The organism is Mycolicibacterium canariasense (genome assembly GCF_002101555.1).
GTDB classification, from domain to species: Bacteria; Actinomycetota; Actinomycetes; order Mycobacteriales; family Mycobacteriaceae; genus Mycobacterium; species Mycobacterium canariasense.
In genome coordinates this window covers 172,576-230,246 of record NZ_LQOL01000042.1, presented here as the reverse complement: position 1 = coordinate 230,246, position 57,671 = coordinate 172,576, and the positions used below count along the sequence as shown (strand labels likewise).

Annotated in this window: 52 protein-coding genes, 1 tRNA gene and 1 pseudogene (2 of these 54 only partly in view); 36 read left to right on the top strand and 18 right to left on the bottom strand. The window is 68.9% G+C overall.

Features of this window, described 5'->3' with window-relative positions; genetic code table 11:
* From AWB94_RS10360 to AWB94_RS10310, 11 genes are all read left to right on the top strand, one after another.
* On the top strand, positions 1-635 hold the 3' portion of the coding sequence (locus AWB94_RS10360; protein ID WP_062660390.1) for a virulence factor Mce family protein. 397 nt of this gene lie to the left of the window's left edge; 635 of the gene's 1,032 nt are visible here — the last part of the coding sequence; the start codon falls outside the window, past its left edge; the stop codon is at positions 633-635.
* Entirely contained in the window at positions 632-2,227 is a 1,596-nt protein-coding gene (locus AWB94_RS10355; protein ID WP_062660389.1) for an MCE family protein, read from the top strand. The genes AWB94_RS10360 and AWB94_RS10355 overlap by 4 nt, the downstream gene beginning before the upstream one ends.
* Positions 2,228-3,877, top strand: a complete 1,650-nt coding sequence (locus AWB94_RS10350) for a virulence factor Mce family protein (RefSeq protein ID WP_062660388.1) — start codon at positions 2,228-2,230, stop codon at positions 3,875-3,877. It abuts the gene before it with no gap.
* Positions 3,877-5,028: a virulence factor Mce family protein gene (locus tag AWB94_RS10345; protein ID WP_109762719.1), complete on the top strand. Its 1,152-nt coding sequence runs from the start codon at positions 3,877-3,879 to the stop codon at positions 5,026-5,028. The genes AWB94_RS10350 and AWB94_RS10345 overlap by 1 nt, the downstream gene beginning before the upstream one ends.
* Before the next feature lie 6 nt (positions 5,029-5,034).
* On the top strand, positions 5,035-6,585 hold the full coding sequence (locus AWB94_RS10340) for an MlaD family protein (protein ID WP_062660484.1): 1,551 nt from the start codon (positions 5,035-5,037) through the stop codon (positions 6,583-6,585).
* Entirely contained in the window at positions 6,555-7,187 is a 633-nt protein-coding gene (locus AWB94_RS10335) for an Rv1363c family protein (protein WP_062660386.1), read from the top strand. The genes AWB94_RS10340 and AWB94_RS10335 overlap by 31 nt, the downstream gene beginning before the upstream one ends.
* Positions 7,184-8,176 carry an RDD family protein gene (locus AWB94_RS10330; protein ID WP_062660385.1) on the top strand — a complete coding sequence of 331 codons (993 nt, stop codon included), beginning with the start codon at positions 7,184-7,186 and terminating at the stop codon, positions 8,174-8,176. The genes AWB94_RS10335 and AWB94_RS10330 overlap by 4 nt, the downstream gene beginning before the upstream one ends.
* Positions 8,173-8,724 (top strand): Rv1363c family protein, encoded by a 552-nt coding sequence (locus tag AWB94_RS10325; RefSeq protein WP_062660384.1) that lies wholly within the window; start codon positions 8,173-8,175, stop codon positions 8,722-8,724. The genes AWB94_RS10330 and AWB94_RS10325 overlap by 4 nt, the downstream gene beginning before the upstream one ends.
* Positions 8,691-9,410, top strand: coding sequence for a hypothetical protein (locus AWB94_RS10320; RefSeq protein ID WP_062660383.1), 720 nt, complete (start codon positions 8,691-8,693; stop codon positions 9,408-9,410). Before AWB94_RS10325 ends, AWB94_RS10320 begins: the two co-directional genes overlap by 34 nt.
* Positions 9,411-9,417: 7 nt before the next feature.
* Positions 9,418-10,092 (top strand): YoaK family protein, encoded by a 675-nt coding sequence (locus tag AWB94_RS10315; protein ID WP_062660382.1) that lies wholly within the window; start codon positions 9,418-9,420, stop codon positions 10,090-10,092.
* A gap of 610 nt (positions 10,093-10,702) precedes the next feature.
* Entirely contained in the window at positions 10,703-13,120 is a 2,418-nt protein-coding gene (locus AWB94_RS10310) for an alpha/beta hydrolase family protein (RefSeq protein WP_133058217.1), read from the top strand.
* Between the two features lie 13 nt (positions 13,121-13,133).
* On the opposite strand, the gene AWB94_RS10305 is transcribed toward AWB94_RS10310, so the two are convergent.
* Positions 13,134-14,222 (bottom strand): phosphodiester glycosidase family protein, encoded by a 1,089-nt coding sequence (locus tag AWB94_RS10305; protein WP_084395572.1) that lies wholly within the window; start codon positions 14,220-14,222, stop codon positions 13,134-13,136.
* A gap of 255 nt (positions 14,223-14,477) precedes the next feature.
* On the opposite strand from AWB94_RS10305, the gene AWB94_RS10300 reads away from it, so the two are divergent.
* Complete coding sequence (locus AWB94_RS10300; protein ID WP_234811683.1) at positions 14,478-16,997, top strand: phosphoenolpyruvate synthase; 2,520 nt, start codon at positions 14,478-14,480, stop codon at positions 16,995-16,997.
* Between the two features lie 10 nt (positions 16,998-17,007).
* Here AWB94_RS10300 and AWB94_RS10295 read toward each other — a convergent pair whose 3' ends face one another.
* Positions 17,008-18,297, bottom strand: coding sequence for a PQQ-dependent sugar dehydrogenase (locus AWB94_RS10295; RefSeq protein ID WP_201029647.1), 1,290 nt, complete (start codon positions 18,295-18,297; stop codon positions 17,008-17,010).
* Positions 18,278-19,039, bottom strand: coding sequence for a pirin family protein (locus AWB94_RS10290; protein ID WP_062660378.1), 762 nt, complete (start codon positions 19,037-19,039; stop codon positions 18,278-18,280). The genes AWB94_RS10295 and AWB94_RS10290 overlap by 20 nt, the downstream gene beginning before the upstream one ends.
* A gap of 67 nt (positions 19,040-19,106) precedes the next feature.
* On the opposite strand from AWB94_RS10290, the gene AWB94_RS10285 reads away from it, so the two are divergent.
* Both AWB94_RS10285 and AWB94_RS10280 read left to right on the top strand, forming a co-directional pair.
* Entirely contained in the window at positions 19,107-19,568 is a 462-nt protein-coding gene (locus AWB94_RS10285) for a MarR family winged helix-turn-helix transcriptional regulator (RefSeq protein WP_062660377.1), read from the top strand.
* A 4-nt stretch (positions 19,569-19,572) separates the two neighbouring features.
* On the top strand, positions 19,573-20,187 hold the full coding sequence (locus AWB94_RS10280) for a maleylpyruvate isomerase family mycothiol-dependent enzyme (RefSeq protein ID WP_062660482.1): 615 nt from the start codon (positions 19,573-19,575) through the stop codon (positions 20,185-20,187).
* A gap of 6 nt (positions 20,188-20,193) precedes the next feature.
* Here AWB94_RS10280 and AWB94_RS10275 read toward each other — a convergent pair whose 3' ends face one another.
* Complete coding sequence (locus AWB94_RS10275) at positions 20,194-21,732, bottom strand: class I SAM-dependent methyltransferase (protein WP_131805465.1); 1,539 nt, start codon at positions 21,730-21,732, stop codon at positions 20,194-20,196.
* A 111-nt stretch (positions 21,733-21,843) separates the two neighbouring features.
* Between AWB94_RS10275 and AWB94_RS10270 the strand changes: the two genes are divergently transcribed.
* Positions 21,844-22,620, top strand: coding sequence for an SDR family NAD(P)-dependent oxidoreductase (locus tag AWB94_RS10270; protein ID WP_062660375.1), 777 nt, complete (start codon positions 21,844-21,846; stop codon positions 22,618-22,620).
* A 64-nt stretch (positions 22,621-22,684) separates the two neighbouring features.
* On the opposite strand, the gene AWB94_RS10265 is transcribed toward AWB94_RS10270, so the two are convergent.
* The gene (locus AWB94_RS10265; protein ID WP_062660374.1) at positions 22,685-23,809 is read right to left on the bottom strand and encodes an NDMA-dependent alcohol dehydrogenase; all 1,125 of its coding nucleotides are present in this window, start codon (positions 23,807-23,809) and stop codon (positions 22,685-22,687) included.
* A 116-nt stretch (positions 23,810-23,925) separates the two neighbouring features.
* Here AWB94_RS10265 and AWB94_RS10260 point away from each other — a divergent pair, with 116 nt between their 5' ends.
* Together AWB94_RS10260 and AWB94_RS10255 are read left to right on the top strand one after the other, a co-directional pair.
* Positions 23,926-24,420 (top strand): VOC family protein, encoded by a 495-nt coding sequence (locus AWB94_RS10260; RefSeq protein ID WP_062660373.1) that lies wholly within the window; start codon positions 23,926-23,928, stop codon positions 24,418-24,420.
* A gap of 147 nt (positions 24,421-24,567) precedes the next feature.
* Entirely contained in the window at positions 24,568-25,479 is a 912-nt protein-coding gene (locus AWB94_RS10255; protein ID WP_084395564.1) for a type IV toxin-antitoxin system AbiEi family antitoxin, read from the top strand.
* Positions 25,480-25,508: 29 nt separating this feature from the next.
* Here AWB94_RS10255 and AWB94_RS10250 read toward each other — a convergent pair whose 3' ends face one another.
* Positions 25,509-26,522 carry a sigma-70 family RNA polymerase sigma factor gene (locus AWB94_RS10250; RefSeq protein ID WP_062660372.1) on the bottom strand — a complete coding sequence of 338 codons (1,014 nt, stop codon included), beginning with the start codon at positions 26,520-26,522 and terminating at the stop codon, positions 25,509-25,511.
* A gap of 52 nt (positions 26,523-26,574) precedes the next feature.
* Between AWB94_RS10250 and AWB94_RS10245 the strand changes: the two genes are divergently transcribed.
* From AWB94_RS10245 to AWB94_RS10225, 5 genes are read left to right on the top strand one after another with little or no spacing between them, the layout of a single operon-like run.
* Positions 26,575-27,414, top strand: a complete 840-nt coding sequence (locus AWB94_RS10245; RefSeq protein ID WP_062660371.1) for an alpha/beta hydrolase — start codon at positions 26,575-26,577, stop codon at positions 27,412-27,414.
* The gene (locus tag AWB94_RS10240; RefSeq protein WP_062660370.1) at positions 27,411-28,451 is read left to right on the top strand and encodes an alpha/beta hydrolase family protein; all 1,041 of its coding nucleotides are present in this window, start codon (positions 27,411-27,413) and stop codon (positions 28,449-28,451) included. Before AWB94_RS10245 ends, AWB94_RS10240 begins: the two co-directional genes overlap by 4 nt.
* Before the next feature lie 31 nt (positions 28,452-28,482).
* Positions 28,483-29,223 carry a DUF2786 domain-containing protein gene (locus AWB94_RS10235; RefSeq protein WP_062660369.1) on the top strand — a complete coding sequence of 247 codons (741 nt, stop codon included), beginning with the start codon at positions 28,483-28,485 and terminating at the stop codon, positions 29,221-29,223.
* 19 nt (positions 29,224-29,242) lie between these two features.
* The gene (locus AWB94_RS10230) at positions 29,243-29,731 is read left to right on the top strand and encodes a TIGR04338 family metallohydrolase (RefSeq protein WP_062660368.1); all 489 of its coding nucleotides are present in this window, start codon (positions 29,243-29,245) and stop codon (positions 29,729-29,731) included.
* Entirely contained in the window at positions 29,731-30,378 is a 648-nt protein-coding gene (locus tag AWB94_RS10225) for an O-methyltransferase (RefSeq protein WP_062660367.1), read from the top strand. The genes AWB94_RS10230 and AWB94_RS10225 overlap by 1 nt, the downstream gene beginning before the upstream one ends.
* 13 nt (positions 30,379-30,391) lie before the next feature.
* On the opposite strand, the gene AWB94_RS10220 is transcribed toward AWB94_RS10225, so the two are convergent.
* Together AWB94_RS10220 and AWB94_RS10215 are read right to left on the bottom strand one after the other, a co-directional pair.
* A complete protein-coding gene (locus tag AWB94_RS10220) occupies positions 30,392-31,066 on the bottom strand; it encodes a Crp/Fnr family transcriptional regulator (RefSeq protein WP_062660366.1) in 675 nt (224 codons plus the stop codon).
* A gap of 119 nt (positions 31,067-31,185) precedes the next feature.
* A complete protein-coding gene (locus tag AWB94_RS10215) occupies positions 31,186-31,836 on the bottom strand; it encodes an IclR family transcriptional regulator (protein ID WP_062660365.1) in 651 nt (216 codons plus the stop codon).
* Positions 31,837-31,900: 64 nt separating this feature from the next.
* Between AWB94_RS10215 and AWB94_RS10210 the strand changes: the two genes are divergently transcribed.
* From AWB94_RS10210 to AWB94_RS35085, 3 genes are all read left to right on the top strand, one after another.
* Complete coding sequence (locus AWB94_RS10210; RefSeq protein WP_062660364.1) at positions 31,901-33,241, top strand: FAD-binding oxidoreductase; 1,341 nt, start codon at positions 31,901-31,903, stop codon at positions 33,239-33,241.
* Between the two features lies 1 nt (position 33,242).
* Positions 33,243-33,989, top strand: a complete 747-nt coding sequence (locus AWB94_RS10205) for a DAPG hydrolase family protein (protein ID WP_062660363.1) — start codon at positions 33,243-33,245, stop codon at positions 33,987-33,989.
* Between the two features lie 100 nt (positions 33,990-34,089).
* Positions 34,090-34,188 (top strand) — tRNA-Thr (locus AWB94_RS35085).
* Between the two features lie 544 nt (positions 34,189-34,732).
* Here AWB94_RS35085 and AWB94_RS36410 read toward each other — a convergent pair.
* Positions 34,733-35,590, bottom strand: a pseudogene (locus tag AWB94_RS36410) (dihydroxy-acid dehydratase domain-containing protein); the annotation flags it as partial.
* Between the two features lie 260 nt (positions 35,591-35,850).
* On the opposite strand from AWB94_RS36410, the gene AWB94_RS10195 reads away from it, so the two are divergent.
* The 3 genes from AWB94_RS10195 (at position 35,851) to AWB94_RS10185 (ending at position 37,973) form a co-directional block, all read left to right on the top strand.
* Positions 35,851-36,423, top strand: a complete 573-nt coding sequence (locus tag AWB94_RS10195; protein ID WP_085122426.1) for a DUF305 domain-containing protein — start codon at positions 35,851-35,853, stop codon at positions 36,421-36,423.
* A gap of 3 nt (positions 36,424-36,426) precedes the next feature.
* Positions 36,427-36,729: a copper-sensing transcriptional repressor RicR gene (ricR, locus tag AWB94_RS10190; protein WP_062660360.1), complete on the top strand. Its 303-nt coding sequence runs from the start codon at positions 36,427-36,429 to the stop codon at positions 36,727-36,729.
* A gap of 185 nt (positions 36,730-36,914) precedes the next feature.
* A complete protein-coding gene (locus tag AWB94_RS10185) occupies positions 36,915-37,973 on the top strand; it encodes a L,D-transpeptidase (RefSeq protein WP_062660359.1) in 1,059 nt (352 codons plus the stop codon).
* 71 nt (positions 37,974-38,044) lie between these two features.
* On the opposite strand, the gene AWB94_RS10180 is transcribed toward AWB94_RS10185, so the two are convergent.
* Entirely contained in the window at positions 38,045-40,147 is a 2,103-nt protein-coding gene (locus tag AWB94_RS10180; RefSeq protein ID WP_272937612.1) for a M13 family metallopeptidase, read from the bottom strand.
* A gap of 88 nt (positions 40,148-40,235) precedes the next feature.
* Between AWB94_RS10180 and AWB94_RS10175 the strand changes: the two genes are divergently transcribed.
* Positions 40,236-40,820 (top strand): Rv1363c family protein, encoded by a 585-nt coding sequence (locus AWB94_RS10175; RefSeq protein ID WP_062660479.1) that lies wholly within the window; start codon positions 40,236-40,238, stop codon positions 40,818-40,820.
* Positions 40,817-41,506 carry a hypothetical protein gene (locus AWB94_RS10170; RefSeq protein WP_062660358.1) on the top strand — a complete coding sequence of 230 codons (690 nt, stop codon included), beginning with the start codon at positions 40,817-40,819 and terminating at the stop codon, positions 41,504-41,506. The genes AWB94_RS10175 and AWB94_RS10170 overlap by 4 nt, the downstream gene beginning before the upstream one ends.
* Here AWB94_RS10170 and AWB94_RS10165 read toward each other — a convergent pair.
* Complete coding sequence (locus tag AWB94_RS10165; RefSeq protein ID WP_062660357.1) at positions 41,493-41,975, bottom strand: hypothetical protein; 483 nt, start codon at positions 41,973-41,975, stop codon at positions 41,493-41,495. The two genes, AWB94_RS10170 and AWB94_RS10165, sit on opposite strands and share 14 nt — an antisense overlap.
* Positions 41,972-44,896, bottom strand: a complete 2,925-nt coding sequence (locus tag AWB94_RS10160; RefSeq protein ID WP_062660356.1) for an MMPL family transporter — start codon at positions 44,894-44,896, stop codon at positions 41,972-41,974. The genes AWB94_RS10165 and AWB94_RS10160 overlap by 4 nt, the downstream gene beginning before the upstream one ends.
* Before the next feature lie 364 nt (positions 44,897-45,260).
* On the opposite strand from AWB94_RS10160, the gene AWB94_RS10155 reads away from it, so the two are divergent.
* The 4 genes from AWB94_RS10155 to AWB94_RS10140 all read left to right on the top strand — a co-directional run bounded on the left by AWB94_RS10155 (position 45,261) and on the right by AWB94_RS10140 (position 48,542).
* Positions 45,261-45,815: a hemophore gene (locus AWB94_RS10155; protein WP_062660478.1), complete on the top strand. Its 555-nt coding sequence runs from the start codon at positions 45,261-45,263 to the stop codon at positions 45,813-45,815.
* Positions 45,816-45,996: 181 nt separating this feature from the next.
* Positions 45,997-46,380 carry a heme-binding protein gene (locus AWB94_RS10150; RefSeq protein WP_062660355.1) on the top strand — a complete coding sequence of 128 codons (384 nt, stop codon included), beginning with the start codon at positions 45,997-45,999 and terminating at the stop codon, positions 46,378-46,380.
* A 50-nt stretch (positions 46,381-46,430) separates the two neighbouring features.
* Positions 46,431-47,108: a response regulator transcription factor gene (locus AWB94_RS10145; protein WP_084395562.1), complete on the top strand. Its 678-nt coding sequence runs from the start codon at positions 46,431-46,433 to the stop codon at positions 47,106-47,108.
* 3 nt (positions 47,109-47,111) lie between these two features.
* Positions 47,112-48,542, top strand: coding sequence for a sensor histidine kinase (locus AWB94_RS10140; protein ID WP_084395561.1), 1,431 nt, complete (start codon positions 47,112-47,114; stop codon positions 48,540-48,542).
* Here the strand turns inward: AWB94_RS10140 and AWB94_RS10135 are convergent.
* From AWB94_RS10135 to AWB94_RS10125, 3 genes are all read right to left on the bottom strand, one after another.
* Complete coding sequence (locus AWB94_RS10135) at positions 48,457-48,819, bottom strand: DUF3054 domain-containing protein (RefSeq protein ID WP_234811682.1); 363 nt, start codon at positions 48,817-48,819, stop codon at positions 48,457-48,459. The two genes, AWB94_RS10140 and AWB94_RS10135, sit on opposite strands and share 86 nt — an antisense overlap.
* Positions 48,812-49,903, bottom strand: a complete 1,092-nt coding sequence (locus AWB94_RS10130; protein WP_234811681.1) for a M23 family metallopeptidase — start codon at positions 49,901-49,903, stop codon at positions 48,812-48,814. Before AWB94_RS10130 ends, AWB94_RS10135 begins: the two co-directional genes overlap by 8 nt.
* A 128-nt stretch (positions 49,904-50,031) precedes the next feature.
* Complete coding sequence (locus tag AWB94_RS10125) at positions 50,032-51,147, bottom strand: lysylphosphatidylglycerol synthase transmembrane domain-containing protein (protein ID WP_062660352.1); 1,116 nt, start codon at positions 51,145-51,147, stop codon at positions 50,032-50,034.
* Between the two features lie 75 nt (positions 51,148-51,222).
* On the opposite strand from AWB94_RS10125, the gene AWB94_RS10120 reads away from it, so the two are divergent.
* Complete coding sequence (locus tag AWB94_RS10120) at positions 51,223-52,383, top strand: AI-2E family transporter (RefSeq protein WP_234811680.1); 1,161 nt, start codon at positions 51,223-51,225, stop codon at positions 52,381-52,383.
* On the opposite strand, the gene mmpL3 is transcribed toward AWB94_RS10120, so the two are convergent.
* The 3 genes from mmpL3 to trmB are packed head-to-tail and all read right to left on the bottom strand — an operon-like array spanning position 52,380 to position 56,911.
* A complete protein-coding gene (gene mmpL3, locus AWB94_RS10115; protein ID WP_062660351.1) occupies positions 52,380-55,271 on the bottom strand; it encodes a trehalose monomycolate exporter MmpL3 in 2,892 nt (963 codons plus the stop codon). The two genes, AWB94_RS10120 and mmpL3, sit on opposite strands and share 4 nt — an antisense overlap.
* A 54-nt stretch (positions 55,272-55,325) precedes the next feature.
* The gene (locus AWB94_RS10110; protein ID WP_062660350.1) at positions 55,326-56,051 is read right to left on the bottom strand and encodes an NYN domain-containing protein; all 726 of its coding nucleotides are present in this window, start codon (positions 56,049-56,051) and stop codon (positions 55,326-55,328) included.
* A gap of 17 nt (positions 56,052-56,068) precedes the next feature.
* Entirely contained in the window at positions 56,069-56,911 is an 843-nt protein-coding gene (gene trmB, locus AWB94_RS10105) for a tRNA (guanosine(46)-N7)-methyltransferase TrmB (protein ID WP_109762710.1), read from the bottom strand.
* A gap of 171 nt (positions 56,912-57,082) precedes the next feature.
* Between trmB and AWB94_RS10100 the strand changes: the two genes are divergently transcribed.
* A protein-coding gene (locus AWB94_RS10100; RefSeq protein ID WP_062660349.1) for a hypothetical protein crosses the window boundary here: on the top strand, positions 57,083-57,671 show its 5' portion. Its footprint extends 317 nt past the window's final position; the window shows 589 of its 906 coding nt (coding positions 1-589); its start codon is at positions 57,083-57,085; its stop codon lies beyond the right edge, outside the window.

The following is a 57,671-nucleotide window of genomic DNA, read 5'->3' as shown; positions in this document are numbered from 1 at the left end:
CCCTGGATCTCGACGCTCTGGTCGGTGGGTTCCGCCCGCTGTTCAAATCGCTGGACCCGGACAAGGTCAACAACATCGCCAATTCGCTGATCACGATCTTCCAGGGGCAGGGCGGCACCATCAGCGACATCCTGGACCAGACGGCCGAGCTGACCTCGACGCTGGCCTCGCGTGACCAGGCCATTGGTGAGGTGATCACCAACCTCAACACCGTGCTGGACACCACCGTCAAGCACCAGCAGCAGTTCGACGACACGCTGAAGAACTTCGAGGCGCTGATCACCGGCCTGAAGAACCGGGCCGACCCGATCGCCTCGTCGGTCGCCGACATCAGCAATGCCGCAGGCTCGTTGGGCGACCTGCTGGCCGACAACCGGCCGCTGCTGCGGGACACCCTCGGCTATCTGGAGACCACCCAGCAACCGCTGATCGACCAAAAGGATGAGGTGAACAACATCCTGCAGCAGATCCCTGCGTCGCTGAAGATCATCGGCCGCGCGGGCGGCATCTACGGTGACTTCTTCAACTTCTACGTGTGCGACCTGTCGCTGAAGCTCAACGGGCTGCAGCCGGGCGGACCGGTCCGCACCGTCAAGGTGGTCACCCAGCCGTCGGGCAGGTGCACGCCGAAATGAGGACGATCCAGGGTTCGGACCGCGCCCGTAAGGGCGTGATGGGCGTGATCACCGTGGCGCTGGTCATCGGTGTCGGCTCCAGCCTCACCAGTGTGCCGATGCTGTTCGCGGTGCCCACCTACTACGCGCAGTTCAACGACACCGGCGGCCTGAACGTCGGCGACAAGGTGCGCATCGCCGGTGTCGACGTCGGCGATGTCACGAGCATGGACATCAAGGGCGACAAGGTCGAGATCGGCTACACCCTGGGCGGCCGGGAGATCGGCACCGAGAGCCGGGCCGCGATCCGCACCGACACCATCCTGGGCCGCAAGAACATTCAGGTGGAGCCGCGCGGCAACACGATCCTCAAGCCCCGCGGATCGCTGCCGGTCGAGCAGACCCAGACGCCCTACCAGATCTACGACGCGTTCCTCGACGTCACCCGCGCCTCGCAGGGCTGGGACACCCAGGCGGTCAAACAGTCGCTGAACGTGCTGTCCGAGACCGTCGACCAGACCTCACCGCACCTGAGCGCCGCGCTCAAGGGTGTGCAGGAGTTCTCCGACTCCCTCGGCAAGCGCGACGAGCAACTCAAGCAATTGCTGGCCAACGCCGGCAAGATCGCGACGGTGCTCGGTGACCGCAGCGGTCAGGTGAACGCCCTGTTGGTCAACGCGCAGACGCTGCTGGCCGCGATCAACGAGCGCCGCCAGGCCGTCAGCCTGCTGCTGGAGCGGATTTCGTCGGTATCCCAGCAGATCACGGGATTCATCAACGAGAATCCGAACCTCAACCGCGTGCTCACCCAGCTGCAGACGGTCAGCGGCATCCTCAACGAGCGCAAGAACGACCTCGCCGACACCCTGAGTCTGGCCGGCAAGTTCATCATCTCGCTGGCCGAGGCGCTGGCCTCCGGCCCGTACTTCAAGGTGCTGCTGGCCAACCTGCTGCCGCCGACGCTGCTGCAGCCGTTCGTGGACGCGGCGTTCAAGAAACGCGGCATCGACCCCGAACAGTTCTGGCGCAACTCCGGTCTGCCGGCCTTCCGGTTCCCGGATCCCAACGGAACCCGATTCGAGAACGGCGCGCCGCCACCGGCGCCGACGCCGATCGAGGGCACGCCGGAGAATCCCGGTCCCGCGGTGCCGCCCGGCTCGCCGTGCTCGTACACGCCGCCGGCCGACGGTCTGCCCCGTCCGGGCGACCCGTTGCCGTGCGCGCATCTGGGAGTCGGTCCCTTCGGTGACAACCCCTATGGGCCCAACTACGGAGCGCCCAATGTGGCGACGTCGCAGCCGAATCCGGACGGGATCGGCCCGAACCCGGGTGTCCCGTCGGCGGCCATCCCCGGTCAGGTGGCGCCCGACGTGCCCGGTACGCCGGTGCCGATCGCGCCCGGTCCGCCCGGCGCGCGGACGGTTCCCGTCGGCCCGCCCGGAGTGCCCACACCGCCGGGAGACATCCCCGGTCGCGCGGTACCCGCACCGCTGCTGCCGCCCGGACCGCCGGCGCCGCCCGGACCCGGCCCGCAGCTGTCCCCGGTGGGCACCGAGCCGCTGCCGGGTAACCCGCCGTTCCTTCCGCCCGGATCTCAGGGAGGGGCCCCGTAAATGTCGAGCGTCTTCAACATCCGCAACATCAAGCTGCCGCACTTCTCCCGTACGGCGGTGATCCTCACCGCCATCGTGGTGGCGGTGGCCATCGGCGCCGGCGTGGTGGGCTGGAACGTCTACAAGAAGCTGACCACCACCACGGTCACCGCGTACTTCCCCGAGGTGCTCGCGCTGTATCCCGGGGACAAGGTCCTCATCATGGGTGTGCAGGTCGGCAAGATCGACTCGATTACCACCGACGGCGACAAGATGAAGGTCGTCTTCCACTGGAACAGCAAGTACAAGGTGCCCGAGAACGCGTCGGCGTCGGTGCTCAACCCCAGCCTGGTCGCCTCCCGCGTGATCCAGCTGTCACCGCCCTACACGGGCGGGCCGGCGATGGCCGACGGTGCGGTGATCCCGTTGGAGCGCACCCAGATTCCGGTCGAGTACGACGAGTTGCGGGACCAGGTGACCCGGCTGCTGGCCGATCTGGGCCCGACGAAGGAACAGCCCAAGGGCCCGTTCGGTGACATCATCGAGTCCTTCGCGGACGGGTTCGCCGGCAAGGGCGAGCAGTTCAACAAGACGATCCAGGGCCTGTCCGAAGCGCTGGACGCCTTGCACCAGGGCCGCGGCGACATCGTCGCGGTGATCAAGAGCCTGGCGACGTTCGTCAACGCGCTGTACAAGAACGACCAGCAGTTCGTGGCGCTGAACAACGACCTGGCGCAGTTCACCAACTCGTTCACCAACACCGACCGTGAGGTGGCCACCGCACTGCAGGAACTCAACCAGGTGCTGGGTACCACCCGAAAGTTCCTAGACGAGAACCAGAAACCGCTGACCACCGACATCAAGAACCTGTCGGACGTGACCACCGCGATCCTGCAGCCGGACCCGCGCAACGGCTTGGAGACCGGTCTGCACGCCTACCCGAACCTGGTGTCCAACGTCGTCAACATCGTGTCACCCAACCAGGGCGGCATCGTGACCGTCCCGGTGCTGCCCGGCGTCACCAACTTCTCCAACCCGCTGAACTTCATCTGCAGCACCATCCAGGCCGGTAGCCGGTTGGGTTATCAGGAATCCGCGGAGTTGTGTGCCCAGTACCTGGCGCCGATCCTGGACGCCATCAAATTCAACTACCTGCCGTTCGGGATGAATCTGGCCAGCACCGCGATGACGCTGCCCAAGCAGATCGCCTACTCCGAGCCGCGGTTGCAGCCGCCGCCGGGGTACAAGGACACCACGGTGCCGGGCATCTGGTCGCGTGACACGTTGTTCTCGCACGGCAACCACGAGCCGGGCTGGATCGTGGCCCCGGGCATGCAAGGCGTGCAGGTGCAGCCGTTCACGCAGAACATGCTGACTCCGGAATCGTTGGCGGAGTTGATGGGCGGCCCGGACATCGTCCCGCCGGCCGCGCCGCCGGCCTTCGGTGTGCCGCCCGGCGGCAACCTGCCCGGCCCGCCGAACGCCTACGACGAGTCCAATCCGCTTCCGCCGCCGTGGTATCCGCAGCCGGGCCCGCCGCCGGCACCGGCTCCGGGCGTGCTGCCCGGTGACCCGCTGGGGGCCATCGCCCCGGCGCCGCCGGCCGCTCCGGCCGCCGGTCCGGCACCCGCGGGACCGCCACTGCCCGCCGAGGCCGGAGGGGGTAACTGATGCTGACACGCAACTGGAAGCGGACCGGCAGGCGCACCGCCGCGCTCGCGGTGGCCGCGCTGGCCCTGAGCTCCTGCTCGCAGTGGCGCGGGGTGGCCAACGTGACGCTGCCCGGGGGGCCCGGCACCCAGGACGGGCACTCCACCATCTACATCCAGATGCCGGAAACGTTGGCGCTCAACGCCAACAGCCGGGTCCGGGTGGCCGACGTGTTCGTCGGCCGGGTCAAGGCCATCCAACTGAAGAACTGGGTGCCGACGCTGACCGTGGACCTGGAACCGGGTGTCAAGCTGCCGTCCAACGTGCTGGCCAAGATCGGCCAGACCAGTTTGCTGGGCTCCCAGCACGTCGAGTTGGACAGCCCGCCGGACCCGTCGCCGGTACCGCTGCGCAGCGGTGACACCATCCCGCTGAAGAACTCGTCGGCGTATCCGACCATCGAGCGCACGCTGGCCAGTATCTCGGGCATCCTCACCGGGGGCGGCATCCCCAACATCGAGGTGATCCAGAACGAGGTCAACAACATCCTGACCGGCCGGGCCGATCAGATCCGGGAGTTCCTCAACCGGCTGGACACCTTCACCGCAGAGATGAACAAGCAGCGCGACGACATCACCCGGGCCATCGACTCCACCAACCGGCTGCTGGCCGTGGTGGCGCAGCGCAACGACACGCTGGATCAGGTGCTCACCGAATTCCCGCCGTTGATCCAGCATTTCGCGGACACCCGCGATCTGTTCGCCGATGCGGTCACGGCCCTGGGCCGGGTGTCGGCCGCCGCCGACGACACGTTGAGCAACACCAACGCCAACCTGCACACCAACCTGGTGAACCTGCAGCGTCCGCTCAAGCAGCTGTCCAAGGCCTCGCCGTACCTGGTGGGTGCGCTGAAGCTGCTGCTGACGGTGCCGTTCAACATCGAGAACGTGCCGAAAGCCATTCGCGGTGACTACATCAACACGTCGGCGACCATCGACCTGACGTTGTCCGCGGTGGACAACGGCCTGCTGTCGGGCACCGGTGTGTCGGGCATGCTGCGGGCGCTGGAACAAGCCTGGGGCCGCGATCCGGCGACCATGATCCCGGACGTGCGGTTCACCCCGAACCCGCACGACGCCCCGGGCGGACCGCTCGTCGAACGGGGGGAGTGAGACATGTTGCTGACCAGGTTCATCAAGGCACAGCTGCTGGTCTTCGCCGCCGTGACCATCATCGCGCTGGTGGTGCTCTCGCTGTTCTACTTGCGGTTGCCCACCGCCGCCGGCATCGGGATGTACCGCCTGTACGCGGATCTGCCGAACTCGGCGGGCCTGTACGAGACGGCCAACGTCACTTACCGGGGCACCACGATCGGCAAGGTGCGCGACGTGCAACCGACCCCGACCGGCGCCCGGGTGACCATGGACATCGACGACGACGCCAAGGTTCCCCTGGACGCGTCGGCCAATGTGCATTCGGTGTCCGCGGTCGGCGAGCAGTTCCTGGACCTGGTGTCGGAGAAGGACGAAGGCAAGTACTTCAGCTCCGGGCAGACCATCACCAAGGGGTCCGTGCCCGCCGAGGTCGGCCCGGCGCTGGACGCCGCCGAGCGCGGCCTGGCCGCGCTGCCCAAGGAGAAGATCGGCCAGCTGCTCGACGAGACCGCCAAAGCCGTTGGCGGACTGGGGCCCGCCCTGCAACGGGTGGTGGACTCCACCCAGGCGCTGGCCGGTGACTTCAAGGACAACCTGCCCTCGGTGAACGACATCGTCGAGCACTCCGGGCCGATCATCGACAGCCAGGTGACCTCCGGGGACGCCATCAACCAGTGGGCGGCCAACCTCAACACCATCGCCGCGCAGACCGCCGAACAGGACGGCGCCCTGCGCAGCGGCCTGCAGCAGGCCGCGCCGACGGCCGATCAGCTCAACGCCGTGTTCGGTGATGTGCGCGACGCGCTGCCGCAGACCCTGGCCAACCTTGAGGTCGTCATCGACATGCTCAAGCGGTACAACAAGAACGTCGAGCAGGTGTTGGTGGTGCTGCCCCAGGGCGCGTCCATCGCCCAGACGGCGACGATCTTCGCTCCCAAGGGCCTGCTGCACTTCGGCCTGGGCATCAACTCGCCGCCGCCGTGCCTCACCGGGTTCCTGCCGGCGTCGCAGTGGCGGTCACCGGCCGACACCACCACCCAGCCGATCCCGTCGGGTCTCTACTGCAAGATCCCCAAGGACGCGCCCAACGCGGTCCGCGGTGCCCGCAACTACCCGTGCGCCGACGTCCCGGGTAAGCGGGCGGCCACCCCGGCCGAATGCCGCGGCAACGAGCCGTACGTACCGCTGGGCACCAACCCCTGGTACGGCGATCCCAACCAGGTCGTGGACTGCCCGGCCCCGGCCGCACGCTGCACCCATCCGGTCGAGCCCGGCCGGGTGATCCCGGCACCGTCGATCAACAACGGGCTCAACCCGCTCGGCGCCAGCCAGCTGCCGCCACCGGAGTCCACCGCGCCGACCAGTGACCCGCTCACCCCGCCCGGCCAGGGCACCGTCACCTGCAGTGGACAGCAACCCAACCCGTGCATCTACACTCCGGCAGCAGGCCCCTCCGCGGTGTACAGCCCCCAGAGCGGTGAGGTGGTCGGCCCCGACGGTGTCAAGTACGCCGTCAACAACTCGATGAAGCCAGGAGATAGCGGATGGAAGGAGATGCTGGCACCAGCCGGCTGAACCCCACCCCGGACGCCGAGCAATCGGACGACTCAGAAGAACCCATAACGCACACTCCCGAGGATCAGCCCGAGCCGGCGGTCCCGGCCGGCGCGGCTCGGCCGGAACGGCTCGGCGTGGGCTGGGTGGCCGCCATCTGCGCCGGCCTGCTGGTCCTGACCGCCGGGCTGGCCGTGCTCGGCTACCTGGCGGTGCAGGCCAATGCCCGCAGCGCCCAGATCGGGCGCGACGACGCCGTCGCCCTGCAGGCGGCCAAGGACTGCGTGACCGCGACCCAGGCCCCGGACACTGCGTCGATGGGCGCCAGCCAGGCCAAGATCATCGCGTGCTCGACCGGTGACTTCGGCGCCCAGGCCGGCTTCTTCAGCGGCATGATGGTCGAGGCGTACCAGGCGGCCAACGTGACGGTGCAGGTGTCGGATCTGCGTGCCGCCGTGGAACGGCACAACGACGACGGATCGGTCGACATCCTGGTGGCCGTGCGCACCAAGGTGACCAACTCGCAAGCCGCCGACCAGGAACAGGGTTACCGCCTGCGGGTGACGATGCAACGCGACGAGGGCACCTACAAGATCGCCAACCTCGTCCAGGTGACGACGTGACGGCGGTGCTGGACGTGAACTCAGACGTGAACCCGGATGCGGACGTGGCGGCGCCGGACGGCGCGGTCGTCGAGGTGCCGGTGGCGTCCTGGGCCGCGCGGGCCGGGGCGCTGGCCGTCGACGTGCTGTTCGGGGTGGCCGCCGCCGCGGTGATGGCGCTGCTGGCCTGGATGTCGCCGTGGCAGGGCTGGCAGTGGTGGCTGTACGTGGTCGTGCTGGTGCTGTTCGGCGGGGCGGTCCTGGTGAACCGCTGGCTGCTACCGGCCTGGACGGGCTGGACACTGGGCCGGGCGGTCGCCGGCATCCGGGTGGTCGGGCGCACCGGCGCCCGGGTGGGCGTCCTCCGGTTGATGGCGCGCGATATCGCCCATCTGCTCGACACGACCGCGCTGTTCGTCGGGTGGCTGTGGCCGCTGTGGGACCGGCGCGGCCGGACCTTCGCGGACCTGTTGCTGCGCACCGAGGTTCATCGGGTCGACGCGCCGCAACGCGATCTGCGCAGGCCGGCGGCGGTGGGTATGGTGGCCACCGTCGTGGTCTGCGGTGCCGGTGCCGCACTGGGATACGGCGCGGTGTACCGGCACGACCGCGCGGTGGACCGGGCCAGAGCCGAGATCTCGCAGCAGGGCCCGCGCATCGTCGAACAGATGCTCAGCTACAGCCCGCAGACCGTCAAGGACGATTTCGCCGAGGCGCAGACGCTGGCGACCGACAGTTATCGGCCTCAGCTTGTCGCCCAACAGAATTCGGTGCAGAAAGCACCGATCGTGGACAACGAGTACTGGACCGTCAACAGTGCGGTCACCGAGGTGGCGCCCACGACGGCCACCATGTTGATGGCCATGCAGGGACAGCGCGGTGCCGACCCGGCCGCCATGAAATTCATCACCGCGACGGTGCAGGTCGATTTCGTCGAGGCCGGTGGGCAGTGGCGCGTGCAGAACCTCACGGTGATCACCCGCCCGCAACCGGGCGGAGGGCCCCGATGAGCCCCCGCCGCCAGGTCGATCCCGGCACGCCCGAACTCTTTGTGACCGTGCGCAACCCACCGAGGCGATGGGGCCTGCCGCTGGTCGGCGGTGTCTGCGCGGTGGTGCTGGCCGCCATCATCGGGGCGTGCACGATCATGGCGATGGCGCACGAATCGGACCGTCGCACCGAGCGCCGGGATGCCTCCGCGTTGGCCTACGTCCGCGACTTCATGACCGTCTACACCACCATGGACCCGTTCCACGCCAACGACTACGCCGACCGGATCAAGGCGCAGGGCACCGGCGAATTCGTCAAGCAGTTCACCGAGAAGCAGAACGAGATCGTCATCCAGGTGGCCCGCGCCGAGCCGACGACCGGTACCGTGCTGGCTGCGGGCGTGCAGCGCTGGAACGACAACGGCAGCGCCGACGTCCTGGTCGCGACGAAGATGACCTCCAAGACACCCGACGGGAAGCAGACCATCGAGACCGGGAGCCGTTGGCTGGCAACGACTATTCAGGAAGGGCGCCAGTGGAAGATCAGCCGGCTGATCCAGGTGATCTGACCACCGGGTCCAGCGACGAGCAGACCGAGGCCCAGCCGACCGGGAAGGCGGCGCGGGCCGGCGGGAACAAGCTCGTGGCCGCCCCAGCCGAGCCGGAAACCGAGCCCGGAGCCGAGCCGGGAGCCGAGCCTGAGGTCGCGGCGGCCGATCCCGTGCTGGTGCCGCACCGCACGGCAAGCCGGGCCTTGAAGACCGCGGCCGTGGTCGCGGCCCTGCTGTTCGTCGCGGCCGGTGCCTTCGCCGGCGCCACGGCACAGCAGTACCTGTCCGACCGGGCGCTGGTGCACACCAAGCTGGAGATCGCCCGCACCGCGACCAATGCCATCACGACGCTGTGGACGTACACGCCCGAAGACATGGAGTCCCTGCCCGACCGGGCCGAGAAGTACCTCGGCGGCGACTTCGCCGCCCAGTACCGCCAGTACATCGACGCGATCGTCGCGCCGAACAAGCAGGCCCAGGTCTCCAACAGCACCCAGGTGCTCGGCGCGGCCATCGAGACGATCAGCCCCGGCCAGGCGACCGCGCTGGTGTACACCAATTCGGTGGCGACCAGCCCGGTCACCAAGAACATCCCGTCACTGCGGTATTTGTCCTACCGGCTGACGCTGGAGCGACGAAACTCCACCTGGCTGATCACCGAGATGACGCCGGTCACCTCACTGGATCTCACCCCGCGGCTGTAGGCGCGCGATGCGCTCCCCGGTGTCCCGGCGGTCGACCGTGACGGCCCTGCTGCTGTTGACCTTCGCCACCGGCGTGGTGGACGCGGTGAGCGTGCTGGTGCTCGGCCACGTCTTCGTGGCCAACATGACGGGCAACGTGATCTTCCTGGGTTTCTGGTTCGTCCCGGGGTCGGGGGTGGACCTCACCGCAGCGGCCGTCGCGTTCCCCGGTTTCGTCGCCGGAACGGTGCTCGGTGGACGGCTGGCGCGGCATCTCGATGCGCGGGTGCGCCGATGGCTGGTGGTGACGCTGGTTGTCGAAGCGGCGATCATCGCGACCATGGCCGTGCTCGCCGGAGCCGGCGTGCTCGACTACCGCGACGACAGCAAGCTGATTTTGATCGCCGGTCTCGCGGTGAGCTTCGGCTGTCAGAACGCCACCGCACGGCAGTTCGGTATCCAGGAGTTGAGCACCACGGTGCTCACCTCCACCATCGTCGGGATCGGGTTCGACAGCCGGTTGGCCGGCGGCACGGGGCAGGGCGAGAGGCTGCGCTATACCGTCGTACTCACCATGTGCGGCGGCGCGGTGCTCGGGGCGACGTTGAGCCGATACACCGTCGCCCCGGTGATCGGTCTGGCTGCCGCGATCGTCGCGGTTTCGGCGGCCATCTTCGCGTTCGGACCCGGGAATGCCGATTAGCGCGACCGTCGTGGTGGCCGGGCCGGTGGCGGCTGTCAGCACCGAGCAGTGGCGAAAGCGGATGCAGGTCAATAAGATCGGCCAGCTGTCCGGGACCAGGGCGGTGCTGCCGCGCCCGCGCGGATCGCGCGGGCGGGTGGTGGTCACCCCCAGCGCCGACAGCCGGCGCTTCAGCCCACGGCGATGCGTGCGAATGTCGGCCGCCCGTGGTCGACGACGGGCGGCCGTACTGACTCCGGGACAACGCGAACGGCATACCCGGCACCGTTGCTGAAATGCGCAAGGCGGTGTCGATTTCGCAGCGCCGCGGTCCGACCGGCGGCGCTCGTCCAGGTGGTGCACACGGCTCTGACCTCGTGACGGCCCCGCCCGCGCTGCCTCGTCGGTGTCGGCACCGAGGGTCCCGGCGACATCGATGGCGGATACCCCCTCTTCTTTGCGGGACCGGATCGTGCGGCAGTCCTGACCAAAACCCAACGCGCACAAGCCTTCGACGTGGCCGAGAGTTTCCCCGCAAAACCATGGAGGGGGTGTGATCCGGGTGTTACCGTCCTGTGCATCGGCTGGCAGGCTACGGGGAGGCGTGTGCGTCATGGGGAATCATCGCGCGGTGACGGAGCGGACGAGACGGCTCGCGGTGGTGGGGGCGGCGACCGTCACCGCCACGGCGCTGACGGTCGGGGCGGCCGCACCACAGCCGCTGCAGCCACGTCCCGAGCTGCGCCTGGTCCACGACCAGCCACTGCACCTCGCGGCGTCCACGAGTTTGTTCCCGCCGCCCGGGGTGTTGTCGGATATCACTGGCGGACTGGGTAATTCGGCGTACAACGCGGCCCAGGACCTGTACGCCGCCATCGCGAACGCGCTGGTGAACCGGGTGAGCGTCCCCGCACTGACCGGCGGACTGAACATCAACATCAGCGACATCCTCGACAAGATCCCGCTGGACCTGCTCGACCAGGTACTGGGCGCGGTCAAAATCAATCTCGGCTCGCTGCTCGACGGCGCGCTCGGGTCGGTGGTCTCCGGGGCGCTCATCCCGGTGCTTGATGCGATCGGCCTCACCGATTCCTCGGGCAACGTGACCTTGAGCGCCCTGCTCGGGCTGCTCGGCCTGGACCTGTCCAACATCGTCGACCTGGCCAACCTTGACATCCCCGGCGTCAACGTCATCACCCCCGGGCCGGCCTTCGGTCTGCTGAAGATGCTCGGCGTGGACATCGGCTGGACCCCGGGAACCCCGAATGCCGTTGCCCAGGCCATCAATTCGACACCCTATCTGGATATCAGCGGCGACGGTCTGCTGGATATCGTGTTCGAGCGGGCCAGCGACGTCATCGACGGTCTCGGGCCCATCCTCGGCGCGCCGCTGCAACTGCTGGTGAACACCCTGCACGCGGTCACCGATGCGCTGCCGCTGGAACTGCTCAACATCACCGACGTGCGGATCCCCATCGTGGCCGGAATCGGGTTGGGCGCCTTCGCCACCGGGGCGGCCTACCCCAAGATCCTGGCCGAGTTGGCCAAGCAGCCCGGCGGCACGCAGTCCGGTGACCATCCGCTGGTCGGCAATTTCACCGTGCTGCCGATGGTGCTGCTGAACAACCTGGGCCGGGCGAACGGCGGTATGTTCTCGCGCTTCTACCCGCTCGGTGACCTGCTCGGCATCGACCTGTTGGCCCCGGATACCGCGGCCACCCACAGCGGCGGACTGCCCCTGCTCAACACCGGTCTGGCCGTCGGCGGCGCCAATGTGCTGCCGGTGAAGATCGATGCGACCGTCCAGTACCAGCCGTTCTCCGACTTCGCTGCCTGGCCGAATCCCTTCACGCTGGCCAACAACCTGATGGCCGGCACCGTGGGTGCCAGCTACATTCTGCGCGGCTTGACGCTGGACACCGTCCTGGAACAGGTCGGCGATGCGGTGGGCGATGTGGTGGGCAACATCACCGCCGGAAACCCCTTGGCGCTCAACATCTATCTCACCCTGCCCGCCGCGACGCTGCCGCTGCTGGAACCGCTGTACCTGACCGGGGACGTGCTCAACGCGGTGAGCTTCGGCACGCTGGGTACCTTCCCGATCCGGCTCGCGAACGCGCTGGCGCCCGCGCTGACCAGCTTGGTGAACCTGGGCTACACCGATGTGGTGCGCAATCCCGACGGGACGTACACCAGGACGCTGACCGACGCCGCCACCCCGACCCCGTTCTTCTCGTTCCCGCACGTGAACCCGGGACAGGTGGTCAACGATGTGATCAAGTCGCTGGTGAACGGTTTCCAGAAGGAGTTCTTCAGCGGTCACCCGACGGCGGCACCGCCCAACGTGATCGACGAACTGGTGAAGCTGGTCAAGGGCATCACCAGCGGCAGCCTGGCCAAGGAGCTGACCAAGGCGGCCACCGACGCAGCGAATGCCGGGTTGGCCGCCGCTGGACTGGATAAGGCCGACGCCCTGCCGACCGCCGGTGCCCAGACCGTGACGTTGGCGGCGACCACCGCCGACGAGGCCACCTCGACCGGTAAGCATGCGGCACCGGTTGGGACTCCCGTTCCCGAGGATTCGGGTAACGAGCCCCGGCATGCGGCGTCGGAGGACGCCACGGCGACCCCCGACACCGAGAAGTCCGACACCGAGAAGTCCGACACCGAGAAGTCCGACACCGAGACGGACACGGCCAAGACCGATACGGACGAGGCAGATACCGACAAGACCGATACGGACAAGACCGATACGGCCAAGACCGATACGGACAAGACCGAAACGGATAAGACCGACACCACCAAGAGCGGTACCGAGAAGTCCGATACCGCCAAGACCGACACCACCAAGGCCGGCACGCCCACGGCCCAGACGACGCCGAAACCCAAGGCCAAGAAGCAGGACCCGCTGAGCAACGCCGTTCGCGATATCACCCGGGCGCTGCACCCGAAGAAGAAGCCGGCCGCGGCCGATTCGGAGACCAAGGCCGGTGCCAGGTCGACCACGACGAAGAAGGCGGACGCCGGTTCGACGGGTGAGGCCGCCTGAACCCCGACGTCTTTCAGTTGAAGGCGAGCCAGGCCGGCAGCGCGCGTTCGCGCGAGTCGCACAGCACCTGATAGGTGTCACACGACCCCTTGGGCACGCCGGCGCCGGCCCACATGCCGCCGCTGTCGCGCCGCAGCACGATGGCCGACGACCCGCCACCGTCGAGCAGGATGGCGGTGTCACTGCCCAACCCGCGGAACAGGTCTTGGATCTGATCGGGAGTGTAGCTGCCGCCCTGGAAGACGTACATCTCGTCGCGCTGGCGTGCGTAGGCCAGCGCGGTGCGGGCGGCCGACGGGCCGGGGTCGTTCATCTGTCCGGTGTCACCGGGCGCCAGCAGGCCCAGACCGCTGACCGCGACGAAGCGGGTGCCCTTGTTCATCAGGTCGGTGACGACCGGCGTCGCGGCGTCGAAATCGTCGCCGGCACGGGGGCTTATCACGAAGGGGGCGCCCGAGACGGGCAGGATCATGGTGGACAGGGGTGTCCAGATCTCGTTGCCGCCGGACAACCCCTGCTTGCCCGCGTAGGCCAGGGTGCCCGTCACCGCTGCGTTGGCCTTGCCCTGCCCGCGGGTGTTGTCCACGTAGGCGCCCAGTGGCGAGCTGCAGCCCGTCGTCTTCCACGACCCGCCGCGTTGTCCGCGGATGTCGAAGAAGTTGGCGTTGACGGCAATGGTCGGGCGGCCCAACGCCTGCCACGCCGCGATGGGCGAATAGATTTCCGAGGCCTGCAGCAGTCCTTCGGCGGTGCGGGCACCGGGGGTGCGCTCGCAGCGTGATTGATAGCCGGTGTGTGAGTCCACCAGCAACCGTGGGGTCAGCCGCCCGGTGGCGCCCTTGATGATCATCAGGTGGCCGCCGTTGCTCATCTCGTACCACTGGCCGGCGGCGTTGAGCATCGGCGCCGGAAACCCTGGGCCGAAGTTGTAGACCAGATAGGAACCGCGGGTGTTGGCCACCGCGTTCGCCAATAGGGTGCGGCCGTCGGCCGCGGCGGCGACCGGAGCCCCGATGCCGGTGGCAACGGCCGAGGTGACCGTGAGCACCGCGATGCCGACGGCAAGGCGCAGGAAGCATGCGGCAACGCTCGGCACGGCGATCCCCTTCTGGCAAACTTTCGAGAAGCTCAGGATAATCACAGCTGACTCACTGTCAACTTTCGTCACGGCCTGATAACGCTTATGCCACAAGAGAATTGCCGGAAGGCGCGATGTGCGGCGAAGAATCGGATCTGTCCCCGGAACACGAGGACGCTGTTGCCTTCAGTATACCGGCGCGCGGCGGCCCTCATGAGCTCGTGATTTTTGCCCCATAATCGCTTCCCGCACGGGCGAAAGCGGCTGAATGGGGGAATGGTGCCGGCTTATACGTTGGATCTGGACACGGTCGACCTCGGCGCGCGGGCGCTGGTCGGCGGCAAGGCCGCCCGACTGGGCGAACTCGCGCGCAACGGGTTTGCGGTGCCACCCGGGTTCTGTGTGACGGTGCAGGCATTCGATCGGTTCGTCACCGCCGTCCCGTCGCACGCCGCCCTGCTGGAGCGGCTGTCCGGGCTGGACGCCGACGACCACGACGCCATCGGCGCGCTGAGCGCACAACTGCGTGCGACGCTCGAAAGGGCCGCCATGCCAGCCGAAATCGAGACGGCGATCCGCGGCGCCGTGACCCGGCTGGGTGTAGAGCGGCCCTGCGCGGTGCGCTCGAGTGCGACGGCCGAAGATCTGGCCACCGCATCGTTCGCCGGGCAGCAGGACTCCTACCTCGACGTGGTCGGGCACCGGGAGATCGTCGGCCACGTGAAGCGCTGCTGGGCCTCGCTGTTCACCGACCGGGTGATCGGCTACCGGTTGCGTAATCGGTTTGACCACAAGAAGATCCGGATGGCGGTGCTGGTGCAGCTGATGGTGCCCGCACAGGCCGCCGGTGTGCTGTTCACGGCCGATCCGGTATCGGGCAATCGCCGGGTGGCCACGGTGGAGGCCGTGTTCGGCCTCGGCGACGCCCTGGTTTCCGGCCGGGCCGACGCCGACCTGTACCGGGTACGCGACGCGACGGTCGAGACCGCCACCCTCGCGGCCGGACGGCCGGTGCTCACCGATGCCGACCTGCTCGGCCTGGTGCGGCTGGGCCGCCGCATCGAAGCACACTTCGGCCATCCTCAGGACATCGAATGGTGCCTGCTCGACGGCGATTTCCACGTCGTGCAGTCCCGGCCCATCACCACGCTGTTCCCCGTCCCCGAGGTCGACGACGAACGCACGCATGTCTTCGTCTCCGTGTGCCATCAGCAGATGATGACCGACGCGATGACCCCGCTGGGCCTGTCCGTGTGGCAGTTGACCACCCGGCGGCCGATGGCCGAGGCCGGGGGCCGGCTCTTCGTCGACGTGACGGACGCGCTGCAGGTGCCGGCGAGCCGCGCGGCGCTGGTCGAGGGCTTCCTCAGATCGGACCCGCTGACCGGCGGTGCCCTGCAGAGCATCGCCGAACGCGTGGGCGTCGTCGGCACGCAACCGGATCAGCCCGGCGAGCCGGGCGTGACCGAGCCGCCGACCGTCCCCGATCCGGCCACCGTCACCGGGCTGATCGAGCGGAGCCGGGCCGGCCTCGCGGCCCTCGAACGCGATATCGAACCGTTGTCGGGACCAGCACTCGTCGAGTTCATCATGGCGGATTTCGCGGAGCTGCAACGCATCCTGTTCGCACCGGAGAGCACCCAGGTGATCATGGCCGGGATGGACGCCGCCCACTGGCTCAACGACCACCTGCGGGACTGGCTGGGTGAGACGAACCCCGCCGACGTGCTCAGCCAGTCGGTGCCGCACAACGTGACATCGGAGATGGGGCTCGCGCTGCTCGACGTCGCCGACGCGATGCGGCCCCACTCGGATGTGGTGGCCTTACTGGCCGGCTGGCGCGACACCGACGGCGACGTGCTGGCCGCACTCGGCGACGTGCCGGGCGGGCGGCAGGCCCGGCGCGCCCTGCAGGACTTCCTGGGCAGGTACGGCATGCGGTGCACCGGCGAGATCGACATCACCAGGCCGCGGTGGAGTGAACAGCCGTCGGCCCTGGTGCCGACGATCCTGGCCAATATCGCGAACTTCGCACCGGGCGAGGCGCAACGGCGCCTGGAAACGGGCCGCCGCCAAGCCGAGGCGAAGAAGCGCGAACTGCTCGCCCGGTTGCGGGCGCTGCCGGACGGTACCGCCAAGGCCGCCGAGACCGAATCGATGATCGACCGGCTGCGCGCCTTTGCCGGCTACCGCGAATATCCCAAGTACGGCATGGTGTGCCGCTATTTCGTCTACAAGCGGGCCCTGCTGGGCGAGGCGCAGCGCCTCGTACAGGCCGGTGTCCTGCGCGCGCCCGACGACGCCTACTACCTCAGACTGCAGGAGTTGCATGAGGTCTGCCGCACCCACCGAGTGGACGATCGCCTCATCGAGGAACGCAAGGCGGCGCTGCGCAGCTATCAGCAGCTGCGGCCACCGCGGGTACTCACCTCCGACGGAGAAGCCGTCATCGGTGCCTACCAGCGGAGTGGCCTGCCGTCCGGTGCACTGCCGGGTCTTGCCGTGTCGGCCGGGACGGTGGAGGGACGCGCGCGCGTCGTGACGGACTTCGCCTCCGCTCGGCTGGCGGCCGGTGACATCTTGGTCACCGCATACACCGATCCCAGCTGGACGCCGCTGTTCGTCGGTATCGGCGGACTGGTGACCGAGGTGGGCGGGCTGATGACCCACGGCGCGGTGATCGCCAGGGAATACGGGCTGCCCGCCGTCGTGGGCGTCGAGGGCGCCACGACGCGGATCCGGGACGGACAACGGATCCGGGTGGCCGGCACCGAGGGTTACGTCGAGGTGCTGGCCTGACCGATCGCCGCTAGCGTCCCGGCGGCGCCAGCCGGTACACCGCGTCGGCGTAGTCGTCGGTGACATACACCGCACCGTCGGGTCCTACCACCGCCGAAACCGGTCGGCCCCAGCGGGTTCCGTCGGCGGACTGGAAACCGCCGACCAGGGTCTGGGCGGTGCCCAGTGTGGCGGACCGCCATGGCAGGAACGTCACCTCCGGGGCGCGCGGGGGCCGGCGGTTCCACGATCCGTGCACGCCGAGCAAGGCCCCGGTGGTGTAGGGGGCGGGCAGCGCGCCGTCGGTGAAACTCATGCCCAGCGGCGCGGCATGCGCACCGATGGTCTGCTCGACGGGCGGCAGCGCCGCGCAGTCCAGCGCACCGCCGTCCGCGTTGGTCTGGACATCGCGGACGAACGGGGCGCCGGCCGGTCCGCCGATCGGATGGCAGTACGGCCAGCCCAGTTCGCGGCCGGGCGTGAGGCGGGCGATGGCCTCCGGCGGGTTCTCCGCGACGTACTCCGCGTCGACCTGCCCGGTGGCCGGGTCGGCGATGTTGTCCCGGTTGTTCACCGCCGTCCAGATCGACCCGTCGGGCGCGGTTGCCAGGCCGGTGCCGTTGCGGACCCCGGTGGCGTACACCGCGGCCGGACCACCACCGGGCGGCACCCGCATGATGGTGGCGCGCGGCGGGCTGGCCGTACGGTCGTGGGCCGAGATGTTGCCGGTCGATCCGATCGAGAAGTACACGGCCCCATCGGGTCCCACGGTGACGCTCTTGAGGGCGTGCGAGTAGGCGCCGCGTAGATCGGGGCTGCGGGCGTCGGGCAGGCCGGTGGCGACCGGCCGTGGGTTGGTCGCCGAGCCGTCCCGGTAGTCGTAGGCGGTGACCCGGTCGCTCTCGGCGACCAACAGGGTGGCACCGGCGAAGGCCAGGCCGTGCGGTTGGGTGAGCCCCTCCAGCAGTGGCCTGCCCACGCCGCCGGCCACCGTGACGATCTGGCCGGTGCCGGGCAGCGATACCAGCAGCCGCCCGTCCGGTGCCCAGGCGGCCAGTCGGGCCTTGGGCACCCTGGCCCACACCGACATCGTCCATCCCGGCGGCACCAGTGCCTGCCGGGCGGTGTCGAAGGGCCGCTGGTCCAGGCCGGCGGGGACGGTGACGGTCACGGGTACCAGGCCGGCCGGTGCGGCGGCGGGGGCGGTCGGGCTGCCCGGCACCGGTGCACCGCCACCTGACCGGCCCTCGCCGCAGCCGGTCAGCAGCCCCGCTACGGCGAGGCTGCACAACAGCTTTCGGCTATGCCGCCAACCCGGCATGCATCTCCCAGACCAGGATCTCGGCGTCGGTGGTGGCGGTGACGCGTTGTCCGCCGGTGGCCGTCAACCGCGCGGCGTCGCCCTCCTGCAGGCCGCCCGCACCTTCCAGGACCACCTCGCCCCGCGGCACGAACAGGTGCAGGTACTGCGCCTCGGGCAGCTGCACCGAGTCACCGGGTTGCAGCCGGGCCCCGTGCAGGGCGGCGAACCGGTTGGCGATGCTGATGGCGGTGTTGTTGCGGTGCTCGGGCATCCCGGAGGCGATGGTCACCAGCCCGCCGCGCAGCAGTTCGTCGTCGATTTCCAGCTGCTGGTAGCCGGGGGTGATGCCGGCCTGGTCGGGCAGCACCCACATCTGTACGAAATGCACCGGCTCCGAATGGGTCTCGCCACCGGTCAGGTTCCAGGAGTCGTTCTTCTCCGAGTGCAGGATGCCGCGCCCGGCCGACATGCGCTGAGCCAGGCCGGGATAGATGACGCCGGAGTGGCCGGTGGAATCCTGGTGCACCAGCGACCCGCGCAGCACCCAGGTGACGATTTCCATGTCCCGGTGCGGGTGCGTCTCGAACCCGGCGCCGGGCTTGACGATGTCGTCGTTGTTGACCAGCAGGAGACCGTGATGCGTGTTGGCGGGGTCGTAGTGGTCGCTGAACGAGAACGAGTGCTTGGAGTCCAGCCACGAGATCTTGGTGGCCGCCCGGTCACCGGCGCGGCGGATGTCGATGGTTGCGGTGCTGCTCATGGTTCTCCTTGCGATTCGATGCCAGCCTAGGTGCCGGTACTGGACACCACAACATAGATGATGTGTCATGTATTCCGTGTGGCTGAACGAGGACCAGCAGCGCGTCTGGCGCGACTACCTGACCATGACCTCCCGGCTGCAGGCCGCGATGAACCGGCAGCTGCAAGCCGACTGCGGGCTGTCGCTGGCCGACTACGAGGTACTGGTCGCGCTGGAGGAACGCCCGGGCTGCCGGATGAACGAGCTCGGTGAGCGGCTCGGCTGGGAGCAGAGCCGGGTGTCGCATCAGCTGCGCCGGATGACCGACCGGGCCCTGGTGGCCCGGCACGGGGCTGCGGGTGACCGCCGTGGGGTGACGGTGGAGATCACCGCCACCGGCCGCCAGGCCCTGGCCGCCGCGGCGCCCGGACACGTCGCCCTGGTACGCGAGGTGCTGTTCGACGGGATGAGTGCGGGGCAGACCGCGGCGGTCGGGCGGTGGCTGGCCCGCGCACTGGACCGTCTCGATGGGGCAGATGGGGCAGACTGAGCCGGTGGCAGCCGTGCACGCCCTGGCCCGGGCCGAACGCGAGGCCTTCGCCGACCTGCTGGACGGCCTGACCGCCGAGCAGTGGGATGCCGCCAGCCTCTGCGCGGGGTGGACCGTGCGCGATGTCGTGGTACACACCATCGCCTACCTGGACCAGAGCCGGATGGCATTGGCCCGCAGCATGTTTGCCACCCGGTGCAACGTCGATCGGCTGAACGCCCACGCCCTGGCCGAGCACCGCCTGCTGTCGCCGGCCCGGCTCACCGAACTGATGCACCAGGACGCCCGGCCGGCCGGCGCCGGCGCGCTGTACGGCGGCCGGGTGGCGCTGATCGAATGCCTGATCCATCAACAGGACATCCGCCGGCCACTGCGGCTGCCCCGGGTCGTCGATCCCGCTGCGCTGCGCTACGCGCTCCGCTACGCCAGGGCGAGCCCGGTGATCGGCGCGGCCCGGCGCACCCGCGGGCTGCGGCTGGAGGCCACCGATCTGGACTGGGCCGCCGGGCGCGGACCACAGGTGCGGGGCGCCGCCGAGGCACTGCTGTTGGCGATGACCGGGCGGGCCGCGCAGGTGCGCGCCGAGCTGTCCGGTGCCGGGGTGGAATTGCTGTGCTGAGCGGAGTCAGGCCAGCTTCAGCTCGGCGAGCCGATGGCGCAGGGTGCGCACCTGCTCGGTGACCACGTCGCGGGTGCCCGCCCCGCCGGCCAGCAGCGCCTCGATCAGCTGATCGTCGTCGCGACTGCCGTCGAGCAGCGGCAGCAGCTGCCGATCCAGCGGCTCCAGCGGCACCGTTTCGTGCCAGCGGTTGAAGGTGGCCGCGTCGTCGGTATTACTGGTCAATTCCGCAGCGCGCCTGGCATATTCGTCGATGCGCGGCATGGTGCCCATCGGATCGGGGCGCACCGGGTCCAGTCGGTAATGGGCTTGGCCCTGCATCACCAGCACACTGATCAGATCGTCGAGGTGGGCGGCCAGGTCCGGACTCGGCTGCGTTCCCGCGTCGAGCAGCCGCTCGTGGGTGACGGCCACCAGTTCATCGTGCGACACCGTCCACGGCCAGCGCGTGCCGAGCACGTCCAGCGCCGCTTTGATCGCCGGTGCGTTGGTGAACAGCGTGGCCCCGTCGGCCTGCCGGAACTCCTGGCGGGAATCATCGAGGCGGACCGGTCCGTCGATCGGTGGCACCAGCGCCGCCAGGTGCAACCGGCGGAACCGGTCGGCCGTCGGGTTGTAGTCGATCTGCTGTGCCCGTTCGGCGGGCACGAACAGGGACTGCCGGAAGGTGCGGTTGGTGACGAAGTCCAGGTATTGCTCCACCAGCACCTGAGCGGTGACGCCGTTGGCGGCCAGGTATTCGGCGACCTTCGGGCCGTGGTTGGCCGGGATCATCACCTCCGGGCGCGCCTCGCCCAGATAGGCCAGCCCGTGCGCGTTCGCCCTGGCGAGCACCTCGTAGAAGTAGCGCGGCGTGTTGAACGTCTCGAGCTCGTCGTGCAGCAGATACGAGTCGCCGAAACCCTCGTCGGCCGCTCGCCACTCGGCCAGGATGGCCGCCAGCACACCCTCAGCCGGGGCCACCTCCGCCAGGAAGTCGGCCATGCCACGGGCCTGGCGCACCTTGTCCTCCGGGGCCTGGCCGGCGCCGGCGGCCAGCAGCATGGCGTCGCGCACGACCTCCTTGGTCTTCCAGCCCGGGTACACGTTGTAGCTCAGGTAGGCGACGCCGTCGGCGGTCAGGCCGGTGCGGACCGCGGCCAGCAGGGCTTCGGCGACCTCGTCGGGCACCCAGCTGTACACGCCGTGGGCGACGATGTAGTCGAACCTGCCCAGCGCGGCCAGGTCCATCCGGGCGATATCGCCGGCGATCAACCGCAGGTTCTCGATGCCCAGCGCCTGCACCCGGTCGCGTCCGGCCTCGATCTGGACCTCGGAGAGGTCGATGCCCACCACCTCGGCGTCCGGATGGGTTGCGGCGAACGGCACGATGTTGCCGCCGGCGGCGCACCCGATCTCGAGCACCCGGGCGGTCGCGACGGCCGGCGGCTGCAGCCCGAACAGATGGGCCACCGCGGCCAGCGTCCCCGGCGCCGACTGCGGGAACGAATTCGAGACGTATGGGGTCTCGTCGTAGTCGGAACGAAGCATGTCGATGGCGGTCAATGCCACAACTCCTGTCTGTGCCCACGCAAAACTGCGCGGCACGGTACGCGGTGCAGGTGAACTCTCCGTGCCGCGCCCGACCCACCGGTGGATAGGCCTTAGTCTGTCGTCGTGGATATCAATGGAGCTAGTGCAATCGTCACCGGTGGCGCGTCGGGTATCGGCGCGGCCAGCGCACGCCAGCTGGCGGCCAAGGGCGCCAGGGTTGTCGTCGCGGACCTGAACGCCGAAAAAGGGCAGGAACTCGCGCACGAGATCGGCGGCGTCTTCGTCACCGTCGACGTCACCAACACCGACCAGATCGTCGACGCCGTGAACACCGCCGCCGACCTCGGTCCGCTGCGCGCCCTGGTGAACTCCGCGGGCATCGGCTGGGCCCAGCGCACCATCGGTAAGGACGGGCAGTTCGAGTCGGCGCACAACCTGGACGTCTACAAGAAGGTGCTGGCGATCAACCTGGTCGGCACCTTCGACTGCATCCGGCTGGCCGCCACCGCGATGAGCCGCAACGAGCCCACCGACACCGGCGAGCGTGGCGCGATCGTCAACCTGACCAGCGTCGCGGCGTTCGACGGCCAGATCGGCCAGGCCGCCTACAGCTCGTCCAAGGGCGGCGTCGTGGGCCTGACCCTGCCGGTCGCCCGCGACCTGGCCGCCGTGGGCATCCGGGTGAACACCGTGGCGCCCGGCCTGATCGACACCCCGATCTACGGCGAGGGCGAGGCGTCCGAAGCCTTCAAGGCCAAGCTCGGTGAGTCGGTGCTGTTCCCGCACCGCCTCGGCAAGCCCGAGGAGCTGGCCTCGATGGTCATCGAGCTGATCACCAACTCCTACATGAACGCCGAGGTGGTCCGCGTCGACGGTGGCATCCGGATGCCACCCAAGTAACCCGGTTCACGCGAAGGGCCCCCGCAGGTGCGGGGGCCCTTTTGCGTATGGGGGCGTGTGCGACCTACCAGTCCGACTCGTCGAAGCGGATCACGCCGCGAATGTTGTTCCCGTCCAGCATGTCCTGGTAGCCCTGATTGATGTCCTCGAGCTTGTAGGTCCGGGTGATCATGTCGTCGATGTTGAGCAGGCCGGACTTGTACAGCGCCACCAGCCGCGGGGTCTCGACGTGACTGCTGCCGCCGCCGAAGATGTTGCCCTTCAACGTCTTCTGCAACATGGTGAACAGGAACAGGTTCAGCTTCACGTCGGCGTCGAACATCGAGCCCATGCCCGTCACCACACAGGTGCCGGTCTTGGCCGTCAGGATCATCGCCTCTTCGATGTACTCGCCCTTCATCTCGCCGACGGCGATGATCACCTTGTCCGCCATCAGGCCGTAGGTGGTGTCGATGACGGGCGCGATGGCTTCGGCCATCGACGGGTAGACGTGGGTGGCGCCGAACTTGATGGCTTGTTCGCGCTTCCATTCGTTCGGGTCGATGGCGATGACGTGCTTGGCTCCCGAGATCACCGCGCCCTGCAGGGCGCTCATCCCGATGCCGCCCACACCTATGACGATCACCGTCTCGCCCGGCTTCACCTCGGCGACGTTGGTGGCCGATCCGAACCCGGTGGGCACGGCGCAGCCCATGATGGCGGCGGTCTCGAACGGGATGTCCTTGTCGATCTTGACGACCGAATCCTTGTGCACCGTCATGTAGGGCGCGAAGGTGCCCAGCAGGTTCATCGGGGACACCTCGTGGGATCCCGCGTGGATGCGGTTGGTGCCGTCGGCGATGGCCTTGCCGCCGAGCAGGACGGCGCCGCGGTCGCACAGCGAGCGGAAGCCCTTCAGGCACGGCGGACACTGCCCGCACGCCGGGATGAACGCGAGGATGACGTGGTCGCCCTCCTCGATGCCGGTGACGTTCTTGCCGACCTTGGTGACCACCCCCGCACCCTCGTGTCCGCCGAGGGCGGGCAGGCCGATCGGGGTGGCGCCGGTGGTGATGTGGTAGTCGGAATGGCACATCCCCGCGGCATGCATGCGGATCTGGACCTCATCGGCGACGGGGTCACCGAGCTCGATCTCATCGACTGTGAACGGCGAGTTGAGTTCCCACAGCAGGGCGCCCTTGGTCTTCATGGCATGCGATCATAGAACAGGTTCTAGATTTATGGCTATCGACCCTGTGAAGTGCTGATTCGTCTGCTTCGATGAATTGTGCGATGAATCTCGCGGGCGGTGCCGGTCTACCTCGTATGACTCAGATCAGCGCCCACATCGTTCCCAACCTCTGGTTCGACCGGCAGGCCGAGGAGGCCGCCGAGCACTACATCGCCGCGTTCGGCGGCAACGGCCGGATCATCACCACGATCGCCGCCCACCCCGCGTCGCCGTCGCCGCAGGACGTGCCCGTGGTGGTCGAGTTCGAGCTCGCCGGTCAGCGGATCGTCGGGATCAACGGCGGACCGCAGTTCACCTTCACCGAGGCCGTGTCGCTAGAGGTGCGGGTCAGCGGTCAGGACGAGCTGGACCGGCTGTGGGCCGCACTGGTCGAAGGCGGGTCCGAGCAGCCGTGTGGCTGGCTCAAGGACAAATACGGGCTGTCCTGGCAGGTCACCCCGACCGAGTACTACGACCTGCTGGCCGAGGGTGACGCGGCGGCCCAGGACCGGTTGATGAACGCGGTGCTGACGACCGTCGGCAAGTTCGACATTGCCGCGCTGCAGGCGGCGGTACGGGGCGAAGGCTGAGTGTCGGGTTGAGTCACGTGGCGCGGCATTCGTCGTGCCCGAACCCAACATTCGGTTTCATCCCCAGCCGCGGATTCATCCACACGGATCGGTTTCCGCCGCGGCGGGCACGCGTGCTCGGTCGGTGGGGGCGACGACATTGTTGCCATGAACGTCGGCATGGACCCCGCATTGCCGTTCCTCGGGACCGAGGCCCGCTCGGCCGGGCTCGTCACCAAACGCACGCTGCGCAGTCGGCACCGCCTGATCTATCGCAACGTCTATCTGCCCAACGGCGTGGAACTGACGCCGGTGCGCCGCGCCATCGCGGCGTGGCTTTGGTCGGATCGTCGGGCGGTCCTGTCAGGGATGTCGGCCGCGGCGCTGCTCGGCTCGAAGTGGATCGACCAGGAGGCACCCGCGGAGTTGACTCGGCGCGGGGCAGCCGACGTCGACGGCATCGTCGTCCATCGTGAGGTGCTGCGCGGTGACGAGGTGATGACGGTTCGCGGCATACCGGTGACGACGCCAGCCCGCACCGCCTTCGACCTGGGCCGCCGTCTCGACCGTGTCCCGGCCGTGACGGCGTTGGATGCGCTCGCCCAGGCTTCGGGTGTGTGTGCACACGATGTCGCTGCGCTCGTGGAGAGGCACCGCGGAATGCGCGGGATCCTCGGGCTGCGCGAGGCGCTGTCGCTGATGGACGGTGGCGCGGAATCGCCCCAGGAGACGAGGACCAGACTGGTGCTGCTCGACGCGGGTTTGCGACAGCCGCGCACCCAGATCGTGGTGCGGAACGTATACGGCGATTTCGTGGCGCGCCTGGACATGGGATGGGACGAGTTCAAGGTCGGCGTCGAATACGACGGCGCCCAGCACTGGACCGATCCTGTCCAGCGCACCCGGGACATCGACCGATCGGCCGAGCTTTCGGCACTGAAGTGGACGATCATTCGCGTCAGCGCGGATCTGCTGCGTCGCCGCCCGCACGTCCTGGTCACGCGGGTCCGCTCCGCCCTGCGGAACGCCGGCTGCCCATGGATCGGCGATTCACCCGAGTGTCGGCCTGGGGCGCGCTGAGGCGAAGAAAGCGAGCCCGAACCCGACACTCAAAGTGCCGCGGGCAGCCCGAAGGTCTCGAACAGGCGCGGCTCCATGAACGCCACGACGTGCGCGATACCGCCGGGCGTGATGTCCAGGACGTGCAGCTGGAACGCCTCGTGCACGTCGGTCTGCGGATTGCGCATGTACATCGCGGCCGCGGACTGGCCGTTGGCGGTGGTGGTGATGAACCGCATATCGCCGGGACGCTCGGCCGGGCACTTGTGCTTGGAGAGCAGACCGATCGCTTCCGGGCCGCGGTACCAGGTGTCGAAGGGCGGCATCTCCCAGATGGCCTCTTCGGTGAACAGGGTCACCAGCTTGTCGATGTCGTAGGCCTCGAACGCCGCGATGTAGCGGCGCAGTTGTTCCTGCGCTTCCGGGGACTCGGGCGCCGACAGCGTATCGTCCTGGCTGGGGCCCACCTCGTCCAGCTGGGCGCGGGCCCGCTGCAGCAGGCTGTTCACCGCGGCCGTCGACGAACCGATCGCATCGGCGACTTCGGCTGCGCGCCACTGCAATACGTCGCGCAGCACCAGCACGGCCCGCTGCCGCGGGGACAGATGCTGCAGTGCCGCGACGAAGGCCAGCCGCACCGACTCCCTGGACTGCACCACCTCGGCGGTGTCCGGCAGCGGCTCCAGCCAGGGCACCTCGTGATGTTCGAGGATCTCGGTGGTCGGGTCGGCGCTGTCGGTGCCCAGGCCAGACGGCAGCGGCCGGCGCTGCTTGTTCTCGATGGCGGTCAGGCAGGTGTTGGTGGCGATGCGGTACAGCCAGGTGCGGGCCGAGGATTTGCCCTCGAACCCGTCGTAGGACTTCCAGGCCCGCAGGAAGGTCTCCTGCACCAGATCCTCGGCGTCGTGCACGGAGCCGGTCATCCGGTAGCAGTGCGCCAGCAGCTCGCGCCGGTACTGCTGCGCGTCCGCGAGGAACGCGTCGGGGGAATCCGCCTTCGCGGAACGGCCGGCCATATCTGTGAGGACGCTCACGCTTGAGAGCTTACGCACCGGCACCGACAAACGCGTGCCCTCGCGGCCTCCGATCGCGGCGGCCCCCCGTTAGGCTCGTCGGGTGGCCACCACACGCACTGAACGCAGCTTCGACGGTGTCGGAGGCACCCGCATCGTCTACGACGTCTGGACCCCGGGTGTAGACCCGAACGGCGTCGTCGTGCTCTGCCACGGCTACGCCGAGCACGCCCGCCGCTACGACCATGTCGCGCAGCGGTTCGGCGAGGCCGGACTGCTCACCTACGCCCTGGACCTGCGCGGGCACGGCCGCTCCGGCGGCAAACGCGTCTACCTCAAGGACATCTCCGAGTACACCGAGGACTTCCACCACCTCGTCGGCATCGCGACGGCGGCGCACCCGGAACTCAAGCGGGTGGTGCTCGGGCACAGCATGGGTGGCGGTGTGGTGTTCTCCTACGGCGTCGAACACCCCGACGACTACGCGGCGATGGTGCTGTCCGGGCCCGCGGTGTACGCCCAGGACGCGGTGTCCCCGGTGATGATCGCGGTGGCCAAGGTGCTCGGCAGCTTGCTGCCCGGCCTGCCCGTCGAGGACCTGCCCGCCGACGCCGTGTCGCGGGACCCGCAGGTGGTGGCAGCCTACGAGGCCGACCCGCTGGTGCATCACGGCAAGCTGCCGGCCGGGATCGCCAAGGCGCTCATCGGCATCGGGGAGACCATGCCGCAACGGGCGTCGGCGCTGACCGCGCCACTGCTGGTGGTGCACGGCGGTCAGGACAAGCTCATCCCGGTGGCAGGCAGCGAACGGCTGGTGGAGTGCGTGGCATCGCAGGACGTCAACCTCAAGGTCTACCCGGAGCTGTACCACGAGGTGTTCAACGAACCCGAGCGCGCGCTGGTGCTCGACGACGTGACCACCTGGATCGAGACCCGGTTGTGAGACGGATCCTCCTGGCGCTGCTGGCGGTGGTGCTGCTGGTCGGCGGCGGCTGCTCGGCGGAGAAGAACACCGAGCCCAAAGGGTGGGTGGACGAGGACGTCAGCTTCGACGCCGACGGCCTGACGATCCACGGCACGTTCCGGCATCAGGGCACCCCGGGCCCGGCGGCCCTGCTGATCTCCGAGAGCGGCCAGACCGATCGCAACGGGGACAACGCGGTGGCCGGCCCCGTCGGCAATATGCGTCAGCTGGCCGAGTACCTGTCCGACCACGGAATCGCGACACTGCGCTATGACAAGGTCGGCACCGGTCGGACCGGCCTGGGCAAGTACAAGGACCACCCCACCGAGGTGGGTAGCGCGGTGTACACCACGGGTGCCCGCGCGGCGATCCGTTTCCTGGCCGGCCGGCCCGGCGTCGATCCCGCCAAGCTGTCGGTATACGCCCTGGGAGAGGGCACGATTCATGCGATGACCCTGGCCGCCGATGGTGCCGTCGCCGGTTCCGACGCGCCCAAGATCCACTCGCTGGGGCTGTTCCAGCCGTTGTCGGGCCGGTACCTGGACATCATCACCGGACGGGTGCATGCCGATGTGGACGCCGCGGTCAGCTCCGGTGCCAAGACCCGCGAGCAGGCCGACGCCGTCGTCGCCGCCTGGAACGCCGCGGTGGCCCAGGCCAGGACGCAGCGCACCGCCCCGGACAAACTGCCGGAGGGATTGTCGGCAATCCTCAACGCGCAGAACGTCAAAGCCGTTGTCGAGGCCGACTCCATCGACCCCGTGGCCCTCGCCGCCAAGGTCCCCGCTGCCACACCGGTGCTGCTGACCTGTTCCGACGCCGACAACCAGGCCGGCTGCCCGGACGAGCAGACGTTGATCGGCGCGCTGGCGCACACCGCGCTCACCGTGGTCCGGCTCAAGGGCGTCAACCATGTGCTGCGCGACGATCCCAGCGACAACGTGGCCAACTACGCGAAGCAGGCGCCATTATCCCCGCAGTTGACCGATGCGCTGAACACTTTTGTGACGAAATAGGTTGTCGGACTGAGCGGTTAGCCTGAGGAACATGAGCGACAAGATGCTGGCCCGGATCGCGGCACTGCTTCGCCAGGCCGAGGGCACCGACAACGCGCACGAGGCGGAGGCCTTCATGGCGGCCGCCCAGCGGCTGGCCACCGCGACGTCCATCGACCTGGCGGTGGCCCGGGCACATTCGGCGCAGCGCACCAAGGCCCAGCTGCCCGTGCAGCGCACCATCACCATCGGGCCGGCCGGCACCAAGGGCCTTCGCACCTACGTGCAGCTGTTCGTGGTCATCGGGCTGGCCAACGACCTCACCTGCGACGTGGCGACCAATTCCACCTATGTCCAGGCGTACGGGTTCGCCGAGGACATCGACGCCACGCACGCGCTGTATGCCAGCCTGGTGACCCAGATGGTCAAGGCCTCCGAGGCGTACATCAATTCCGGTGCACACCGTCCGACGCCGACCATCACCGCGCGGCTGAACTTCCAGCTGGCCTTCGGCGCCAGGGTGGGGCAGCGGCTGGCCGAAGCCAAGGCGGAAGCCGAGCGCGAAGCGGACCGCCAAGACCGCCCGGGCACGGCGCTGGCCTTGCGCAACAAGGATCTTGAACTCAGGTCGTTCTACCGGGAAACGTCGTCGGCGCGGGGCACCTGGCGGGCCAGCAGCGCCTCGGCGGGATACTCGTCGGCCGCCCGGCGTGCCGGTGACCGGGCCGGTAAGCGGGCCCGGCTCGGGCCCAGCCAGGAGTTGCCGGGTGCCCGCAGCCCCTTGAGGCCATGACCGCGACCATGACGCGACCATGACCGAACGCGATGCCCAGCGCGCGAAAGTGTATGCCGCCGAAGGGTTCGTCCGGACGATGTTCGACCGTGCGGCCCAACGGGGTAACGGCGCGATGGACTTCTTCGGCACCCAGCTGACGCTGCCGCCGGAGGCCCGGTTCGCGTCACTGGACGCGGTCCGCCGCTACCTCGACGAGGTGCTGGCCTTGCCCGCCGTGCGAGAGCGCTGGCCGGGTGCCGGGCCGGTGGCGGTGCGGGCCCGGCGTGGACTGACGGCCGCGCATTACGAAGCGGACACCGCAACCATGGCGGTGCCGGACCGGCACACCACCTGGGCGTTGCGCGAACTCGTTGTGCTGCACGAGCTTGCGCATCATCTCTGCGCAGACGGCGCACCGCACGGGCCGGAGTTCGTCACCACCTTCGCTGAGCTGGCCGGTGCCGTGATGGGACCGGAGGTGGCGCATGTGTTGCGGGTGGTCTATGCCAAGGAAGGGGTGCACTGATGGCCGATCCGGTCGCGGTGGACGCGTTGTTCGGGGAACTGTTGGCCACCGAGGATGATGCATTGCGGGCGGCGCGCGAGTCCGCGGCAGCCGAATCCATGCCAGCCATCGAGGTATCGGCCCAGCACGGCCGTCTGCTGCAACTACTGGCCGGGATTCGCGGGGCCCGCCGGATTCTCGAAATCGGCACGCTGGCCGGTTATTCCACCATCTGTCTGGCCCGCGGTGCCGGACCGGACGGGCGGGTGGTGTCGCTGGAGTTCGACGCCCGGCATGCCGAGGTGGCCCGCAGGAATCTGCAGCGCGCGGCGGTGGCCGACCGGGTCGAGGTGATCGTCGGTGCGGCGTTGGATACGCTGCCCACACTGTCGGGCCCGTTCGACTTCTTCTTCGTCGACGCCGACAAGGAGAACAACACCGCCTATGTCGAATGGGCGGTCCGGCTCGCCGAGCCCGGCGCGGTGATCGTCGTCGACAACGTCACGCGGATGGGCCGGGTGCTGGAGCCGGCGGCGAATGACGCGCAGGCCCACGGCGTGCGCGACATGCTGGCGATGATGGGCCGACACCCCCGGCTGGACACCGCCGCCATCCAGACCGTCGGCACCAAAGGCTGGGACGGGTTCGCCATCGCCGTCGTGAGATAGCTACGGGAAGTAGCTACTTCGCGCGCTGGGCCAACCGGGCCGAGTCGTAGATCAGGATCGTCTTGCCCTGCAACTTGATCCAGCCGCGCTGGGCGAAATCCGACAACGCCTTGTTCACCGTCTCCCGGGACGCGCCGACCAGCTGGGCCAGTTCCTCCTGGGTGAGCTCGTGCGTGACGTGCAGGACGTTGCCCTCCTGCCGACCGAACCGCATGGCGATGTCGAGCAGCTGCTTGGCCACCCGACCCGGCACGTCGGTGAAGATCAGGTCCGACAGCGCGCTGTTGGTGCGGCGCAGGCGACGGGCCAACACCCGCAGCAACTGCTCGGCAATCTCCGGACGGCCCATCACCCAGGCGTGCAGTGCCTCGCGGTCCATGCTGACCGCCTTCACCTCGGTCAGCGCGGTGACCGTCGAGGTGCGCGGGCCCGGGTCGAACAGCGCGAGTTCGCCGAACATGTCCGACGGACCCATCACGGTGATCAGGCTCTCCCGGCCGTCGACGGTGCGGCGCCCGATCTTCACCTTGCCCTCGACGATGATGTAGAGCCGGTCGCCGGGCTCGCCTTCGACGAAGACGGTTTGCCCTCGGGAGAACGAAATCTGCTGCAGCTGCGCGATCAGGGCGGCGGCAGCGTCAGGCGTCACGCCCTGGAAGATGCCGGACCGCGCGAGAACGTCGTTCACTCAAGACTCTTTCCGTGCATCTCAGTGCTGTGTTGTGGGCCACTGCTCGGATTCACACTACAGGCCGGGTATTTGACGGCGCAGCGCGTGAGACCGGTGCGCGTCGCGGTCGCCGGTCATCATGACGCGAACGGCGCGCCGGCGGACAGCAGCGCCTTGACGATCGCGGCCCGGTTGGCGCGGAACCGGTCGCTGGGGGCCGGCACCGAAATCGCCACGATCTGACCGCTCGGGGTGCGGCCGGCGATGCCCGCCGCGGAGATGCCCGGTGTGTGCTCGTCCAGATCGAGCGCCACCTCGCCGCCCGACCCTGCCAGTACGGCGATCGCCGCCTTCCCGTTGGCGGTGCTGCCCACCGGAAAACGCACGCCGACGGCCGAGACCGCACGGAGCCGGTGCCCGGACTCGATCTGGTCGATGAACCACATCTCGCGGCCGTGCAGCACGGACAGGTCGACCGTCTCGCCGGTGGTGTCGGCGATGCGCTGCAGCGTGGGGCGGAACGCGGCGACCAGGTGGGCGTTGTCGGAACCGGTGAGGCCGAGCAGTCGGTCACCCAGGCCGAAGCGGCCGGCCTCGTCCACGGCGGCATACCCGATGTCGGTCAACGCCAACAGGATCCGCCGCACCGTGGATTTGGCCAATCCCAACCGGTTTTCCAGATCGACCTGGCGTAATCGGCCGGGCTCTGCGGCGATCTCGTCCAGTGCTGCGGCGGCCCGGCGCAGCACCTGGATACCGTCTTCGCGATTCGGGTCCGCCGCAGGCATCGGCTCACTATAGTGACCCGCATCGTGGTCTACAAGGATCCGCATAGTGAATCTAGGAGTCACCGTGGCTGCACTCGATACGGCGCGGTATTTCGTCCGGGGCGCTGACGGCTACGAAGCCGCCCGGCGAGCGACGGTGTGGAATGCGCGCCTTCCGCAGCGCTTTCCGGATCTCATCGTGCAGGCCGCCGACGTCGCCGACGTGGTGGCGGCGGTCCGTCACGCCGCCGAGCGCGACCTGACGATCGGGATCCGTTCGGGCGGTCACAGCTGGGCGGCCAACCACGTACGCGACGGCGGACTGCTCCTCGACGTCAGCCGCCTGGACTCGTGCCGCGTCGACACGACAGCGATGACGGCCGTCGTCGGTCCCGGGAAAGGGGGCAGTGCGCTGGCCGTCGAGCTGGCCGAGCAGGGATTGTTCTTTCCTGCCGGGCATTGCCGCGGGGTGGCGATCGGCGGCTATCTGCTGCAGGGCGGCTACGGCTGGAACAGCCGTGTGCTGGGCCCGGCGTGTGAGAGCGTTCTGGGTCTGGACGTGGTGACCGCCGACGGCGCGCAGGTGTACTGCGATAGCGAGCATCACCCCGAATTATACTGGGCGGCAAGAGGTTCTGGCCCAGGTTTCTTCGGTGTGGTGACCGCCTTCCATCTGCGGTTGTACCCCAAGCCGCCGGTGTGCGGCAGCAGCCTGTACGTGTACCCCATCGAGTCGGCGGACGCGGTGTTCGGCTGGGCGCGGGAGATCAGCGCCGAGGTGGACCGGCGGGTGGAGCTGCAGATCGTCACCTCGACCGAGATCCCCGGCGTCGGTCTGCGCACGCCGGGGATCGTGCTGGCCTCACCGGTGTTCGCCGACACCGAGGATCAAGCCAAAGCCGCACTGGCACTTCTCGATAGCTGCCCGGCACGCGCCGACGCCCTGATCGCCGTACCGTTCGCGCCCGCCGACCTGCCCAGCTGGTTCGACGCGGTGATGAGCAACTATCCGTCCGGGCACCGCTACGCCACCGACAACATGTGGACGTCGGCTCCGGCCGCGGATCTGGTTCCCGGCGTCCGGCGGATCATCGAGACCATGCCACCGCACCCCTCGCATTTCCTGTGGCTGAACTGGGGTCCGTCGCCGGCGCGTCAGGATATGGCGTACAGCTTGGAGGACGAGATCTACCTGGCGTTGTACACCGCCTGGTCCGATCCGGCCGACGACGCGCGGTACGGCGACTGGGCGCGCTCGAACATGGCAGAGATGGCACACCTGGCCACCGGTGTGCAACTGGCCGACGAGAATCTGGGGGAGCGGCCGGCCAGGTTCGCCACCGATGCCAGCATGGCGCGTCTTGATGCCGTTCGCGCCCAATATGATCCGCACTGTCGATTCCACAGCTGGATGGGGCGGGTCTGAGATGGGCTATCTGGGTTACCGCGGCGATGACGCCGCTACCGAGTTCGGGTCGTTTTTCCGGGAGGAGATGGCCCCGCTGCCCCGCCATGTCGTGCAGGCCCTCGAGCACGGACCGCAGGCGGGTCCCGTGCTGCCCGACTTCCAGGACCGGCTGACGGAGCAGGGTTACCAGCAGACCGAGAACGGTTATGGCTCGGTGGCAGACGGTGGTTTCACGGTGGCGGTGCGCACCGATATGCCCGGTGTGACGCCGCAGATGTGGCAGTGGTGGTTCGGCTGGCACGGCTGCGATCCGCGGCGTTACAAGCTGTGGCATCCGCGGGCTCATGTCTCGGCACGCTGGCGCGACGGCCGCGACGAGCTGGCATACATCGGACGCACCTCACTGGTGCACGAGTACATCGGATCGCAATTTACCTCAGCGGCAATCCAATTCGTGGAGCCGTCGGTGCTCGGGCATGCGGGCGTGGCGATCACGGCGCGGCTGGGCTCGCCGGACCTACCGGTGGACATCGGCTGGCTGGTGCACCAGGTGCGGCCGACGGCCGAGGGCGCGGAGATGCGCTCCCGGTTCTGGATGGGTGGACGGCATGTGGCGTTACGCGCCGCGCCGTCGCCGGCCGATCGGGCGTTGCGGCTCGTCGCCGCCCGCCGGCTACCCGATCCGCGGGACCTGCTGGTGCACTGTGCGCAGGAGATGAACCACCTGGCCGGCTTCCTGCCCGACCTGCACGCGCGTTTCGGTTAGGCCACGCGCGTGCGCAAAATGCCATGCATTGCGGTGCGTCGCCGTGCAGACGCGCACGCTCGGCCGGATCAGGTGCAGACGGCGCCGGTGGCCGCCGAGCCGACCAGCTTGGTGTACTTGGCCAGCACACCGGTCTTGTAGACCGGCGGCAGCGGCTCGAAACCGGCCTTGCGGGCCTCGAATTCGGCCTCGTCGACCAGCAGATCCAGGGTGCCGTTGGCCACGTCGAGACGGATCCGGTCACCATCGCGGACGAAGGCGATCGGCCCGCCGTCGACGGCCTCCGGGGCGATATGCCCCACACACAGGCCCGTCGTGCCGCCGGAGAACCGACCGTCGGTCATCAGCAGCACATCCTTGCCAAGGCCCGCCCCCTTGATGGCGCCGGTGATCGCGAGCATCTCGCGCATGCCCGGCCCGCCCTTGGGGCCCTCGTAGCGGATGACGACGACGTCGCCGTGCGTGATGGTGCCGTCCTCGAGGGCGTCCAACGCGGCCCGCTCCCGCTCGAAAACCCGCGCCGTGCCCTCGAACACGTCGGAGTCGAAGCCGGCCGACTTCACCACCGCGCCCTCCGGCGCGAGCGAGCCGTGCAGGATGGTGATGCCGCCGGTCGGGTGGATCGGATTGCTCATCGCCCGCAGCACCTTGCCGTCCGGATCCGGCGGCTCGATGTGGGCGAGATTCTCCGCCATGGTCTTACCGGTGACGGTCAGGCAATCCCCGTGCAGCAGGCCGGCATCCAGCAGCGCCTTCATCACCACCGGCACCCCGCCGATCTCGTCGACGTGCTTCATCACGTGCCGGCCGAACGGCTTCACGTCGGCCAGGTGCGGCACCTTCTGGCCGATGCGGGTGAAATCGGCCAGAGTCAGGTCGACCTGCGCCTCCCAGGCGATGGCCAGCAGGTGCAGCACCGCGTTGGTGGAGCCACCGAACGCCATCACCACGGCGATGGCGTTCTCGAACGCTTCCTTGGTCAGGATGTCGCGGGCGGTGATCCCCCGGCGCAGCATCTCCACGACGGCCTCGCCGGACTTGCGGGCGTACTCGTCGCGGCGCTTGTCGACGGCCACCGGAGAAGCGCTGCCGGGCAACGACATGCCGAGTGCCTCGGCGGCCGAGGCCATCGTGTTGGCGGTGTACATGCCGCCGCAGGCGCCCTCGCCGGGGCAGATGGCGCGTTCGATGATGTCGACGTCCTCGCGCGACATCAGCCCGCGCGCACACGCCCCGACCGCCTCGAAGGCGTCGATGATGGTGACTTCCTTCTCGGTACCGTCGGTCAGCCTGGCGACGCCGGGCATGATCGAACCGTTGTAGAAGAACACGCTCGCCAGGTTCAGCCGGGCCGCGGCCATCAGCATGCCGGGAATCGACTTGTCGCAGCCGGCCAGCAGCACGGTGCCGTCCAGGCGCTCGGCCTGCACGACGGTCTCGACGCTGTCGGCGATGACCTCCCGCGACACCAGCGAGAAGTGCATGCCCTCGTGGCCCATGGAGATGCCGTCGGACACCGAGATGGTGCCGAATTCCAGCGGGTAGCCGCCCGCTTCGTGCACACCGGCCTTGACCTGCTGGGCCAGCCGTTGCAGCGACATGTTGCACGGGGTGATCTCGTTCCACGACGAACCGACGCCGATCTGCGGTTTGGCCCAGTCGTCGTCACCCATCCCGACCGCACGCAACATGCCGCGAGCGGCCGTCTTCTCCAGGCCGTCGGTGACGTCACGGCTGCGGGGCTTGATGTCGGGGAAACCGGAAGGAGCGTCTGAGGGCATTGCGTAAGTATGCCTTCGGGGTCGTTACCGGCCCAAACCATCATCACATACCCCGCAGGGGTACCCGGTACGCTGGTGGAGTGCGTGTTCTGGTCTCGGTAGCCCTGCTCGGGGGCGTGCTGCTGTCGGCGGGTTGCTCCGACCGAACCGGGCCGGTGCAGACACCGTCCAGCACGGCTGCGGTGATCACCGACGCGCCCGCGGGCAACAGTGCGCAGGACACCGCATTCGGTGCGGCGCTGCTGCAACTCCAGCAGCAGGCCACCGGGCTGGCCGGGCTGGCCAAGGAGCGCGCGGCCGACCCGGAACTGGTCACCCTGGCCGACACCATCGCCACCGGGCAGCGGGGCGAGAGCGACACCATCAAGGCGCTGATGGTGCAGTGGAGCGACGGGTCGGGCCCGCCGGCCGCGCCGAGTGCCGCGACGCCCGGTGCACTGGACCCGGCCACCCTGAGCCGGCTGGAGTCGCTGCGGGGACCGGAGTTCGACACACTGTGGTTGCAGTCGATGATCGGCTTGCACCGCGGCGTGATCGGCCTGGCCGAGGCGGAGATCAGCGGTGGGCGCAATATCGACGCGCAAACGCTGGCGAAATCGATCCTGAACACGCGTCAGGCGCAGCTGCAACAGATGCAGCAGATGGTGGGGTGAGGAATGGACGATTCGAACGCCGTCGAGCACGGCTATTCGTCGCAGAAGGACAACTACGCCAAACGGCTGCGGCGCATCGAAGGCCAGGTCCGGGGTATCGCCAGGATGATCGAGGACGACAAGTACTGCATCGACATCCTCACCCAGATCAGCGCCGTGAACAGCGCCCTACAGTCCGTGGCGCTCGGCCTGCTGGACGAGCATCTGGGCCACTGCGTCACCCAGGCGGTGGCCGAGGGTGGCCAGGAGGCCGACGCCAAGCTGGCCGAGGCGTCGGCGGCCATCGCCCGGCTGGTCCGGTCCTGAATCGGCGCCGCCGCCGACCGCTGCAAACATCACAGCGTGTAACGCCGCGAGCCGCGGCCACGATCAAACACCCAGGTCAGTGGCGTCGGCTGGGTGGCGATGAGGGGTCTGCCCGGCCTCGCCAGGGTTAATGGGGGCTCGCCGCTGTGCCAGACTGGACAGCAGAAATGTACTGGAGGTGACGCATGTCGCAGCGGACGAGACGCAGACTCGCCAGCGCGATTCTCGCGGCCGGAGTGGTCGCCGGATGGACGATCGGCAGCCCGACTGCCTGGGCCGATCCCGAGGTCGCCCCCGATCCGGGTGTCATCGACGCGCCCCCCGCGCCGGCGCCGCCGCCGGACCCGTTCGCCTTCCCGCCGCCGCCGGATCCGTTTGCGCCGCCGCCACCGCCACCCGGTGATCCGCTGGCTCCGCCGCCGGCCGATCCGCTGGCTGCCCCGCCGCCGGCGCCGTTCAACCCGTTCGCCCCGCCGGCGGTCATCCCCGAGGGCACCCCGGCCGGGCAGAACCCGCTGCCGTACACCGGGGAACCGGTGTTCGCGCCGCCGACATTCAACCCGACCAACGGGGCGATCGCCGGCGCCGCCAAGCCGATCTACATCAACTTCGCGCGGCCGATCGCCAACCGGCAGCTGGCCCAGGACGCGGTGCACATCTCGTCCGTGCCGCCGGTACCCGGTCGCTTCTACTGGACCACCGACACCCAGCTGCGCTGGCGTCCGCTGGCGTTCTGGCCGGCCGGCACCGTCGTCAACATCGACGCCGGGGGCACCAAGTCCAGCTTCCGGGTGCCCGAGCAGCTGATCGCGACCGTCGACGACGCCACCCACACCATGACGGTGACCCGCAACGGCAAGGTGGAGAAGACCTTCCCGGTGTCGATGGGCCGGCCCGACGGCAAGCACGAGACCAAGAACGGCACCTACTACGTGCTGGAGAAGTTCCCGGACATCGTCATGGACTCGTCCACCTACGGGGTACCGGTGGATTCCGCCGAGGGCTACAAGCTCAAGGTGCAGGACGCCGTGCGCATCGACAACAGCGGCATCTTCGTGCACAGTGCGCCGTGGTCGGTGGGCGACCAGGGCAAGCGCAACGTCAGCCACGGCTGCATCAACCTCAGCCCGGCGAACGCCCAGTGGTTCTACGACAATTTCGGCAGCGGTGACGCCGTGGTGGTGAAGAACTCCAAGGGCACCTACAACGCGCCTGACGGGGCGTCGGACTGGCAGATGTTCTAGCCCCAGACACCCAGACTCCCCGCGGTTCCGGTGCGGAACGGCGGGGAGTCTGTTTCCGTGGGCAGGATGAACTAGTTCCAGATGCGCACGCGTCGCTCCGGATCCAGGTACAGCTCGTCGGACTCGTCCACCTCGAACGCGTCGTAGAACGCGTCGATATTGCGCACCACGCCGTTGCAGCGGAACTCCGGCGGTGAGTGCGGGTCGACGGCCAGCCGGCGGATCGCCTCGGCCGCACGGGATTTCGTGCGCCATACCTGCGCCCAGCCGAACAGCACCCGCTGCACCCCGGTCAGGCCGTCGATCACCGGGGCCTCTGCACCTTTGAGCGACAGCTGATACGCCAGCAGCGCGATGGACAACCCGCCCAGATCGCCGATGTTCTCGCCGACGGTGAATGCCCCGTTGACATGATGGCTCGGATCCAGTCCGCGCGGCGTCAACGCCTCGTACTGCTCGATCAAAGCCTTTGTGCGCAGCCCGAATTCGGCCCGGTCCGCGTCGGTCCACCAGTCCACCAGGTTGCCGTCACCGTCGTACTTGGCGCCCTGATCGTCGAAACCGTGCCCGATCTCGTGCCCGATGACCGCGCCGATCCCGCCGTAGTTGGCGGCGTCGTCGGCCTCGGCGTCGAAGAACGGCGGCTGCAGGATGGCCGCCGGGAAGACGATCTCGTTCATGCCCGGGTTGTAGTAGGCATTCACCGTCTGCGGGGTCATGAACCATTCGTCGCGGTCCACCGGAGCACCCAGCTTGGCCAGTTCGCGGTCGTATTCGACGGCGTAGCCACGCTGGTAGTTCCCGTACAGGTCGGCGCGGTCGATCACCAGCGCCGAGTAGTCGCGCCAGCGGGCCGGGTAGCCGATCTTCGGGGTGAACTTGTCCAGCTTGGCCAGGGCGCGCTGCCGGGTTTCCGGGGTCATCCAGTCCAGGTTGGTGATGCTGACCCGGTAGGCCTCCCGCAGGTTGGCCACCAATTCGTCCATCCGTGCCTTGGCGGCCGGGGGAAAGTGCTTGCGCACGTACAGCTTTCCGACGGCGTCACCCATCAGGTTCTCCACCAGGGCCACGCCGCGCTTCCACCGGTCGCGGATGGCCTCGGTGCCCGAGAGGGTGCGCCCGTAGAAATCGAAGTTCTCGGCCACCAGGTCATCGGTCAGCAGCGAGGCGCGCGAGGTGATGACCCGCCAACGCAGCCAGGCCTTCCAGTCCTCCAGCGGTTCGCTCGCCCACAACCCGGCGAACGCGGTCAGGAAATCGGGCTGGCGCACCACCACCTGGGCCGGTGCGGCGCCCAGCGCGCCCATCCAGCCCGACCAGTCGAATCCCGGTGCCTCGGCGGGAAGTTCGGCGAAGGTCCGCAGGTTGTAGGTGAGGTTCGCGTCGCGGCGCTTCACCACATCCCAGTGCGCGGCGGCCAGTTTGGTCTCCAGCGCCACGATGCGGGCCGCGGTGTCGGCGTGCCCGTCGCTGCGCTCGCCCCCGTTACTTCCCCCGTCGCTGCGCTCGCCCCCGCTACCTTCCCCGTACACCAGGGTCAGCATCCGCGCGATGTGCGCCGGATACGCCGCCAGGATCGCGGCGTGCTGCGGGTCCCGGTAGTAGGACTCGTCGGGCAGCCCGAGCCCGGACTGCGACAGATGCAGCAGATACCGCGTGGAGTCCTTGGAGTCGGTGTCGACGTAGACCCCGGTGCCACCGCTGACACCGGCGCGCTGCAATCCGGCCAGCACCACCGCGAGCGCGTCCGCGTCGGCGGCGGCATCGATGACCGCCAACTCCTCGAGCAGGGGGGCCAGCCCGCGCCGGGCCACCGTGTCGGTGTCCATGAAGCTGGCGTAGAGGTCGCCGATGCGGGTCGCATCGGTTGGGCCTGGGATGCGGGTCGCATCGGTTGGGCCTGAGCGCTGTGTGCTGCCGGTGCCGCCGGACTCGGCCGCCTCGGTGATCAGGTCACGCACCTGCTCCTCGGCGCGGTCGGCCAGGGTGCGGAAAGCGCCGTCGGTGGCGCGGTCGGCGGGAATCTCGTAGTCGGCCAACCAGCGTCCGTTGACATGGCCGAACAGGTCATCCTGTGGACGTACCGCGGTGTCGACGAAGCTGAGGTCGATACCGGATGCGATGTCTTCGGCGGGTGAGAGCCCAGCGACCCGGGAATTCGATGTAGTCGTCACTCTCGCATCCTGCCAGAAAGGCCGGATGAGCGGTCCCGCAAAGACCGTCGGGGTCGGCCCCAGCAACGGGCCGGGTAGCCTCACGGCCATGCCAGATCCGCTCACCGAAGAGCCACCCGAGCCGGCGCCGGCCCTCAGCCGCTACGGCATCGCCGCCGGGGTGCTGGCCGTCGTGGCGGTCGCCGCCGCAGTGCTGGCCGCGATGATCTGGTCGGGGCACCGGGGTGAGGCCGGCGAGTTGGCCTACCGCACCCGCGTGCTGCAGACCGCAGCGGACTGGACCGGCGGGCTGGTCAACATGAACAAGGACAACGCCGCGGACAACCTGCAGAAGCTGCGCGACGGCACCGTCGGGCAGCTCAACGTGGAGTTCGACCAGGCGGTCGAGCCGTTCAAGGAGATCGTGGCCAAACTGCAGGCACAGACCGTGGGGCAGGTGGAATCGGTGTCCCTGGAGTCGCTGCGGCACCGGTCCGGCGACGGTGACAAGCCGCCGGCCGATCAGCCCGAGTTGGCGGCGGTGGCATCCCGCACCGACACCGTCCTGGTGGTCGCGACGTCGGTGAGCCAGAACGCCGGTGGCAAACCGCAGACGGTGCGCTGGAATCTGCGCCTCGGTGTCTCCGATGTGGACGGCAAGTTGTTGATCTCGCGGCTGGAGACGATCCGATGAGCAACCGGCTGCGGGTCCTGCTCTTCGACATCCTGGCGCCGTTGGCCGCGATCGTCGCGCTGGTGTACATCGGTGCCGCACTGGCCTGGCCGGCGTGGTGGGTCTCGGTGTGTTCGGTGCTGTGCGTGCTGATCGTCGAGGGCGTGGTGGTCAATGCGGTGCTGTTCCGGCGCGACCGCGTCACGCTGGGCACCGACGACGACGGGCCCGGCCTGCGACTGGCCGTCGCGGCCGGGGCGGCCCTGACACTGAGCGCGGCGGTCATCGTCGGCTACACCAGTTGGACGGTGCCCGAGCGCGACCTGCACAACGACAGCGCCGAGGTGGTCGGCATCGCCAGCAGTGTCGCCGAGGCATCGGCGACGTTCACGCCCAGCAGTCCGAATGCCTCCATCGACCGGGCGACCGCGCTGATGACACCGGACCGGGCGGAATCCTACCGAACCGAATTCGCAGCCGTGGCAAAGGATTTGACGAGCCGCAACGTTTCGGGCCAGGCGCAGACCATCTCGGCCGGGGTGGAGGCCATCGGCCCGGCCGATGCCAGCGTGGCCGTGGTGTTGCGGGGCACCCAGAACGCACCCGGCAAACCGGCCGACGTGGCCGTGCTGGCCCTGCGGATCCTGCTGGCCAAAGAGGGCGGCAAGTGGCTGGTGACCGACGTGACGCCGATCAACGCCCGTTAGCGGCGTCCCGTTGCGCGCGGATCTTGGCGAACCGGTCCGACAGCCGCCGCATCCGGACCATCATCGACGCCGACGGGCAGGCGGCGCCGTCCAGCCAACCGGTGAACTCGTCCAGCGGCACCCCGACGCGGGACGCGAACTCGTGCGACTTCAGTCCGGAGCGGTCCAGCAGCAGCCGGACGTGGTGGGTCACCTCGGCGCGCTCGGTGGCCTCCAGATGTGCCCGCGCCTTGTCCAGCACCTCCGCCAGCGCCGCTGAAACACCGTACGGCTGGGCGGTTTCCAGCACCTCTTCGACCTGACGGGCGGTCCGGCCGAACGGGTCGCGCTTGATGGCGGTCGCGATGCGCTGCCACACCGACAGGTCGTCGTTGTCCAGGGCCGCGCGGATCGCCGAGGTCGGCCAGAACTCGACCGGCCGGTCCCCGGAGGGCACCGGGGTCTGCGCGGGCTTCGCGGCCACCGTCACCTCGTTTCCTCAAGCATCGCCACGGCGACGGACAAGCAGCGCTTGCGGACCGTGGCCCAATCGGTATCGGCCGAAGTCAGCACCTCGGCCGGGTCGTCCTCCGGGCGCGGGTCGGCCAGCCGCCTGATCAGTTGGGAAGCCACCCACTGCGACCGTGAGCGTGTTCCACAGTAATACCGGTCCATCCCGGTCAGGACCGCAGCCGCGGTCTGGGTGTCCATCGATTCGGCCCACCCGGCCAGATCGGCGTAATCGCGGGTGTGGTTGCGGGTCATGATGAGGTATCCCGCCAGCCGCAGCGTCTCGGCCCCGGTGGGGATCAGCAGCCGATCCCCGGTGGGTAGCGCGACGTTGGTCGTTTCCATCGGACTGCTGCGTTCCATCTCCGACCGGTCCGACGCCGCGATGTCCAGCGCGTCCAGCGCCACCGCGAGCCGGCCCCGCCACATGGTGATCGGATGCACCGGCTTACGCACCGCCTGCGTCACGCCGTTGGCGGTGCCGCGGCTGGAACCGACCCCTGCGAACCGGCGTGCGCCGGCCGTCGCGTCGGCGAGCTGGGTGACACGGGGCCGGCAACCGCTGAACACCAGCGGGTCGGCGACGATGATCGACTGCGGAGCAAGGGTCTTGAGCTTGGCCGATGATTTCATCACCACCCGCAGGTCGGCGCCGGGCGCGACCAGACCGGAGATGTCGTCGGGGATGAGCACCAGGTCGCCGATGTCGATCTTGGGCAACGGCTTCTCGAAGTCCACCGAGGGCAGGATGCGGTCCAGCCAGCGCGGCAGCCACCAGTTCCACTGGTCGAACATCGCCATCAGCGCCGGCACCAGGACCAGGCGGACCACGGTGGCGTCCACCGCGATCGCCGTCGCACAGGCCACGCCGATCTGTGCGACCAGCGGCATCCCCGCGAACGCGAATCCGATGAAGACCGCGATCATGATCAGGGCCGCGCTGGTGATGGTGCGGGCGCTGGTGCTCACGCCGTAGGCGACCGCGTCGCGGGTGTTGTTGGTCTGCAGGAACCGTTCCCGGATCCGGGTGAGCAGAAAGATCTCGTAATCCATCGACAGCCCGAACGTCATGGCCAGCACCAGTGGTGGGACGGTGCTGTCCAGGGATGCCAGCGGGGCGAACCCGAGGTCCTCCAGCCAGCCCCATTCGAAGACCACCACCAGACTGCCGTAGGCCGCCGCCACCGACAGCACCGTCATCAGCACGCCCTTGAAGGCCAGGAACACCGACCGGATCGAGATCAGCAACATCACGAAGGCGATGACGCAGACGAACAGGAAGACCCACGGCTGCATGGCCGAGACCCGGTCGTCGAAGTCCTTGATCAGCGCGGTGGGGCCACCGACGTCGATCCGCGCGCCGTCGGTCTGCAGTTTGGGCAGTTCGGCGCGCAGCCAGTCCACCGTCTTGCGCGCCGCGAGATCCTCCGGATCGACAGAGAGCACCGCCGAGAACAACGCGCTGCGGTCGTCCTTGCCGAATGCCGGCGGCGACACCGACGCCACATCGGGGCCCTGGGTGATCCTGGTGCGGATCGATTCGAGCACCGGCGCCGCCTGCGGGCTGTCGGCCTTGATGTCCGGGAAGCTCACCATGATCCGCACCGGCCCGAGGGCGCCGGGCCCCAGTGCCTCGGCCGCGGCGTTCACCCCGCCGCGGATCTCGTGACTCGGGTCGAACTGGCGCAGCATGCTGTTGCCCAGAGACATCGCGAACACCGGTGCGGCCATGGCGAGCAGCAGCAGCGACGCCAGCAGCGCCGACAGCCAGGGCCGGTGCATGACCCAGCCCGTCCACCGGGTCCAGAACCGGGACTGCGTGGTGACCGGCCGGCGGGACCAGTGCAGCAGCGCCGATCGTTTCGCCGCGGCCCTGCCGAAGGTGGCCAGCACCGCGGGGGTGAGGGTGGTCGAGGTGAGCACCGCGATGGCCACCGCCAGGATGGCGCCGGTGGCCATCGACCGCAGGATCGGGGTGTTGATCAGGTAGATGCCGGTCACCGAGGCGATCACGGTGAGTCCGGACAGCACCACGGCCAGCCCGGAGGTGGCCATCGCGGCGTCGGTGGCCTGGGCCGGATCACGGCCGGCGCGCAGCTCCTCCCGGAACCGCATGAGGATGAACAGGGAGTAGTCGACGGCCAGGGCGATACCGAACATCGACACGGTCGACGTCACGAACACCGACATCGTCGTCACCGTCGACAGCAGGAAGACCACGCCCATGGTGACCACGACGGTGCACACCGCCAACAGCATCGGCATCGCGGCGGCCGCCAGCGACCCGAACACCGCCAACAGCACGATCAGCACGACCGGCAGGTTCCACTGCTCGGCCTGGGCGATGTCGTGTTTGGTGGCGGTCTGGGCGGCCGCGCCGAGCGCCCCTTGGCCGATGACGTACAGCCGGACCTTGCCGTCCCGGGTCTGGCCGGCCTGGTCGCCCTCGATGCCGACCTTGGTGCGCAACTGTTTGGCGATGTCGACGGCACCGCTGTTGTTGAAGTCCAGCTGGAGGGTCACGACGTACGGGCGGTCCGGCGCCGGCGGCGGCTGTTGCGCCCCGCCGGCGGCGGAAGACGGGACAGGCGGTGCCACCGTAACCCCGGGCACCTCACCCGCGATGCGCTGCAGCTCGGCGACGGCGGCGTTCATATCCTCGAAGGACGCGTCCGCCCTGGGCACCGCGACGAGCGCCAGCGGCGACGAACCCTGTTCGGGGAACTGCTGTTCGAGCTGGCGCTGGACATACAGCGACTGGGACCCGGCCACCTCGAAGCCGCCGCCGGTCAGGTTGTCCGCCTGGCTCATCGCGAGGTACACCGAGGGCGCGAGCAGCAGCAGCCACACGACGAACACTGCCCAGCGATACCTGCGCAGGCTGCCGCTCAAGCGCATCATGAACTGCTGGATGGCGAGCCTCCGCCTCTCTACCCGCTCGGCTGGTAAGCCCGGAGCCTACCGCAGCCACCTGTGTCCTGACCTGCCGTGAACCGTCCCGTCCCGGGATGCGCCCAGGCGGTGTGCACCGTCGCCGGGCCCGGATCGCCGGTGCCCGCCAACGACACCGTATGCCCTGAACTGGAAGTTTGCTGTGTCGATTTCCCGTGATCCGGTGGGGATGGCATCATGGGCAGGGTTGTTTTCCGGGTCGGGGTCTCTACAAGCCGCTACACGCGGCCGCTACGGCTATGTATGTGCCGGTCATCACCGTTCGTTGACCGGTAATGCGTCCGTCACCGTGAAGGAGTGACCCATGTCGACCATGTCCAGCCTCCCGCGCTCGTTGCGCCGCGCCTTGTTCGGAACATTCGCTGTGAGTGCATTCGGCGGTGTGCTGACGGCGGGCTTGCTCACCCCGGCCGCCGGCGCGGCCACCGATCCCTGCGCCGCCAGCCAGATCGCCAAGACCATCGGCTCGGTGGCCACCTCCACGGGCAGCTACCTGGACGCGCATCCGGAGACCAACCAGGCGCTGACCACCATCGCGCAGATGCCCGCCGGGCCGCAGTCGCTGGCGGCGACCAAGTCGTACTTCGACGCCAACCCGCAGGCCGGTAAGGACATGCAGCAGTTGCAGCAGCCCCTGGTGTCGCTGTCGACGCAATGCCGGCTGCCGATCACGGTGCCCCAGTTGCTGGGGTTGATGCAGGCAGCGCAGAACGCCGGTGGAGGTTTGCCGGCTGCCCTGGCCCCGGCGCAGTCCCTGGGCGCCGCGAGCACCTCGGCGAACGGCTCGTCGACCACCACGGCACCCGCCACGGGGGGTGCCACCGGCACCGGGCCGCTGCCGGGGCCGGCCGCGGTCACCCCTCGATAGCCCCAACGGGCCCGCCGGGCGTCCCGCGCATGCCGCGCGACCTGCATGTTTCAGGTTTCTGAGGATTGGTTGTCAGCAAGCCGCGAAAGTCCATGGGGATTCTGCTTAGCTTCTTGGTGTCGATAACCGCTCGTGGTTACCGGCCCTGGTGAACCTGGATGAATCGGTAAGGAGCTTGACCATGTTGCTCTCGGCTCGTGCTGCGCGGCGTGCGGTTGCTGGCGCGGTGGGCACCGGCGCAGTCGCCGGCGCGATGTTGTTCGGTGCCATCCCCTCGGCCCTTGCCGACGACCCGGCCAACAACCCCCCCAACTGCACCGCGGCCGACCTGGCCGGCGTGGCGTCCGGTGTCTCCGCGGCGACGTCGGCGTACCTGTTCACCCATCCCGACGTGAACTGGTTCTTCACCAGCCTCGAGGGCCTGCCCCGCGATGAGGTCCGCAAGCAGGTGGCCGACTACCTCGACAAGAACCCGCAGACCAAGGCGGAGCTGACGGGCATCCGGCAGCCGCTGGTGGATCTGAAGAACCGCTGCGGCGCCGCGCCGGCGCCTGCCATACCGTAGGAAGCGTGCCGGGCACGCCTGACTCCTCTTCTCCGGAAAGCACCGGTCGCATGGTGCTCATGGTCGACGACGACCCGGACGTGCGAACGTCGGTGGCCCGCGGGCTACGGCATTCGGGGTTCGACGTCCGGGTCGCGGCCAACGGCAAGGAGGCGCTTCGCCTGCTGGCGACGGAGGCGCACGACGCGTTGGTGCTCGATGTGCAGATGCCCGAGCTCGACGGGGTCGCCGTGGTGACCGCGCTGCGCGCGCTCGGCAACGACATCCCGATCTGCGTGCTGTCGGCCCGCGACACGGTCAACGACCGCATCGCCGGCCTGGAGGCCGGTGCCGACGACTACCTGACCAAACCGTTCGATCTCGGTGAGCTGGTGGCCCGGCTGCATGCGCTGCTGCGCCGCGCCGGTCACTCCGAGCAGCCCTCGGACGTCATGTCGGTGGGGCCACTGACCATCGACACCGCGCGGCGGCTGGTCTTCGTCGACGGTGACCGGGCGGACCTGACCAAACGGGAATTCGACCTGCTGGCCGTGCTCGCCGAGAACGCCGGCGTGGTGCTGTCGCGACAGCGCCTGCTGGAACTGGTGTGGGGCTACGACTTCGACGTCGACACCAACGTCGCCGACGTGTTCGTCTCCTACCTGCGGCGCAAGCTCGAGCGGGACGGCCATCCGCGGGTCATCCACACGGTGCGCGGTATCGGCTACGTTCTGCGGGAGGAGGCGTAGCGCGTGCGGCTGTCCCGGTTCGGTCGGTCGGCGTCGCTGCGCACCCGGGTGGCGTTGGCATCGGCGGTCGCCGCCGCGGCCGTCGTCGCCGGGTTCACCATCCTGACCTCGGTGGTGCTGGCCAGTAACGACGACGCGCAGCTGGACCGGCGGCTGGACTCGATCGTCGAGGCCAGCATGTTCCCCGAACAGCTTTCCGATCCCAAACGCGGGGTGCTCACCACCGGTCGGTCACTGTCCACCGGGCAGGTGATCTTCCAGCGCGGTTTCCAGCTGCCGTCGTTGCCGCCGGGCACCGACACCGTCACCGTCAACGGCGTGGACTACCGGGTGCGTACCATCATGATGACCCAGCAGGCCGGAAATGTACTGGTATCCATCGGGATCCGGGCCGACAGCATCCTGCTGAACCGGGCCAGGATCCCGGTCTACACCGCCGTCGGAGTGTTCACCGTGATCGTCGCCGGCGGACTGGGCTGGTTGTTGGCCGGGCCCGCGGTGCGGCCGCTGCGCAAGCTCACCGAGCAGACCAGCCGGCTGAGCGGCGGCACCGAACAGATGCCCGCGGTCACCGGTGCGCGGGAGGCCGAGGAACTCTCCGAAGCGATGGCGGGCATGCTGCACCGGCTGGCCGCCGCACAGCAGGCCACCTCGAATTCCCTTCAGGCGGCTCAGGATTTCGCAGCCAACGCCGCCCACGAGCTGCGCACCCCGCTGACCGCCATGCGGGCCGATCTGGACACCCTGCGGATCCACAACCTGCCCGACGAGGAACGTGACGAGGTGATCGCCGACCTGCTCCGGGCCCAGCTGCGGGTCGAAGCCACCATCACCGCGCTGGGCCAGCTGGCCTCGGGTCAGCTGGCGCAGGTCGAGGACCGCGAGCCCATCGACGTCACCGATCTGCTGGATCGGGTGGCGCGCGAGAACATGCGCGCCGGACGCGCAGTTGACATCAGCGTGGAGGCCGACGACGACCTGGGTACCGTGTGGGGCTGGCCGGGCGGCCTGCGGCTGGCGGTGGACAACCTGGTGCGCAACGCCGCCACCCACGGCGGCGCCAAACATGTTGTGCTGACCGGGCATCGGCGGACCCACACGATCGACATCGTCATCGACGACGACGGGGTGGGAGTGCCCGTCGCGGAACGCGATATCGTGCTGGGCCGGTTCGCGCGCGGCAGCACCGCCGCGCCGGGCGGTTCCGGGCTGGGGCTGGCGTTGGTCACGCAGCAGGCCGAACTGCACGGCGGTGAACTGGTGCTGTCGGACAGCCCGCTGGGCGGCCTGCGCGCCACGCTGACGATCGCGATCTCCGCACCGGTGGACCCCGACGCCACCGTCCCGGTCAAGACCGGGATGCAACCTTGGCTGCGGCGCGCCAACCGAGTAGCAGGATGGCGGTCGTCAGGGTTGCAACCACCACAAAACTGAACGCGGTGCCGGCCGACGTCGCCTTGCGCAACAGCATCCCCACCGCCACGGTGGCCACCCAGACGATCAGCCCGGTCGGTGTGATCGAGGTGGGCCGCCCCCAGCCGCGGGCGATCAGCCAGCCCACCAGGGTGCCGGTCAGGAACGGCCAGGCCGTCTCGGCGACCCCGGTCAGCGTGACCCCCTCGGCGTGGCTGCGCCGGCCGACGGTGCAGAAGACGATGACGGCCACCGCATCGGCAACCGCGGCGGCCAGGACGGTGTTGCGCTTATTCACCGGGATAGTCCATCACATCGGAAACCAATGGCGTGACCGCCGATTCGTCGCGGGCCTGGTTCCCCGGCCGCAGTGGGGCCGGTCGGCCGGCGATCAGGGTGTCGAAGACGTCGACGGTCGCGGTCTGGGCGTCCAACCGGAAGGACCGGAACACGAACGGCAGCCCGTCCGAGCGCAGCGGATCGGGACCGTCCATCACATGGAAATGCAGGTGCGGTGCGTCCGAATTTCCGGTATTGCCGAGGCTGCCGAGCACTTCACCTGCCTTGAGGTGTTGTCCTGGCTGGACTTTCACGCTCCCGGTCGCCAGGTGGGCGTACAGCGCATAGTTGCCGTCGCCGAGGTCTTGTACGACGTGGTTGCCCGCGTACTGGTCCAGCGCCAGTCCGGTGGGGGTCTGGCCGGGCACCTGCTCGGGCAGACCGTCGAGCACCGCCACCACCGATCCGTCGGCGACGGCGTGCACATCGGCACCGAAGTACCGGTAGCTGGTCAGCTTGCCGGGGGCGCCGGCGAGCAGCCGGTAACCCGTATCGAGCTGCACGTAGTCGATGGCGAACCGCTCCGCGGCCCACAGCTGGCCGTCGAGCGGGTTGAGCGCCATCCGGTGCGGGGTCATCTCACAGCACCCGTTGGCGTCCAGCCATTTCGGCCCGCGCAGCGGCGGGTCGATCTGTACGGGCTTACGGGTCTGTACCGGCACCGCGGCCACCGTCTCGGTCACGATCGCGGGCAGCAGCGGGGGAGCGGGCCGGCTGATCGCCACCGTGACCGCGTGATCCAGCCGGTCCGGGACATTGCCGGGCGCCACCGTGGCGTCCAGCCACACCGCGGCGGTCTGGGCGGGGCCGATGGTGGTGGTCGGCTTCCCGGCCTCGCCCAGCACCCTCGTCCAATGGGCCAGCGCCGCACCGGATATCGACAGCAGTGCCGCGTCGCCGCCGCGCACGGTCACCGTCTGCAGCGTCACCTCCTGGTTGAGCGCGTTGGTCAACAGCAGCTCGTAGGCCAGATGGGTGCGTCCGTCGGTGGCCGGGACGGGCACGGGTGCGGCCACCACCCTGGCCAGTAACGGGGTGGCCACGGGTTTCCCGGCCGGACCGGGCGATGTGGACGTGGTGGCCGGAGCCGGGGCGGGGCCCGGTGTGCCCGTACACCCGGCCGCCAGCACGACGGTACTGAAAATTACTACTGTCCAACGTATTCGGCGCATCACGTCCCCGAGCGCCGCGGGTTCTCGGGATCGGGTGTGACGGTCAGCGCTTCGACATCCGGGTCGAGGTCCACCTCGGTGCGGAACATGAAGAAGAACACCACCCAGCCGATCGCCGAGATGAAGATCCAGCTCACCAGGCGATAGATCAGCATGGCCGAAATAGCTTGGGCCAGAGTCATTCCGCTCGATACCAGACCGGGAACCAGGACCGCTTCCACCACCAGCAGCCCACCCGGCATCAGCGGGATGGAGCCGACGGCGCGGGCGGCCGCGTAGGCCACCGTCAGGCCGGCCAGCGACGGGTGGCCGCCGGCGGCGTAGGCGGCGAAGGCCAGGCACGCGACATCGGCGATCCAGTTGAACATCGACCAGCTGAACGCGTTGGTCAGCGCCCGGCGGCTCAAACTCACCGATTCCAGCTGCGCGAGCGTCTTGCGCCACTTCGCCAACCCGGTGTCGGCCGGGCGGCCACGCACCGAATTGACCCAGGACAGCAGCCGCACCCCGATCCCGTCGATCTGCTGCGGGTTGGCCGCGACGGTCTGAGCCAGCAGCAGCAGCGCGACGAAACCGCCCAGGGTGAAGATCAACGACAGCGGGTTCTTGCTGGCGCCCAGCAAGAACGCCCCGCCCAGCCCGAGCAGCGCCAGGCCGACCACCTGCAGCACTCCGGACATCACCAGCTGCCAGGACGCCACCACCGGCGACGCGCCCCAGATCCGCTGCTGGCGGTAGACGAACGTCGCGGAGAGTACCGGGCCGCCGGGCAGTGTCGTCGACAACGCGTTGCCGGCGTAGAAGGCCGCCTCCGACCGCCACTGCCGCACCCGCACCCCGGCCGAACGCAACAGCGTGCGCTGGATCTGGGCGAAGCTGTGCATCGAGGCCATCGCGGCGACCACCGCGGCCAGTACCCACCACCAGTTCGCCGACAGCAGGCTCTTCCACGCCTTGGCCAGCTGATCCCAGACCAGGACCAGTTCGACGGTGAGCACCACGACGGCGATCGCGATGACGACCCAACGCGCCCACCAGTACTTGCCGCGGGGGCGGCCGTCGGGTGGGCGGGCCTCGTCGTGGTCGCGGCTCGTCGGCGCGTCGTCGTGCGACACGCCTTTCAGGGTAACGGCCGGTGTGGTGCGGAAACGTCTGTTGGGCGGGCGCGCCGCGCCGTTACGCTCGAACGCATGAGCCTGATGCCCAGTGCCGACCCTGTGGCCGACGAGTCGGTCAGCCCGCTGGTCCGTAAGGCCGCCGCCTGGTCGTGGCGGCTGCTCGTCATCGGCGCGGCGCTGGTTTCGCTGCTGTGGGTCATCACTCACCTGGAGCTGATCTTCGTGCCGGTGGCGCTGGCCGCCATGATGGCAGCGTTGCTGCTGCCGGCGGTGGATCTGCTGCACGCACGCCGGGTGCCGCGCGGCGCCGCGGTGGCCACCGTGATCCTCGGCGCGATCGCCGTGGTGGGCGGCATCATGACCTTCGTTGTGAGCCAATTCATCAGTGGCGCACCGGATCTCGTCGAGCAGGTGACGCGCAGCATCGACGGGTTGCGGGTCTGGCTGATCGAGGGCCCCGCCCACCTGAGCAAGGACCAGATCGACCACGCCGGCGACTCGGTCATCACCGCGTTGCGGGAGAACCAGGCCAAACTGACCAGCGGTGCGCTGTCCACCGCGGGCACCATCACCGAGATCGTCACCGGCGCCCTGCTGGTGCTGTTCACGCTGATCTTCCTGCTCAACGGCGGCCGCGACATCTTCGCCTTCGTCACCAAGATCTTTCCGGTGGCGGTCCGCGACCGGGTCCGCGACGCCGGGCGGGCGGGGTTCCGCTCCCTGATCGGCTACGTGCGGGCGACCTGCCTGGTGGCACTGGTGGACGCCGTCGGCATCGGCACCGGTCTGGCCATCATGGGGGTGCCGCTCGCGTTACCCCTGGCGTCGCTGGTGTTCCTCGGCGCGTTCGTGCCCCTGGTGGGTGCGGTGCTGACAGGTGGCATCGCGGTGATCGTCGCGTTGATCGCCAAGGGCTGGGTGTACGCCCTGATCACCCTGGGCCTGATCATCGCGGTGCAACAGCTGGAAGCGCATGTGCTGCAACCGATCGTGATGGGCCGCGCGGTCTCGGTGCACCCGCTGGCGGTGGTGCTGGCCATCGCAGGCGGTGGTGTGCTGGCCGGCATCGTCGGTGCGCTGCTGGCGGTACCGATCGTCGCGGTGCTCAACAGCGCGGTGCGGGTACTGCTGGCACCCGACCCGGACACCGAGGAAGCCGTGCTCGCCGCGGAGACTCCCGACGTGCGCTCCGGTACGGAACTCGCCGCCGATGCCGGGACCGACTCCGGTTAGAGCCGGCCCTCGCGGCGCAGCAGATCGGCGGCGCTGAGCCCACCGCTGCGGCGCGTCGGCGCGTCGTCACCGGCCTCGGTGTCGCGGATCTTGGAGGTATCCAGCTTCTCGGTGGCATCCGCATCCCGTTGCGTCGGGATGGCGGTGGTCGGGGCATTACCGGCCGGGTCGCCCATCGCAACGGTGGGTTGTGCCGACGGGCGCGGCGGCTGCGCGGTGCTCCCGCTGCTGCGCAGGTCACCGAGCCAGGACTCGATCTCTCGCTTGTCCCGGCTGGGCTCGCCACGGCGGGTCCGCTCGGTGCCGGCGGCGTTGACCGCGTTGCGGGCCGCGTCGATGGCCACGGTCGCCGGGGACTCCGGCTGTGCGGCGAACCGCGTGGTCGGCGGCTCGGGCGCGGTGGCGCCGGTGGTCGGGATCCGCGTCGTGCCCGCGGCCGACGGTCCGGCCGGGCGCACCGGCGGGATCGGGGGACGGCCACCCGCCGGCGATACCGGTGCCGGGTGGGTGGGATCGTGGGCGGGCAGCGCCTGCATCGGGGCTCCGGCGCCGACCAGGGCGGCCGGATCCGGGGCCGGCTCGCCGGAGTCGCGCACGGTCGGCCGTTTGCGCTCGTCGGGCAGCTCCACCTCGCCCAGCCCGATGCGTTCCTGCACCCGCTTCATCCACTGCGGTGCCCACCAGCAGTCGTCGCCCAGCAGCTTCATGATCGCGGGCACCAGGAACATCCGGATGACGGTGGCGTCCAGCAGCAGGGCGATGAGTAGGCCGAAGGCCAGGTACTTCATCACCACCAGATCGGAGAACGCGAACGCCGCGACCACCACGGCCAGCACCAGCGCGGCGCCGGTGATGAGTCGGCCGGTGGTGGCGGTGCCGATCCGGATCGCCTCGGCGGTGGACAGGCCGCGCTCGCGGGCCTCCACCATCCGGGACACCAGGAACACCTCGTAGTCGGTGGACAGACCCCAGATGACCGCGATGATCAGGCCGATCATCGGGGCGAACAGCGGCTGCGGGGTGTAGTTGAACAACCCGGAACCGTGCCCACCCTCGACGAACATCCACGTCAGGATGCCCATCGTCGATCCGAGCGTCAGCGCACTCATCAACGCGGCCTTGATCGGCAGCACCAGCGAGCCGAACGCCAGGAACATCAGGATCGTCGTGGTGATCACCAGGATGACCACCATCAGCGGCAGCTTGTCGAACAGCGTCAGAATGCTGTCCTGAGCCAGTGCCTGGGTACCGCCGACCATGATCGTCGTGCCCCGCGGCGGCGTCAGCGCCCGCAGCTCCTGGATCTTCTTGGGCGCGGTGGCGCTGTTGACCAGGCCGTTCTGCAACACCCGGACCGACGGATCCTTGGATCCGCTCTCCTGCGCCGAGCGTTCCTGCCACATCTTCGCCGGGTTGTCGCTGCCCGCGAATCCGGAGATGGTCTGCGCCTCGGCGCGCACCGCGGCCAGCTGCTGATCGGTGATCGGCTCGCCGTTGTCGCTACGGATCACCAAGGTCAGCGGCTCGGTACGGAACCCGGAGAACTCCTGGTCGAACTGTTCCTGGGCCATCCGCACGGGGTTGTCCGGCGGCAAGTACTTCTCGCTCAGACCGCCGAGGGCCAGCTGGCCGATCGGGATGACCAGCAGGGTCATGATGATCAGGATCGGTGCCGCGAAGGCGATGGGCCGCTTCATCACGACGTTGACCAGCCGGCCCCAGAAGCCCTTCTCGACCTCTTCCCGGGTCTTGGTCTTCTGGGTCTTCTCGATGAACCAGTCGATGATCTTGCGGGAGAACGGCCAGTTGGCCAGGAACGGGATCCGCAGCAGGGTGCGCACCCCGAGCGCGTCGACATTGGTGCCCAGGATCGCCAGCGTGGCCGGCAGCACCGTGATGGACAGGAAGGCCGCCAGCAGCACCGAGGCGATGATCGCGTACGTGATGGATTTCAGGAAGCCCAGCGGGATCAGCAGCAGCGGCAACGAGGACGCCACGATGATCACCGAGGAGAATGCCACCGTGCGTCCGGCGGTCATCACCGAGCGGCGGACCGCCGCCTCGACGTCGTAGCCCTCGGCGAGTTCCTCGCGGAAGCGGCTCACCACGAACAATCCGTAGTCGATGGCGATACCGAAGCCCATCATCGTCACGACCGGCTGGGCGAAGAAGTGCACCGGGCCGAACTCGGCGGTGATCCGCAGGATGCCCAGCGCACCGCCGATGGTCAGGCCACCGATGATGGCGGGCAGCGCGGCCGCGACGGCGCCGCCGAACACGAAGAACAGCACCACCGCCACCAGCGGCACGATCGCGATCTCCGCGCGGGCCTGGTCGGTGCCGATGGTCCCGGTCAGCTCACTGGCCAGCGGGTTCAGGCCGGCGAGTTTGATATCGCCGCCGTTGACCTTCTTCAGGTCGGGTTCGATGGCCTGGTAGTTCTTCAGGATGGTGTCGTCGTCGTCGCCCTTGAGCGGGACGCTGATGAAGGTGTGCCGAAGATCCTGCGTCTTCATCTGGCTGACGGTCGGATCGGTGGTGTCAGGGGCCTTGAGCCAGCCCACCCAGCCCACGATCTGATCGGGGTGGTCCTTGACCACCTGGTCGAGTTCCCCGACGACCTTCTTCTGCCAGTCCCTGTCGGTGACCTTCTTGTCATCCGGCGGCGTGAGGATGGCCACGACGTGGCTGGTCCGGTCGCGGCCGTACACCTCGTCGGCCAGTGTGGACGCCCGCACCGACTCGCTGCCGTTGTCGTAGAACCCACTCTGGGTGACGTGCTGACCGAGGCTCGCCCCGAACAAGCCGCCACCAAGGCACAGTGCGACCAGGACACCGATCACTATGTATCGGAATCGGTACACCGTTCGACCCCACCAGGCGAACACGTCAACTCCTTAATATGCTCTGGTCACGCTGCGCGCGCATATCACTTCTGTTGTCTATAAGCGCGAGGTCAGAAGCGCGGACAGCGGCCGGAAGGGCTGCAGCCAAGCGCCCTGCTCGGGCAGCGAATCAAGGCCGATTCGCGGTAACGGCTCCCGGAAGACACCTGCGATGTCCTCCAGGTCGACAAACTCCAAGGTATCCGACGCTAACGCCCAACTGGCATGTTCGCGAAATCCGAGCACCTGCACCGGAATGCCGTCGTGAGCTATCTCTTCCAGCGGCGCCCGGAACGCCTGACCGTCGGCCGACGCCACGACCAGCCCGGCCAGGCCCTCGCTCCGGCGGAGCGCGATGTGGCTGAGCATGTCGCTGTCGACGTCGCTGTCTTCATCGATCTTGGGTTTGGCGAAAACCGCGAAGCCCACGTTACGCAGCGCCTCCACCCACGGGCGGACGACATCGGCGCTACCAGGGGCGATGTTGGTGAAGACGGTGGCTTCCGGTTCCACCAGAACTTCCGGCTGGGCGTCGGCCCCGGTGTCAGGCGTGGGTGCGGCGGTGGCCGAGATATCGGCGGTGCGCTGCAGCAACCAGCGGCCCAGGGCGTCGAACCGCGGACGGTGCGCGGCCGTCGGCCGGCCGCCGAGAATGGAACCCAACCCCATGTCCAGGTTGGGCGCATCCCAGACCAGCAGCACCTTGCGGATCACCGGGGTGTGCACGCCCTCCGCGGGTGCCGCGACCTCGGGTACCGCCGGAACGTCGGTTGCGATGCTCATCGGCCAGCCACCTCTGCTCACTCCGTCATTCCACGGGTACGTACCCACACCAGCTCGGCGATATCGCGGCCGGCCTGCAAACCCTTGCCTTCGTACTTGGTCTCGGGTCGTCGGACGGAGATCGGCAACGCGCCGGGCGCGGTGGTGTCGGGAACACGGCGCAGCCTCGGCTCGGCGTCACCCACCTCGGCGATCTGTTCGGCGTACTCGGCGTGGTCGGTGGCGGCGTGCAGCACGCCGCCCGGTACCAACCGGTCGGCGATCAGCGCCACCGTCTCGGGCTGCAGCAGCCGCCGCTTGTGGTGGCGGGCCTTGGGCCACGGATCGGGGAAGAAGATCCGCACGCCGGTCAGCGAGGCCGTACCGAAGATGTGCTCCAGTACATCGACACCGTCGCCGCGGATCAGCCGGATGTTGCGGACGGGGTGATCGCTGCCGGTGGAACGGTCGATCGCGCCCAGCAGCTGGGCCAGCCCGCGCCGGTAGACCTCCACGGCCACCACGTCGAGGTGCGGCTCCTCGATGGCCATGGCCAGCGTCGACACGCCGGTGCCGCAGCCGATCTCCAGCACCACCGGCGCCTGCCGCCCGAACCACTGCGCGATATCGCGGCTCAGCGGCCGGCCGGCGGCGTCGCGGGCCTCGGCCCCGATCTCGGGCCAGCGCCGCTCCCACAGCTCCTGCTGGTTGCCGCTGAGTGTGGAGCGCCGGTTGCGGAAGCTGCTGACCCGCCGATGATGGTGTTTCTGCTCGGGGGCGTGCTGCGGACCGTCCGTTGTGCTCCGGCCCGAGGCGCCCGAATCCGACAGCTCGTGGCGGGCTTCCTCGCGCTGGGCATGCATCGGTCCATCGTCGCTCATCGAGGCCGATCTACCTGCATCGTGGTGCAGATTGATACCCAACAGTTGCCGAGTGCGGCATGTGCGGAAAAACACCGTTCACGAGTACGTCGGCGCGGTGTCACCATTTGAAGTGGGAATTGGTAGCAGTGCGACTCGTGAGGTAAGGAGCCGGTCATTCTCGCCGACGTCTTGGCGGCCTTCGCCGCGGAAAGCGGCGAGTCCGGGCTGGCCCCGATTCTGCGGCGGTCGAACCGGCCGATCCGGGTCGGCGTGACCGGCCGCCGCGGCACCGGATGTACGACGGTGACCGCCGCGCTGCGGGCGGCGGGCCGCACCGTCGTCACCGGCCCGGTCGACGCCACGGTCCTGGTGGTCGCCGAGACCGTCAAACCCGAGGATCTGGCTCATTGCGGCCCGAACACCCTGGTCGTGCTCAACAAACAGGACCTGCTCGGCTCGGCACTGCCGGCTCAGCTCGCCGCGGTGCGGGCGCGCACCGGGCGACCGACGGTGCCGATGAATGCCCTGTTGGCGCTGGCCTCGGCGGCCGCGCTGGACAAGTCGCTGGTCGGTGCGCTGCGGGTGATGGCCGCCGACCCGCCCGATCTGTCCTCGACAGACGCGGTGACCGCCGGGCCGCACCCCGTCGACGCCGCGCTCCGCGGTCGGTTGCTGACCCTGCTGGACCGGTTCGGCATCGCCGCGCTCACCGCGGCGGTGCGGGCCGGCGCGGACCCGGCGTCGTTGCCGGCCCTGATGCGCGAGCTCAGCGGTCTCG

What these genes read in the sequence shown, in the direction of transcription:
- AWB94_RS10355 (WP_062660389.1), top strand. Translation starts at nt 632, where the DNA reads ATGAGGACGATCCAGGGTTCGGACCGCGCCCGTAAGGGCGTGATGGGC.
- AWB94_RS10350 (WP_062660388.1), top strand. Translation starts at nt 2,228, where the DNA reads ATGTCGAGCGTCTTCAACATCCGCAACATCAAGCTGCCGCACTTCTCC.
- AWB94_RS10345 (WP_109762719.1), top strand. Translation starts at nt 3,877, where the DNA reads ATGCTGACACGCAACTGGAAGCGGACCGGCAGGCGCACCGCCGCGCTC.
- AWB94_RS10335 (WP_062660386.1), top strand. Translation starts at nt 6,555, where the DNA reads ATGGAAGGAGATGCTGGCACCAGCCGGCTGAACCCCACCCCGGACGCC.
- AWB94_RS10325 (WP_062660384.1), top strand. Translation starts at nt 8,173, where the DNA reads ATGAGCCCCCGCCGCCAGGTCGATCCCGGCACGCCCGAACTCTTTGTG.
- AWB94_RS10315 (WP_062660382.1), top strand. Translation starts at nt 9,418, where the DNA reads ATGCGCTCCCCGGTGTCCCGGCGGTCGACCGTGACGGCCCTGCTGCTG.
- AWB94_RS10295 (WP_201029647.1), bottom strand. Translation starts at nt 18,297, where the DNA reads ATGCCGGGTTGGCGGCATAGCCGAAAGCTGTTGTGCAGCCTCGCCGTA.
- AWB94_RS10290 (WP_062660378.1), bottom strand. Translation starts at nt 19,039, where the DNA reads ATGAGCAGCACCGCAACCATCGACATCCGCCGCGCCGGTGACCGGGCG.
- AWB94_RS10285 (WP_062660377.1), top strand. Translation starts at nt 19,107, where the DNA reads ATGTATTCCGTGTGGCTGAACGAGGACCAGCAGCGCGTCTGGCGCGAC.
- AWB94_RS10265 (WP_062660374.1), bottom strand. Translation starts at nt 23,809, where the DNA reads ATGAAGACCAAGGGCGCCCTGCTGTGGGAACTCAACTCGCCGTTCACA.
- AWB94_RS10260 (WP_062660373.1), top strand. Translation starts at nt 23,926, where the DNA reads ATGACTCAGATCAGCGCCCACATCGTTCCCAACCTCTGGTTCGACCGG.
- AWB94_RS10255 (WP_084395564.1), top strand. Translation starts at nt 24,568, where the DNA reads ATGAACGTCGGCATGGACCCCGCATTGCCGTTCCTCGGGACCGAGGCC.
- AWB94_RS10235 (WP_062660369.1), top strand. Translation starts at nt 28,483, where the DNA reads ATGAGCGACAAGATGCTGGCCCGGATCGCGGCACTGCTTCGCCAGGCC.
- AWB94_RS10230 (WP_062660368.1), top strand. Translation starts at nt 29,243, where the DNA reads ATGACCGAACGCGATGCCCAGCGCGCGAAAGTGTATGCCGCCGAAGGG.
- AWB94_RS10225 (WP_062660367.1), top strand. Translation starts at nt 29,731, where the DNA reads ATGGCCGATCCGGTCGCGGTGGACGCGTTGTTCGGGGAACTGTTGGCC.
- AWB94_RS10215 (WP_062660365.1), bottom strand. Translation starts at nt 31,836, where the DNA reads ATGCCTGCGGCGGACCCGAATCGCGAAGACGGTATCCAGGTGCTGCGC.
- AWB94_RS10205 (WP_062660363.1), top strand. Translation starts at nt 33,243, where the DNA reads ATGGGCTATCTGGGTTACCGCGGCGATGACGCCGCTACCGAGTTCGGG.
- ricR (WP_062660360.1), top strand. Translation starts at nt 36,427, where the DNA reads ATGGACGATTCGAACGCCGTCGAGCACGGCTATTCGTCGCAGAAGGAC.
- AWB94_RS10185 (WP_062660359.1), top strand. Translation starts at nt 36,915, where the DNA reads ATGTCGCAGCGGACGAGACGCAGACTCGCCAGCGCGATTCTCGCGGCC.
- AWB94_RS10175 (WP_062660479.1), top strand. Translation starts at nt 40,236, where the DNA reads ATGCCAGATCCGCTCACCGAAGAGCCACCCGAGCCGGCGCCGGCCCTC.
- AWB94_RS10170 (WP_062660358.1), top strand. Translation starts at nt 40,817, where the DNA reads ATGAGCAACCGGCTGCGGGTCCTGCTCTTCGACATCCTGGCGCCGTTG.
- AWB94_RS10160 (WP_062660356.1), bottom strand. Translation starts at nt 44,896, where the DNA reads ATGATGCGCTTGAGCGGCAGCCTGCGCAGGTATCGCTGGGCAGTGTTC.
- AWB94_RS10155 (WP_062660478.1), top strand. Translation starts at nt 45,261, where the DNA reads ATGTCCAGCCTCCCGCGCTCGTTGCGCCGCGCCTTGTTCGGAACATTC.
- AWB94_RS10150 (WP_062660355.1), top strand. Translation starts at nt 45,997, where the DNA reads ATGTTGCTCTCGGCTCGTGCTGCGCGGCGTGCGGTTGCTGGCGCGGTG.
- AWB94_RS10145 (WP_084395562.1), top strand. Translation starts at nt 46,431, where the DNA reads ATGGTGCTCATGGTCGACGACGACCCGGACGTGCGAACGTCGGTGGCC.
- AWB94_RS10120 (WP_234811680.1), top strand. Translation starts at nt 51,223, where the DNA reads ATGAGCCTGATGCCCAGTGCCGACCCTGTGGCCGACGAGTCGGTCAGC.
- AWB94_RS10110 (WP_062660350.1), bottom strand. Translation starts at nt 56,051, where the DNA reads ATGAGCATCGCAACCGACGTTCCGGCGGTACCCGAGGTCGCGGCACCC.
- trmB (WP_109762710.1), bottom strand. Translation starts at nt 56,911, where the DNA reads ATGAGCGACGATGGACCGATGCATGCCCAGCGCGAGGAAGCCCGCCAC.